Source organism: Gloeocapsopsis crepidinum LEGE 06123 (genome assembly GCF_015207655.1).
In the GTDB taxonomy this organism is placed as follows: Bacteria; Cyanobacteriota; Cyanobacteriia; order Cyanobacteriales; family Chroococcidiopsidaceae; genus Gloeocapsopsis; species Gloeocapsopsis crepidinum.
Genome location: NZ_JADEWN010000037.1, coordinates 1 through 55,679 on the forward strand (window position 1 = coordinate 1; position 55,679 = coordinate 55,679).

The 55,679-nt window shown below is 42.3% G+C and carries 50 protein-coding genes and 1 tRNA gene; 31 read left to right on the forward strand and 20 right to left on the reverse strand.

Annotation, left to right across the window (positions count from 1 at the left end; genetic code table 11):
* Nucleotides 1-821, forward strand: an 821-nt coding sequence (locus tag IQ230_RS15110; RefSeq protein WP_193932785.1) for an anhydro-N-acetylmuramic acid kinase, incomplete at its 5' end; no start/stop codon positions are given.
* Nucleotides 822-1,174: 353 nt separating this feature from the next.
* Nucleotides 1,175-2,698, forward strand: coding sequence for a serine/threonine-protein kinase (locus IQ230_RS15115; protein WP_193932786.1), 1,524 nt, complete (start codon nt 1,175-1,177; stop codon nt 2,696-2,698).
* A gap of 455 nt (nt 2,699-3,153) precedes the next feature.
* Here IQ230_RS15115 and IQ230_RS15120 read toward each other — a convergent pair whose 3' ends face one another.
* Nucleotides 3,154-3,348: an NblA/ycf18 family protein gene (locus IQ230_RS15120; RefSeq protein WP_015186531.1), complete on the reverse strand. Its 195-nt coding sequence runs from the start codon at nt 3,346-3,348 to the stop codon at nt 3,154-3,156.
* A 536-nt stretch (nt 3,349-3,884) separates the two neighbouring features.
* Between IQ230_RS15120 and IQ230_RS15125 the strand changes: the two genes are divergently transcribed.
* The gene (locus tag IQ230_RS15125; protein WP_193932787.1) at nt 3,885-4,049 is read left to right on the forward strand and encodes a hypothetical protein; all 165 of its coding nucleotides are present in this window, start codon (nt 3,885-3,887) and stop codon (nt 4,047-4,049) included.
* 496 nt (nt 4,050-4,545) lie between these two features.
* Here IQ230_RS15125 and gltB read toward each other — a convergent pair whose 3' ends face one another.
* Nucleotides 4,546-9,267, reverse strand: coding sequence for a glutamate synthase large subunit (gltB, locus tag IQ230_RS15130; RefSeq protein WP_193932788.1), 4,722 nt, complete (start codon nt 9,265-9,267; stop codon nt 4,546-4,548).
* Between the two features lie 788 nt (nt 9,268-10,055).
* Between gltB and IQ230_RS15135 the strand changes: the two genes are divergently transcribed.
* The 9 genes from IQ230_RS15135 to IQ230_RS15175 all read left to right on the forward strand — a co-directional run bounded on the left by IQ230_RS15135 (nt 10,056) and on the right by IQ230_RS15175 (nt 19,294).
* Entirely contained in the window at nt 10,056-11,981 is a 1,926-nt protein-coding gene (locus tag IQ230_RS15135) for a phosphodiester glycosidase family protein (protein WP_193932789.1), read from the forward strand.
* A 331-nt stretch (nt 11,982-12,312) separates the two neighbouring features.
* Nucleotides 12,313-12,729, forward strand: a complete 417-nt coding sequence (locus IQ230_RS15140) for a cupin domain-containing protein (RefSeq protein WP_193932790.1) — start codon at nt 12,313-12,315, stop codon at nt 12,727-12,729.
* Nucleotides 12,730-12,760: 31 nt separating this feature from the next.
* Nucleotides 12,761-13,171 carry a HesB/IscA family protein gene (locus IQ230_RS15145; RefSeq protein ID WP_322742423.1) on the forward strand — a complete coding sequence of 137 codons (411 nt, stop codon included), beginning with the start codon at nt 12,761-12,763 and terminating at the stop codon, nt 13,169-13,171.
* Between the two features lie 204 nt (nt 13,172-13,375).
* Nucleotides 13,376-13,747, forward strand: coding sequence for a 30S ribosomal protein S12 (gene rpsL / locus IQ230_RS15150; protein ID WP_099702729.1), 372 nt, complete (start codon nt 13,376-13,378; stop codon nt 13,745-13,747).
* A 307-nt stretch (nt 13,748-14,054) separates the two neighbouring features.
* The gene (rpsG, locus tag IQ230_RS15155; protein ID WP_099702728.1) at nt 14,055-14,525 is read left to right on the forward strand and encodes a 30S ribosomal protein S7; all 471 of its coding nucleotides are present in this window, start codon (nt 14,055-14,057) and stop codon (nt 14,523-14,525) included.
* A gap of 104 nt (nt 14,526-14,629) precedes the next feature.
* Nucleotides 14,630-16,705 (forward strand): elongation factor G, encoded by a 2,076-nt coding sequence (fusA, locus tag IQ230_RS15160; protein ID WP_193932791.1) that lies wholly within the window; start codon nt 14,630-14,632, stop codon nt 16,703-16,705.
* 22 nt (nt 16,706-16,727) lie between these two features.
* Nucleotides 16,728-17,957: an elongation factor Tu gene (tuf, locus tag IQ230_RS15165; RefSeq protein WP_193932792.1), complete on the forward strand. Its 1,230-nt coding sequence runs from the start codon at nt 16,728-16,730 to the stop codon at nt 17,955-17,957.
* Nucleotides 17,958-18,171: 214 nt separating this feature from the next.
* Nucleotides 18,172-18,489, forward strand: a complete 318-nt coding sequence (rpsJ, locus tag IQ230_RS15170; protein ID WP_015190074.1) for a 30S ribosomal protein S10 — start codon at nt 18,172-18,174, stop codon at nt 18,487-18,489.
* 163 nt (nt 18,490-18,652) lie between these two features.
* A complete protein-coding gene (locus IQ230_RS15175; RefSeq protein ID WP_193932793.1) occupies nt 18,653-19,294 on the forward strand; it encodes an LON peptidase substrate-binding domain-containing protein in 642 nt (213 codons plus the stop codon).
* A gap of 69 nt (nt 19,295-19,363) precedes the next feature.
* Here the strand turns inward: IQ230_RS15175 and pheA are convergent, their stop codons facing one another.
* The gene (gene pheA, locus IQ230_RS15180) at nt 19,364-20,221 is read right to left on the reverse strand and encodes a prephenate dehydratase (protein ID WP_193932823.1); all 858 of its coding nucleotides are present in this window, start codon (nt 20,219-20,221) and stop codon (nt 19,364-19,366) included.
* Between the two features lie 164 nt (nt 20,222-20,385).
* Between pheA and IQ230_RS15185 the strand changes: the two genes are divergently transcribed.
* Nucleotides 20,386-21,036 (forward strand): DUF3318 domain-containing protein, encoded by a 651-nt coding sequence (locus tag IQ230_RS15185; protein ID WP_193932794.1) that lies wholly within the window; start codon nt 20,386-20,388, stop codon nt 21,034-21,036.
* A gap of 26 nt (nt 21,037-21,062) precedes the next feature.
* Here the strand turns inward: IQ230_RS15185 and IQ230_RS15190 are convergent, their stop codons facing one another.
* Nucleotides 21,063-21,851 carry a 7-carboxy-7-deazaguanine synthase QueE gene (locus tag IQ230_RS15190; RefSeq protein ID WP_193932795.1) on the reverse strand — a complete coding sequence of 263 codons (789 nt, stop codon included), beginning with the start codon at nt 21,849-21,851 and terminating at the stop codon, nt 21,063-21,065.
* 270 nt (nt 21,852-22,121) lie between these two features.
* On the opposite strand from IQ230_RS15190, the gene yqeK reads away from it, so the two are divergent.
* The 5 genes from yqeK to IQ230_RS15215 all read left to right on the forward strand — a co-directional run bounded on the left by yqeK (nt 22,122) and on the right by IQ230_RS15215 (nt 24,941).
* Entirely contained in the window at nt 22,122-22,757 is a 636-nt protein-coding gene (gene yqeK / locus IQ230_RS15195; protein WP_193932796.1) for a bis(5'-nucleosyl)-tetraphosphatase (symmetrical) YqeK, read from the forward strand.
* Between the two features lie 100 nt (nt 22,758-22,857).
* The gene (gene rsfS / locus IQ230_RS15200) at nt 22,858-23,304 is read left to right on the forward strand and encodes a ribosome silencing factor (protein WP_193932797.1); all 447 of its coding nucleotides are present in this window, start codon (nt 22,858-22,860) and stop codon (nt 23,302-23,304) included.
* A gap of 7 nt (nt 23,305-23,311) precedes the next feature.
* The gene (locus tag IQ230_RS15205) at nt 23,312-23,809 is read left to right on the forward strand and encodes a CGLD27 family protein (RefSeq protein ID WP_228054987.1); all 498 of its coding nucleotides are present in this window, start codon (nt 23,312-23,314) and stop codon (nt 23,807-23,809) included.
* Nucleotides 23,810-23,870: 61 nt separating this feature from the next.
* Complete coding sequence (locus IQ230_RS15210; RefSeq protein WP_193932798.1) at nt 23,871-24,824, forward strand: asparaginase; 954 nt, start codon at nt 23,871-23,873, stop codon at nt 24,822-24,824.
* A 40-nt stretch (nt 24,825-24,864) separates the two neighbouring features.
* A tRNA-Met gene (locus tag IQ230_RS15215) sits at nt 24,865-24,941 on the forward strand.
* A gap of 50 nt (nt 24,942-24,991) precedes the next feature.
* On the opposite strand, the gene IQ230_RS15220 is transcribed toward IQ230_RS15215, so the two are convergent.
* Nucleotides 24,992-25,744, reverse strand: a complete 753-nt coding sequence (locus IQ230_RS15220; protein ID WP_193932799.1) for an SDR family NAD(P)-dependent oxidoreductase — start codon at nt 25,742-25,744, stop codon at nt 24,992-24,994.
* 39 nt (nt 25,745-25,783) lie between these two features.
* Here IQ230_RS15220 and IQ230_RS15225 point away from each other — a divergent pair, with 39 nt between their 5' ends.
* The 3 genes from IQ230_RS15225 to IQ230_RS15235 all read left to right on the forward strand — a co-directional run bounded on the left by IQ230_RS15225 (nt 25,784) and on the right by IQ230_RS15235 (nt 29,481).
* Nucleotides 25,784-27,265 (forward strand): YcjF family protein, encoded by a 1,482-nt coding sequence (locus tag IQ230_RS15225; protein WP_228054976.1) that lies wholly within the window; start codon nt 25,784-25,786, stop codon nt 27,263-27,265.
* A gap of 229 nt (nt 27,266-27,494) precedes the next feature.
* A complete protein-coding gene (locus IQ230_RS15230) occupies nt 27,495-28,853 on the forward strand; it encodes a GTP-binding protein (RefSeq protein WP_322742428.1) in 1,359 nt (452 codons plus the stop codon).
* A 214-nt stretch (nt 28,854-29,067) separates the two neighbouring features.
* Nucleotides 29,068-29,481: a GNAT family N-acetyltransferase gene (locus IQ230_RS15235; RefSeq protein WP_193932801.1), complete on the forward strand. Its 414-nt coding sequence runs from the start codon at nt 29,068-29,070 to the stop codon at nt 29,479-29,481.
* Nucleotides 29,482-29,500: 19 nt separating this feature from the next.
* Here the strand turns inward: IQ230_RS15235 and IQ230_RS15240 are convergent, their stop codons facing one another.
* Nucleotides 29,501-29,872, reverse strand: coding sequence for a hypothetical protein (locus IQ230_RS15240; RefSeq protein ID WP_193932802.1), 372 nt, complete (start codon nt 29,870-29,872; stop codon nt 29,501-29,503).
* Between the two features lie 14 nt (nt 29,873-29,886).
* Entirely contained in the window at nt 29,887-31,596 is a 1,710-nt protein-coding gene (locus IQ230_RS15245; protein ID WP_193932803.1) for an ABC1 kinase family protein, read from the reverse strand.
* 426 nt (nt 31,597-32,022) lie between these two features.
* Between IQ230_RS15245 and IQ230_RS15250 the strand changes: the two genes are divergently transcribed.
* The gene (locus IQ230_RS15250) at nt 32,023-32,961 is read left to right on the forward strand and encodes a bifunctional helix-turn-helix transcriptional regulator/GNAT family N-acetyltransferase (protein WP_193932804.1); all 939 of its coding nucleotides are present in this window, start codon (nt 32,023-32,025) and stop codon (nt 32,959-32,961) included.
* Nucleotides 32,962-33,127: 166 nt separating this feature from the next.
* Here IQ230_RS15250 and IQ230_RS26720 read toward each other — a convergent pair whose 3' ends face one another.
* From IQ230_RS26720 to IQ230_RS15270, 5 genes are all read right to left on the reverse strand, one after another.
* The gene (locus tag IQ230_RS26720; protein WP_228054977.1) at nt 33,128-33,307 is read right to left on the reverse strand and encodes a hypothetical protein; all 180 of its coding nucleotides are present in this window, start codon (nt 33,305-33,307) and stop codon (nt 33,128-33,130) included.
* Nucleotides 33,304-33,456 carry a hypothetical protein gene (locus IQ230_RS26725; RefSeq protein ID WP_228054978.1) on the reverse strand — a complete coding sequence of 51 codons (153 nt, stop codon included), beginning with the start codon at nt 33,454-33,456 and terminating at the stop codon, nt 33,304-33,306. The genes IQ230_RS26720 and IQ230_RS26725 overlap by 4 nt, the downstream gene beginning before the upstream one ends.
* Nucleotides 33,453-33,743 carry a DUF433 domain-containing protein gene (locus tag IQ230_RS15260; protein ID WP_193932805.1) on the reverse strand — a complete coding sequence of 97 codons (291 nt, stop codon included), beginning with the start codon at nt 33,741-33,743 and terminating at the stop codon, nt 33,453-33,455. Before IQ230_RS15260 ends, IQ230_RS26725 begins: the two co-directional genes overlap by 4 nt.
* A gap of 305 nt (nt 33,744-34,048) precedes the next feature.
* Nucleotides 34,049-34,723: a polyprenyl diphosphate synthase gene (gene uppS / locus IQ230_RS15265; RefSeq protein WP_193932806.1), complete on the reverse strand. Its 675-nt coding sequence runs from the start codon at nt 34,721-34,723 to the stop codon at nt 34,049-34,051.
* A gap of 191 nt (nt 34,724-34,914) precedes the next feature.
* On the reverse strand, nt 34,915-37,515 hold the full coding sequence (locus IQ230_RS15270) for a M1 family metallopeptidase (protein ID WP_193932807.1): 2,601 nt from the start codon (nt 37,513-37,515) through the stop codon (nt 34,915-34,917).
* A gap of 523 nt (nt 37,516-38,038) precedes the next feature.
* On the opposite strand from IQ230_RS15270, the gene IQ230_RS15275 reads away from it, so the two are divergent.
* The 5 genes from IQ230_RS15275 (at nt 38,039) to IQ230_RS15295 (ending at nt 43,784) form a co-directional block, all read left to right on the forward strand.
* On the forward strand, nt 38,039-38,539 hold the full coding sequence (locus IQ230_RS15275; RefSeq protein ID WP_193932808.1) for a hypothetical protein: 501 nt from the start codon (nt 38,039-38,041) through the stop codon (nt 38,537-38,539).
* 113 nt (nt 38,540-38,652) lie between these two features.
* The gene (locus tag IQ230_RS15280; protein WP_193932809.1) at nt 38,653-39,414 is read left to right on the forward strand and encodes a fimbrial biogenesis chaperone; all 762 of its coding nucleotides are present in this window, start codon (nt 38,653-38,655) and stop codon (nt 39,412-39,414) included.
* A gap of 351 nt (nt 39,415-39,765) precedes the next feature.
* The gene (locus tag IQ230_RS15285; protein ID WP_322742426.1) at nt 39,766-41,991 is read left to right on the forward strand and encodes a fimbria/pilus outer membrane usher protein; all 2,226 of its coding nucleotides are present in this window, start codon (nt 39,766-39,768) and stop codon (nt 41,989-41,991) included.
* A gap of 378 nt (nt 41,992-42,369) precedes the next feature.
* The gene (mscL, locus tag IQ230_RS15290; RefSeq protein WP_193932810.1) at nt 42,370-42,837 is read left to right on the forward strand and encodes a large conductance mechanosensitive channel protein MscL; all 468 of its coding nucleotides are present in this window, start codon (nt 42,370-42,372) and stop codon (nt 42,835-42,837) included.
* 29 nt (nt 42,838-42,866) lie between these two features.
* A complete protein-coding gene (locus tag IQ230_RS15295) occupies nt 42,867-43,784 on the forward strand; it encodes a class I SAM-dependent methyltransferase (protein WP_193932811.1) in 918 nt (305 codons plus the stop codon).
* Between the two features lie 30 nt (nt 43,785-43,814).
* Here IQ230_RS15295 and IQ230_RS15300 read toward each other — a convergent pair whose 3' ends face one another.
* Entirely contained in the window at nt 43,815-44,684 is an 870-nt protein-coding gene (locus IQ230_RS15300; RefSeq protein ID WP_193932812.1) for a 6-carboxytetrahydropterin synthase, read from the reverse strand.
* A gap of 102 nt (nt 44,685-44,786) precedes the next feature.
* Here IQ230_RS15300 and IQ230_RS15305 point away from each other — a divergent pair, with 102 nt between their 5' ends.
* Nucleotides 44,787-45,593, forward strand: a complete 807-nt coding sequence (locus IQ230_RS15305) for a YdcF family protein (protein ID WP_193932813.1) — start codon at nt 44,787-44,789, stop codon at nt 45,591-45,593.
* A gap of 83 nt (nt 45,594-45,676) precedes the next feature.
* On the opposite strand, the gene IQ230_RS15310 is transcribed toward IQ230_RS15305, so the two are convergent.
* From IQ230_RS15310 to IQ230_RS15325, 4 genes are all read right to left on the reverse strand, one after another.
* A complete protein-coding gene (locus IQ230_RS15310) occupies nt 45,677-46,372 on the reverse strand; it encodes a J domain-containing protein (RefSeq protein WP_193932814.1) in 696 nt (231 codons plus the stop codon).
* Nucleotides 46,373-46,392: 20 nt separating this feature from the next.
* Entirely contained in the window at nt 46,393-47,355 is a 963-nt protein-coding gene (gene cysK / locus IQ230_RS15315; protein WP_193932815.1) for a cysteine synthase A, read from the reverse strand.
* Nucleotides 47,356-47,461: 106 nt separating this feature from the next.
* Complete coding sequence (locus IQ230_RS15320; protein WP_193932816.1) at nt 47,462-47,899, reverse strand: RrF2 family transcriptional regulator; 438 nt, start codon at nt 47,897-47,899, stop codon at nt 47,462-47,464.
* Between the two features lie 204 nt (nt 47,900-48,103).
* Nucleotides 48,104-50,026: an iron uptake porin gene (locus IQ230_RS15325; RefSeq protein WP_193932817.1), complete on the reverse strand. Its 1,923-nt coding sequence runs from the start codon at nt 50,024-50,026 to the stop codon at nt 48,104-48,106.
* Nucleotides 50,027-51,086: 1,060 nt separating this feature from the next.
* Here IQ230_RS15325 and IQ230_RS15330 point away from each other — a divergent pair.
* Complete coding sequence (locus IQ230_RS15330) at nt 51,087-51,932, forward strand: universal stress protein (RefSeq protein ID WP_193932818.1); 846 nt, start codon at nt 51,087-51,089, stop codon at nt 51,930-51,932.
* Between the two features lie 65 nt (nt 51,933-51,997).
* On the opposite strand, the gene psbM is transcribed toward IQ230_RS15330, so the two are convergent.
* The 3 genes from psbM to IQ230_RS15345 all read right to left on the reverse strand — a co-directional run bounded on the left by psbM (nt 51,998) and on the right by IQ230_RS15345 (nt 53,275).
* Nucleotides 51,998-52,114 carry a photosystem II reaction center protein PsbM gene (gene psbM, locus IQ230_RS15335; protein WP_015190115.1) on the reverse strand — a complete coding sequence of 39 codons (117 nt, stop codon included), beginning with the start codon at nt 52,112-52,114 and terminating at the stop codon, nt 51,998-52,000.
* Nucleotides 52,115-52,255: 141 nt separating this feature from the next.
* On the reverse strand, nt 52,256-52,552 hold the full coding sequence (locus tag IQ230_RS15340; protein ID WP_099702777.1) for a 2Fe-2S iron-sulfur cluster-binding protein: 297 nt from the start codon (nt 52,550-52,552) through the stop codon (nt 52,256-52,258).
* A 189-nt stretch (nt 52,553-52,741) separates the two neighbouring features.
* On the reverse strand, nt 52,742-53,275 hold the full coding sequence (locus tag IQ230_RS15345; protein WP_193932819.1) for a PadR family transcriptional regulator: 534 nt from the start codon (nt 53,273-53,275) through the stop codon (nt 52,742-52,744).
* 370 nt (nt 53,276-53,645) lie between these two features.
* Between IQ230_RS15345 and IQ230_RS15350 the strand changes: the two genes are divergently transcribed.
* Together IQ230_RS15350 and IQ230_RS15355 are read left to right on the forward strand one after the other, a co-directional pair.
* Nucleotides 53,646-54,863: an efflux RND transporter periplasmic adaptor subunit gene (locus IQ230_RS15350; RefSeq protein WP_228054979.1), complete on the forward strand. Its 1,218-nt coding sequence runs from the start codon at nt 53,646-53,648 to the stop codon at nt 54,861-54,863.
* Between the two features lie 5 nt (nt 54,864-54,868).
* Nucleotides 54,869-55,679: efflux RND transporter permease subunit (locus IQ230_RS15355; protein WP_193932821.1), on the forward strand; the 811-nt coding region annotated here is incomplete at its 3' end.

Genomic DNA, 55,679 nt, shown 5'->3' on the forward strand with positions numbered 1-55,679 from the left:
TCCTAGGGTATAGTCTTCAGTTGGGACGAGGTGCTGTTATTGCAGAATTAACTAAAATTCCAACAGTGAGTAACTTTCGAGCAGGGGATATTGCAGCCAAAGGTCACGGCGCGCCACTAGTTCCCCGCGTAGATGCATATTTTCTAAGTCATTCTCATGAGTCCCGTTGCGTACAAAATATTGGTGGAATTGGCAACGTTGCTTATTTACCGTCGCGATCGCATCCTCATTGGTTAGAGAAAGTTCGTGGTTGGGATACAGGACCTGGCAATTCGCTTTTAGATTTGGCAGTACAGTATTTAACAGATGGTACTCAAACTTATGATGCTGATGGGAACTGGGCGGCTAGTGGAACTCCTTGTCATGCATTAGTAGAAAAATGGTTGAGTGAGGATTATTTTCAACTACCGCCACCAAAATCTACAGGAAGAGAACTTTTTGGCTGGGAATACTTACAAAATTGTCTAGTCGATACCAATACACTCAATTTAAATGCTGCTGATACTTTAGCAACACTCACAGAATTGACCGTTGCCTCGATTGTCCACAGTTATCAGACATTCCTACCACAATTACCTAAGCGTGTTTTGTTATGCGGTGGCGGTAGTCGAAATCTTTATTTAAAGCGCCGATTACAAGAATTACTAGCACCAATACCTGTGCAAACTACAGACGAAGTTGGACTGAGTGCTAATTTTAAAGAAGCGATCGCATTTGCTGTTCTTGCTTACTGGAGAATGTTAAACCTTCCTGGCAACTTACCGCAAGCTACTGGTGCAACTCAACAAGTACTGCTCGGAGAAGTGCATTTACCAATGTGAAAGCGAGCAGGGGTAAAGAGAACAGAGGAAACAGTGTGACTAGAGGATAGGGAGTTATAAGTTGCAGAAATTCTTTAATTCAAAACTCTCGCCTTCAAAACTCAGAACTAATCCTCGCTCCTCGCTTCTAAGCTCTAAATAAGTGCCAAACCGAGCTAATTTCTCAGTATAATCCCGCTTGGAGATTCATCGCGACCAAGGTTAGATTTGTTTTGTAATTAGTCTGTGTAGTACTTTTCGGTTAATGTGGCTAGGACAACTTACTGATTCAAGCAGTAGCTACATGTTTTTTATTACACAGCTTAATACTGGCTAGTGCCATGAAACCTTATCACTGGTCGATTTAATTTCGTATGATAGATCTCAACATTGGTCGCTTAATTGCTCAGCGTTATCAACTTCAAGAACTCATTGGAACAGGAGCGATGGGTCAAGTTTATCTCGCCAATGACCTATTGTTGGGTGGTGTACCTGTTGCTATTAAATTTCTTGCCTTATCGATTCAAAATAACAAAATTCGAGTGCAGGAACGATTTGAGCGAGAAGCTAAAACTTGCGCACTCCTCGGTCAAAAAAATATTCACATTGTCCGAGTCATGGATTACGGTGTAGATGAAAAGAGTATTCCATACTACGTCATGGAATATTTGCAAGGAGAAAGTCTAAGTGATGTTATTCGCTCGCAGTCTCTCTCACTAATAAGATTTTTGAGTTTTGCGCGTCAACTGTGCTTAGGGCTGCAAGCTGCGCACGAAGGTATTCCTGTTGATGGAGAAATTTGCCCAATCATTCACCGTGATATTAAGCCAAGTAATGTTTTGGTGGTGCCTAATCCCAGTTTTGGAGAGTTAGTCAAGATCCTTGACTTTGGCATAGCGAAACTACTTCAATCAGACAGTTCTGAAACAAACTACTACTTAGGAACTTGGGCATATTCCTCTCCTGAACAAATTGAGGGTAAAGAACTCAATAATCGCTCAGATATTTATAGTTTGGGTGTGATGATGTTTGAGATGCTGACAGGTAAGATGCCTATACAAGCAAATACCAATTCCTTTGGTGGCTGGTATAAAGCTCACCACTTTCACCCACCACGCTCTTTTAGAGAAATAAATCCACTGCTGGAAGTACCGCAAGAATTAGAAAATCTAGTGATGCGTTGTCTAGCCAAAAAATCCAGCGATCGCCCCCAAAATATTAGTGAGATTCTCCAAACGATTACGTCCTTAGAGCAACTAGATAGTTTGGCACAACCTTCAACTTTATGTCACAAAAACTTATTATCTCAACTGACTAGCACTCCTCAAAACATCACAGAGGAGGAGTGTTTAAATACTGATGCAAGTAGCAGTGAACTTCCGTCTTGGCCAAAAAACAAACCAATTGCTGATATTGTTTTTCCTCATCCAATTCGTATACATAATCAACTCACTGTCGCTTTATGGGTAATGCTACCAAAGCAAGAGATTGAAAAGCGACTACAAGGTACGCGTTATAATCAGTTTTTATTTTTGAATGCTCCCCACCCGATGATTTTGTGGGTTACTGTGTTACACAGCCATGAGCATACGCCTAAATGGCTCCCTTACTACCTAGATTTGAAATCTCATCAAGGTATAGAACTTGCAAGGCTTTTACTCGAAACCGGATGCTATAAAATACTCCTGTTCGCGCGCGAATCTCCACAACGTGCTTTTACGTATATACAAACAGAGATTGCATCTCCACAACGCCAATTGTTACAACAGTGGATTACAATGAGCCAACGTGCAGTTTCTACTGCCTCTCCACAGTTTAGTCGTGGTCTTCTCAAAAAAGAATTAGAGAAAATAAAGCCTCAAGTCATAATGAAATTGGCAGCAGTCTATAAAACTTAAGTGTTTCTTTATGACTTAATGGTAGGACTTGTTTATATTGTGTAGTACCAAAATTTAGAAATGGAAATGACTTTCGCTGCTCTTGCGCTCACTCTACTTAAATGCACGCATAAATCTTTAGCATAGAGCTAGGTTAACTATATAGAAGACCAAGGCTTTTATCTGACAAAGCTTATGTTACACATTTTATTTGAGGCGGTTGCTATGTATCGACTCTTCGTCATAGCTGTCTGCAAAAAAAAGTATTGAGAAAAAACACAGCATGTGTAACAACTACTTTATTCGGTATTGATTCTTGTGCAGTAGTTTTATGATGCAGCTCAAACTCAAGTGAGTCGAGTGAAATGATTACGTGTTTATGTTTGCCTAGTTGACGCCCCGACACCCCCAGTCCTTTTCCCTGCTGGAACCGAGCAAGAGATGGAGGTCGCCTACTGCGACTTTGGATTTTGTAATTAAGCCCAGCTACCTCCTTCTAAACCCCAATGATGCTTTAGCAACTGTTTGTAAGTTGCTTCGCGCATTACCATCTGCTGGTACAGCTTGACTAAAAAATCTTTAGCCTGCTCGTGACTCATATTTTGAACTTGTGTTTCAAAGGAGCGGATGCTGAATTGCTGTTCAAGGGAAAGTTCAATTGGCTGATCCATAGCTAACTCCAAACGAGATACTGAATGTTACTGGTCACTCTACCTAAAGTAGGAACAAAAATTGTTGCACTACCTACATCTAAGTCTATTTTTACAAAATATAACAAATAGTTGACAACTTGCACATACTCCTTGATAAGTAGTTATTCTAAATCAAAAGAAATATCCTGACCTCGGTGAATTTTAGGAGGGCTGAGTTTGTTCTATCAAGTCTAAACAAGTAAAAAAGCTCAATTTGAACATAAGTTGAGTATTTATACTTAAGCTAACTTAAGTTGGCTTAAGTGCAGACGGTCTAGAGTAGGAGAGGTGTTGAGTGCCTGTGAATTTTGATGGTGATGTCAAGGGATAAAAAAGCAAATATGAATAACCTACCTTAACTTCTCTTTCAATATCTCAAAACATTAAAGAACAGTTCATTGAGGTAGTAAAAGCAGGTCAAAGTAATACACAAAGATAACTACAGGGTTATTAAGAGCAGAAATACGCTTCAAAAAAATGCAGTAGTGCCTCACGAATAAGCTATAGCTGTAGTAATGGCTGCTAAACTTCAAGCTGTCTCGATTACGCAACCAATGGCAGAACCAAAATCACAACTCCCAGCAACGTTGTTGTCGTTTCTGGACAACAGTCCTGTCATTCGTATTGGTATTTTTTTCGCAAGAAATCACTTGATATTTTATGGTGATGCCAACTCTTAACCATTCACTAAACGATTACTACCATCTCTTCCTTTGGTATTAAGTTTGCCTGATAGAGAATAGCAGCACGATTGGTCATTGGATCGGGCAAGCACTGTACTGATCTTGTAGCTAGCAGCAGTAAAGATTAAGGTAGTGCAGCAATCAGTTGTTGTGTTTTCTCACAGCCTGGAGAGTCTATTGTTTTTCCAATTTTATTAAGCGGCGAGATTATCTCTGCTATTCCTATAGCTGCTATTGTGACAATCTTCAAACTCAAAATACCCGATAGAAATAGCAGTGAGTGAAACTTACACATGAAGCACACATGCTCTTTGATCGAAGTTTGAGCTACTTAGATGAAGTGTGCCTATGTGTACTCTATATTCTGAGCTTTATTTGTAGTCCAAGGAGATAGACTTTATCTATCTAGCGGCGTTATAAATACGCCGAACATCAAGCATTTTATCAGCAAAGAGATGGAGAAACTTAATTGAGTTTCTCCCCTACGCTCACTTTACTGCACAGAACTCAACTCCTTCTCTACAGCAGCTTCAGCACTATCGGCTTCTGATGGTGGTACAACTTGCCAAAATTGCGGTAGATACTCTGACCAGTTTTCCAAAATTTGTTTCCCTTTAGGTGAATTTGTGCGTTCCACATGAGTAACAATCAAATCTTTTAGTTGCTTCTCACCAGCAGGGCTACTCACCCGTTGCAGTTTGACAATTTCTGGATTAACTAATGCAGGAAAATTGCTATCTTCATCCAAGAAGTATGCTAAACCTCCTGTCATTCCAGCACCCACGTTTCTACCAGCTTTACCCAAGACAACAATGACACCACCTGTCATGTATTCACAGCAGTGATCGCCTGCACCTTCGATAACGGCGGTTCCTTTAGAATTACGTACTGCGAAGCGTTCGCCTGCAATACCATTAGCAAAGAGAGTTCCACCTGTAGCACCGTACAAACAAGTGTTACCTACAATTACATTTTGATCGGGGGCATAAGTTGCCGCTACTGGAGGTTTAATAATAATTTCCCCACCATGCATTCCTTTGCCAACGTAATCGTTTGCTTCACCTTCAAGGGTCAAAATCATGCCAGGCAAGTTAAAGGCGCCAAAACTTTGTCCGACACTTCCTGTGAAATTGAGATTAATTTGTCCTTCAAAACCAGTATTATTATATTGAGCAGCGATCGCTCCTGCGAGTCTTGCCCCGACTGTGCGATCTGTATTCACAATCTTCGAGTTTTTGGTAACAGTAGAGTGATTGCGAATTGCTGCTTGAATTTCTGCATCGGCGAGTAATTCATCATCTAAAACAGGACCATTACTGTGAACTGTTTCGTGATGGAGCCAAGTGCGGTCTTCCTTAGTATCTGGTAACTGCGTAATGCAGTCAAGATTGAGCGTTTGTGTCTTTGTCAGCCTGACTCCTTCTCGCACTTTTAGTAAATCAGCACGTCCCATAACTTCAGTCAGCGAGCGATAACCAAGTTTTGCTAAAAGCCCGCGCACTTCTTCTGCAATAAAGTAGAAGAAATTAACGACGTGTTCTGCCATACCAGGGAAGCGCTGTCTGAGTTCCTCTTTCTGACTTGCCACACCAACAGGACAGTTGTTTGTATGACAAATGCGTGCCATGATACAGCCTTCTGCAATCATCGCAATTGAGCCAAAGCCGAATTCTTCAGCGCCCATTAAAGCCCCCATCAGGACATCCCAACCACTCTTAAAGCCGCCGTCAACACGCAACACGACGCGATCGCGTAATTTATTTTCCATCAACACCCGATGCACTTCGGTTAATCCCAGTTCCCAAGGTCCACCTGCATGTTTAATTGAGGATAAGGGTGATGCCCCTGTACCGCCATCGTGTCCTGAAATTTGGATAATATCAGCATTTGCTTTGGCAACACCTGCGGCGACTGTCCCGATACCGACTTCAGCAACTAATTTGACAGATACTTGAGCTTGAGGATTAATCTGATGTAAGTCGAAAATCAATTGTGCCAAGTCTTCGATTGAGTAAATATCGTGGTGTGGTGGTGGAGAAATGAGTGTCACCCCAGGCTTAGAACGTCGCAGCATGGCAATGTACGGACTGACTTTTTTTCCAGGAAGTTGACCGCCTTCTCCTGGTTTTGCTCCTTGGGCGATTTTAATTTCAATTTGCCTGGCATTCATCAAGTACTCTGGTGTTACCCCAAAGCGTCCTGAAGCAACTTGCTTAATTGCTGAAGAGGCTGTGTCACCCTTTTTCAAGCCTCTCAAATGCGGTAGTAATGCCGAATGACCTTGGTCATCCACATCATCCAATACGTGATAGCGGACGGGATCTTCTCCACCTTCTCCTGAATTTGATTTACCACCGATGCGGTTCATCGCGATCGCCAGAGTCTCATGGGCTTCGCGCGATAGCGCCCCCAAAGACATACCACCAGTACAAAAGCGTTGCACAATTTCTGCGATTGGTTCAACTTCGTCTTTAGCAATTGGCGCACGGTCTGAATTAAAGTCAAGTAAATCGCGTAATGCAGTTACGGGTCGGTGTTCTAAGAGTTGGCGATAAACTTCGTAATGATCGTAATTCTTTTGATCGGCGATCGCTTTATGTAAGGCTTTTGCAAGTTCTGGGCTATTCATGTGGTACTCACCGCCTGGGCGATACTGAATAAACCCAAAGTTTTCTAATTTTTTAACGGTCAACTCAGGGAAAGCCCGTTGATGGAAAGATAAAACCTCCTGCGCCAGTTCGCTGGTACTCAAACCTCCTAAGCGCGAAGTTGTGCCACGGAACCCAAGTTCTAATAAATCTTGGGCAATTCCAATTGCTTCAAAGATTTGTGCACCCTGGTAACTCGTCAGCAAAGAAATTCCCATCTTCGACAAAATCTTGAGAATTCCTGCTTCTACTGCTTTGCGATAGTTATTCAGTGCTTGATCGAGTGTAATTGCCGCAATCTTACCACGCTCCATGAACTGTTGAGTTTTTGGATCAGACCACCAACTACGTACAGTTTCTAAAGCAAGGTACGGACAAACCGCACTCGCACCATAACCAATCAAACAAGCAAAGTGATGCGTACTCCAGCACTGCGCAGTATCAACTACCAACGAGGCTTTCATCCGCAAGCCTTGACGAATTAGGTGATGATGAACTGCACCAACAGCTAATAAAGGAGGAATGTAACTCAATTCTTCCGATAATTTACTGGCTGTGCGATCGCTTAAAATCAAAATTTCGTTTCCATCTTTTACTGCCGCCGCTGCTTGTTCGCACAGTTTTCGTACTGCAACTTCTAATCCTTGCGGACCTGTGGCAATTTCAAATAATGTAGATAATGTGGCACATGTAAAGCCTGATTGCTGTACAGCGACTAAATCTTCTGCTTGCAACACTGGAGAATCAAGCTTCAGACGCTTGGCATACTCTGGTTTAACTTCTAATAAGTTTCCTCGTTCGCCTAGTTCCATCTTCAATGACATCACCAAGCTTTCGCGCAAAGGATCGATGGGAGGATTCGTTACTTGTGCAAACCGCTGCTTGAAGTAGTCATACAGCAAATGAGGGCGTTCGGATAGCACTGCTAAGGGAATATCATCTCCCATACAGAAGGTCGGTTCTTTTCCTTCACTTGCCATTGGTTGAATCACCATTTCTACATCTTCTGTGGTGTAGCCAAAGGCGATTTGACTCCGTAGCAATGCAGTTTTTGGATTCAGTGTTTGTGGCAAAGGAGTAGAAGATAAGTTCTGCGTTGTATCTTCCTCTCCACCAAATGCTGCTTGAGTATCTAGATTTAGAGTATCTGTATTACCAAGTTCGACACGATATTCATTCAGCCATTGACCATAAGGCTTTTCTTGGGCAATTCGCTGCTTAATCTCCCAATTTTTTAAAACCTCGTGGCTTTCCAAGTCCACAGCAATCATCTGTCCTGGACCGAGTCTGCCTTTTTCTACAATATCGGCTTCTGGTAAATCAACAACACCAGCTTCAGAGGCAACAACAATATAACCATCTTTTGTTACGCTATATCGTGCTGGTCGCAATCCATTGCGGTCTAGTGTTGCACCGACTTTTTTCCCGTCACTAAATACGAGAAGTGCTGGTCCATCCCAGGGTTCTTGAATACCACTGTAGTATTCATAGAAATCAATAATTTCTGGATAATTGTCTAAATCTGGCTGATTTAAATACGCTTCTGGCACCATAATCATCAGTGCTTCAAGCGGACTACGACCCGATCGCACTAATAACTCAAGCACATTATCAAGTGTAGCTGAGTCACTATTATCAACATAAACAATCGGTTTGAGTACATCAAAACGATCTTCCCAAACTGGATGTGTTAGATCTGCTTCTCTTGCCATCATCCAGTTGATATTTCCTAACAAAGTGTTAATTTCCCCATTGTGTCCTAGTAGCCGCATTGGTTGCGCTAATGGCCACTTAGGCATGGTGTTCGTGCTAAAACGACGATGGTAAACTGCAAAAGCACTTTGGTATGCTGGATTTCTTAAATCAGTATAAAATTCGCCCAAAACTGCTGATCGCACCATTCCCTTGTAAACAATTGTGCGACTAGAGAAAGAGCAAACATAGAAGTTCTCGGCGTCTTTCACCTCACTTATTGCTTCTAGCGCTTTACCAATTTTTTTCCGCGCAATATACAACTGGCGTTCTAGCGCGTCTCCTGTTTTATCTTTGCTAGATATGAGGACTTGTTCGATTTTAGGTTGATTTTCTCTCGCTTGAATTCCCAATAACTGGGGTTTGACTGGTACAACACGCCAGCCTAATACAGTGAAATCTTCTTGCACTAAGACGCTCTCTACAGTGTGACGAACTATATTGGCGATCGCGTCTTCTTGTGGTAAAAACAACATCCCTACTGCACAATTTTCTGGGTGTGGCATCTGATGTCCTTGCTGTTGCGCCCACTGACTCAGCAACTCCCAAGGAATTGCAGTCATCAATCCTGCACCATCACCCGAATCTTGGTCAGCACTACAACCACCTCGATGTTCTAAACAAGCAAGCGCTGCTAGTGCCTTCTCAACAATTTCATGACTTGCTCGATTTTCACAATGAGCAATAAATCCCACGCCACAGGCATCCCTTTCTTCTACTAACCAGCGTGGTCCTACATAAGTGCTACTGAGATGTGTTTCTGAGCTTTGACTCACTTCATTTCGTTGATTTTGGTTCATCTGCTGGTTATTCATAAACTAGTAGGATTCTGTAGAAGGGATTTACCTAAATTGACTGCGATTAATTCTGTAATTTATAACTACAGAACAGTGGCGGATGAAAAATACAAGGTTGAGTTAATAAAAATTATTTAAAATTATCCGACTCACGTTCAATACTTTTTGCTGGAGATTTACCAGGACTTTTGCTTTCAGTGCTTGTCATCTCATCTATAACGGATATAACACTTTCTTGTTGGAACCCTAATCTACGGGTGAATGTCTTAAAGTTATGATTTTGTCGCTACTCAGCCAATCATTGAGGAGTACTAGCTCAGAATCGATCTTAGTGGGCAAACCTACTGACAAATGCCAACAAAGCTGCATCAACTGTTGATCTTCATCATAGAGTACAGAGTAAGGTTATGATCAAATGCCTAGATTTGACAATTCCACGACGCAACAAAATTTCATTGCAATTTTGGAAATGCTACTGCTAAGCACTTACCAACTAATTTAGTAGCAACACCCAATGTAAGTCGAGCATAGTAGCACACTCAATTAATGGGTAAGACTTGAATACTGCTAGTTTTTTGGCAAACACACTCAAGCCACTTCTATACATTATGGCGTTAAGGCTCGGAATAAAAGTCAGTAATTTTTAATATTTGAGTCAAATTCTCTGTTAAGGAGTCAATAGTGAAACAAGATGATACAAAAAGTCGGAAGTCATTGCGTGCAAAGTCACTAAACATCCGCATTGGTTGCCGCTACTATGACGTTTCAACTCTTGTTTTCAATCACATCAATCACTAAAGTGAGTAATGCCTATCTTATCTCGCGCATTTTTTGTGCCAAGTAAAACGCTATTTCCTTTGCTGACGATCGCTTTATGGCTTACTCCAATCGTCAACAGCGATGCTCAGCAATCGTTGGAATTAGCTTCATCTTCAAACTCAAAATCACTAGTTGCTCAAAGCTCTACATCTCGTTTAATTGCGACAGGAACGCAAGTTTCAATTAACAATCGAACATTTCCGGCTACTTGGAGTCAGCGACAGCAGCCAACCAAATCTGAAGTTGCCACAGCCATGAGTGATGCAGGACTCATGCAACTGCTTGGTGTAGATTTACTAAATACCAGAGACGTCACCAAGCAACCTGTACAATGGTTTTCCTCACCAACAGTGTCAGCTTTTGAATTAGATACTTGGCATCGTGATGGTTATCGTTATCTTGATATTACTCAATTAGCTAGCAAAATGGGCTGGCAGATGCAAGCGCAGGGTAACATCCTCCGAATCAATACACCATCAGCAACAATTCAAAACATTCGTCAGGGAAAACAAACCTGGGGCGATCGCATTGTCATTGATTTAAACCGTCCCACGTTTTGGCAAGTGACGCCTCAACCAGTTGCAGCAAAACCTCAACCACCATCACCAACAAACGATGACGATCAACCCCTCAATCAAGAATGGTTAATCACCATCGACGCCACCGCCGATCGATCAATAACACAACAATTCCAACCAAGTCTACCTGAGCAGCTTACCAGCACTCCAGCCAACAATCAAACTTCAGTTCTTCAGGTAGAAGCTGCCTCAAATTTGACAACAATTCACTTGAGTGTCCCTGCTGGGTTATCCCCGCAATTGAGTACGTTACCGAATCCTAATCGCTTAGTCGTTGATTTGCGACCTGATCCAATGGTTGAGCGCGATATTCAATGGGCTTCAGGAGTACGTTGGCGACAGCGGTTTGTGACTTTAGGAAATTCACGCTTTCCTGTTGTCTTACTCGAAATTAATCCCCAAAAAACTGAATTATCACTTCTCCCAATTTCGAGCGTACCAAATTCTCTGACTGGTACTGCGCCCATCATTACCACTGCACAACAACTAAAGGCTGCAGCTGCAATTAACGCTGGCTTTTTTAATCGTAAGAATCAGTTACCTTTGGGTGCTATTCGGCGCGATGGACAATGGCTATCAGGTCCAATTCTCAATCGAGGGGCGATCGCGTGGAATGACTCTGGTAAGTTCAAATTCGGGCGACTACAACTTCAAGAAACAATTATTACTGCTACTGGACAGCGTCTCCCTATTGATACTTTTAATAGTGGTTATGTCAAATCTGGTATTGCACACTATACAAATGCTTGGGGAACTACGTATACACCTTTAATTGACAATGAAATTATTGTTGTTGTCCAAAATAATCAAGTAGTAGGACAAATTCCTGGAGGTGTATCTGGTGCAACAACAATTCCCATCCCCCCTAATGGCTTCTTACTTGCTTTAAGAGCAAATCCACAAATTGCCAGTTTGCTTCCTGTAGGGTCAATCATCCGTACAGAAAACTCCACAACTCCCGCTGATTTTTCTAACTACCCACACATTTTAGGTGGTGGACCACTTTTATTACAAAATCGTCAAATAGTCCTTAATGCTCAAGCTGAAGGCTTTAGTGAAGCTTTTAGCCGCCAAAAAGCCTCGCGCAGTACAATCGGTACAACTGCAACAGGAAACCTTCTTATTGCTGCTGTTCATAATCGGGCTGGTGGTGCTGGTCCTAGCTTGACTGAAATTGCCCAAATTATGCAACACCTGGGCTGTGTGGATGCCTTAAATCTTGATGGTGGTAGTTCTACAAGTCTTTATTTGGGAGGGCAACTACTCGATCGTTCGCCTCGTACTGCTGCTCGCGTCCATAATGGACTTGGTATTTTCCTTCAACCCCGCAATTAGACACTTAACGGACATTACGTATGAAGTTGCGCCTTGATGTTGGTTAATAGTTAAGGACTATTTGGAGTATAAAAAATCTTTGCACTGACTAATGACAAACCTTAACTTTTATCGAATTACTGAAGTTAAAGATTACTTAAACATATCCCATTGCTGATGAAGAGTTGTTATAAACGTATGAAACTGCTGCAATTTGTAGTGACAGTTGCTAGTCAGAGTTTGCTATCTTGGGCTATATTTGCCTGAGTTTGAACATTTTAAACGCCAAGTCGGTTTGCTATTTTTCTATTCATCGTACAGCTTCGTTCTATAAATTTAAGGAGAAGTATTTATGGTCCAGGCTCAAGAAACCGCCCACGAGCCTACAGCAGTATCTCTACCGTCTGTAAGTCATAAAGGCATCGCAGCTACTGAACTCAGACCGTGGGGAGCTTTTACAGTTCTAGAAGAGGGACGCGGATATAAAATTAAGCGAATTGAAGTTAAACCAGGGCATCGCCTGAGCCTACAAATGCATCATCACCGCAGCGAACATTGGATTGTTGTTTCAGGTACAGCAAGAGTAACTTGTGGTGACACAGAAATCTTACTAACAAATAATCAATCAACCTACGTTCCTCAGTGTACAAACCACCGTTTAGAGAACCCTGGTGTCATTCCACTGGTTATTATCGAAGTGCAAAACGGCGAATACTTAGGAGAAGATGATATTGTCCGTTTTCAAGATGACTATTCTCGGACAAAGTAAGTTCAAGGATGGGGAAGAAAACCGATAAAATGTGTTACTACCTGGTTCTTGTGTCTTGGATGTTTGTCTACAAGGCGACATAGCAACAACTCCCTATCTTTTGGATATTATGGTTCGTCTCAGTACATCTGCCGCTCATGAAATTCAGCGTCTTAAATTAAAGCAACGACAAGATGCTTTCTTTCGGTTAAAAGTTCAAGCTGGCGGCTGCTCTAGCTTGATCTATGAAATGGCATTTGACACTGAGCTTGTGCCCAGCGATCGCATTTATGAATGTTGCGGATTGACAGTTGTTGTTGATGCCCAAAGCTTAGAATACGTCAATAACCTCCTCCTTGATTACTCAGAAGATTTAATGGGAGGAGGTTTTCGCTTTCATAATCCTAATGCGAGTACTACCTGTAGTTGCGGTATTTCGTTTGCCATAACATCTTCTTCTTGAACTAACTATGACAAGAACTTAGAGTTTGGAGGTTAAGACTGAAGGAAAAACTAGTCATAGCAGTATAGCTAGGATATGACATAAGTTCTGACTTCTGACCTTTTCTAAGCAATACTTATTTGATTTGACATATAGTTTATATATTTGCTATACTCAGAATTTGTTAAATCTTAAAGCAGTAAGAAACTTTACGTGCTGTAACCCATGCCAACCATACAGCAACTTATCCGTAGCGAACGTCAGTTAACAACCAAGAAGACAAAATCACCAGCACTAAAGGAATGCCCACAGCGCCGAGGTGTATGTACAAGGGTTTATACTACAACCCCTAAAAAACCTAACTCTGCCCTACGTAAAGTAGCAAGAGTCCGTCTCACATCTGGGTTTGAAGTCACAGCATATATTCCTGGCATTGGTCATAACTTGCAGGAACACTCAGTTGTGATGATAAGAGGTGGTCGTGTGAAAGATTTACCTGGAGTGCGATACCACATTATTCGGGGAACTCTGGACACGGCTGGAGTCAAAGATCGCAAACAAGGTCGTTCCAAATACGGAACAAAGCGTCCTAAGTAACACAACTTAGAAATATAAATGTAGCAAATCTCACGCTTGCTACAATTTTTAAACAAAAAATGTTAAATTAACAGAGCTTGTACCTCCATTCAGTTTTGTCAGTGAAGGTGCAACTCTAAGATGTCAAGTAAAGTATAAGATCCCTAGCTTACAACATTAATTAGTGAGGATAAACCTTATTTAACGTTGTGCAGGAATATACTCCATTGTTATTTGTGACTCCATTAAAGCTAGCTTATTCAGCATAGTCAAGAAAGTTAAGTCCGCTCCTAATGTCGTTGTTGCCCAATAGTTTAAAGGCTTACGTATGTCTCGTCGTACTGTTATTCAAAAGCGTCCAGTTCCACCAGATTCAGTATATAACAGTCGCCTCATTAGCATGATGATGCGACGGGTGATGCGTAGTGGAAAAAAATCCCTAGCCGCAAGAATCATCTATGACGCAATGAAAACTATCGAAGAACGCACTGGATCTGATCCGATAGAAATTTTTGAAAGAGCAGTTCGCAATGCAACTCCTCTTGTTGAAGTGAAAGCGCGTCGTGTTGGCGGTGCAACGTATCAAGTACCGATGGAAGTGCGCACAGATCGAGGAACTACTCTAGCACTTCGTTGGTTAATTCAGTACTCTAGACAACGTTCAGGTCGCACAATGGCAGGTAAGCTTGCCAATGAACTAATGGATGCTGCAAACGAAACAGGAAGTGCAATTCGCAAGCGGGAAGAAACTCATCGTATGGCAGAGGCAAACAAAGCATTTGCTCACTATCGCTACTAGAGAGGAAATCAGCACAAATATAGAACGGATTTCCCTAAACGTATAGAATCTTAACAGAGAGTAATATCAAGATACCTGCGGCAACACAATTCAAGGAGGTAGCTGTGGCACGTACAGTCCCGCTGGAAAAAGTACGCAATATCGGGATTGCGGCCCACATTGATGCGGGCAAGACAACAACAACAGAGCGAATTCTCTTCTACTCCGGTATTGTTCACAAAATTGGAGAAGTTCACGAAGGAACAGCAGTAACTGACTGGATGGAACAAGAACGGGAGCGGGGAATTACGATCACTGCTGCTGCGATTACGACAAGCTGGAAGGATCACCAAATCAACATCATTGATACGCCTGGGCACGTAGACTTCACAATTGAAGTTGAGCGCTCGATGCGAGTACTCGACGGTGTGATTGCTGTGTTCTGCTCAGTCGGTGGCGTACAGCCTCAATCAGAGACAGTATGGCGACAAGCAGATCGGTATAAAGTACCAAGAATTGCCTTCATCAACAAGATGGATCGCACAGGAGCGAACTTCTATAGAGTTTACGACCAAATCCGTGATCGCCTACGTGCCAATGCAGTACCAGTACAACTTCCTATTGGCAGTGAAGACACTCTAAGTGGGATTGTAGACTTGGTGCGGATGCGTGCTTTTATTTATGCAAACGATAAAGGTACAGATATTCAGGAAGCCGACATTCCTGCAGAGATGCAAGAGCAAGCAGCAGAGTACCGCACTAAGTTAATTGAGGCAGTTGCAGAAACGGACGAAGAACTCATTGAAAAGTATCTAGAAGGCGAGGAGCTAACCGAGGCAGAAATTCGTAAAGGTTTACGTCAAGGAACAATAGCCGGAACGATTGTACCTTTATTGTGTGGTTCAGCTTTTAAGAACAAAGGTGTCCAATTACTGCTAGACGCAGTAGTAGATTACTTACCAGCACCGATTGACGTACCCGCCATTCAAGGTACTCTACCTTCAGGAGACACAGTTGAGCGCCGAGCTAGTGATGAAGAACCATTCTCTGCTTTGGCATTCAAAATTATGGCAGATCCTTACGGGCGACTGACATTTATCCGCGTATACTCTGGAATCCTGAAAAAAGGTAGCTACGTCATGAACTCTACCAAGGGCAAGAAAGAGCGGGTATCGCGCCTTGTGGTATTGAAAGCAGATGACAGAACTGATGTAGACGAATTGCGGGCAGGAGATTTAGGAGCAGCGTTAGGACTCAAGGATACCTTTACAGGTGATACGCTTTGTGATGAGAGTGCTCCAGTTATACTAGAGTCGCTATACATTCCAGAGCCTGTAATTTCTGTTGCAGTGGAACCAAAAACCAAGCAAGACATGGATAAGTTGTCCAAAGCACTGCAATCCTTGTCTGAAGAAGATCCTACCTTCCGCGTGAGTGTTGACCCTGAAACAAACCAAACCGTTATTTCCGGAATGGGAGAGCTACACCTCGAAATTCTTGTAGATCGAATGTTGCGAGAATTTAAGGTAGAAGCTAATGTAGGTGCACCACAAGTTGCTTATCGCGAAACTGTGCGTAAACCTGTCAAAGCGGAAGGCAAGTTCATTCGTCAAAGTGGTGGTAAAGGTCAATACGGACACGTTGTTGTTGAATTGGCTCCAGGTGAACCTGGCACTGGTTTTGAGTTTGTCTCCAAAATTGTGGGTGGTTCAGTACCCAAAGAGTACATTTCCCCTGTTGAACAAGGGATGAAAGAAACCTGTGAATCAGGGATTTTGGCTGGATATCCAGTCATCGATGTCAAAGCAACTTTGGTAGATGGCTCTTACCACGAAGTTGACTCCTCGGAAATGGCGTTTAAAATCGCTGGTTCCATGGCGATGAAAGAAGCTGTGATGAAAGCTTCACCCGTGCTCTTAGAACCTATGATGAAAGTAGAGGTAGAAGTACCTGAAAACTTCCTAGGGGATGTGATGGGCGATCTTAACTCTCGTCGCGGTCAAATCGAAGGCATGGGATCTGATCAAGGCATTGCTAAAGTCACTGCTAAAGTCCCATTAGCAGAAATGTTCGGCTATGCTACAGATATCCGCTCGAAGACCCAAGGTCGGGGTATCTTCACAATGGAGTTTAGTAACTACGAGGAAGTACCTCGCAACGTGGCTGAAGCAATTATCGCTAAAAGTAAAGGGAACGCATAATTAAAAAAGGAACCGATCATTCATGGCACGCGCAAAGTTTGAAAGAACTAAACCCCACGTTAACATCGGTACGATTGGTCACGTTGACCACGGCAAAACCACACTGACAGCAGCAATCACTATGACCCTGGCTGCTATGGGTCAAGCGAAAGCTCGAAAGTATGATGATATTGATGCCGCTCCAGAAGAAAAGGCTCGTGGTATCACAATCAACACAGCTCATGTGGAGTATGAGACAGAAAAGCGGCACTATGCTCACGTAGACTGCCCAGGACATGCTGACTATGTGAAAAACATGATTACTGGCGCAGCACAAATGGATGGAGCTATCCTCGTTGTATCTGCAGCAGATGGTCCAATGCCGCAAACTCGCGAACACATTTTGTTAGCCAAGCAAGTAGGGGTTCCTAACATCGTTGTCTTCTTAAACAAGAAAGATATGGTAGATGACGAAGAACTACTAGAGCTTGTAGAACTAGAAGTCCGCGAACTTCTAAGTTCATACGACTTCCCTGGTGATGATATTCCTATCGTCTCTGGAAGCGCATTGCTAGCTCTCGAAGCAATGGTAGGTGCACCTTCGACCCAAAAGGGCAGTAATGAGTGGGTTGATAAAATCTATGAATTGATGGATGCTGTAGATGCATACATTCCAACACCAGAGCGTGATGTCGATAAGCCTTTCTTGATGGCAGTAGAAGACGTGTTCTCAATTTCTGGTCGTGGTACTGTAGCCACAGGTAGAATTGAGCGCGGCAAGGTCAAGGTAGGTGAAACTGTGGAGCTAGTAGGTATCAGAAATACTCGCAGTACCACTGTAACTGGTGTAGAAATGTTCCAGAAGACCTTAGATGAAGGTATGGCTGGAGACAATGTTGGTGTCCTACTCCGGGGTTTAAAGAAAGAGGACATCGAGCGAGGAATGGTACTAGCTAAGCCTGGTAGTATTACCCCACATACTCAATTTGAGTCTGAAGTTTATGTACTGACAGACAAAGAAGGTGGTCGGAAGACGCCGTTCTTCTCAGGTTATCGTCCTCAATTCTATGTACGGACGACTGACGTAACTGGCACAATCACAGCTTTCACCTCTGATGATGGTAGCGAAGCTGAAATGGTCATGCCAGGCGATCGCGTCAAAATGACTGTAGAACTAATCAGCCCGATTGCGATTGAGCAAGGAATGCGCTTTGCGATTCGCGAAGGCGGTCGGACTATCGGTGCAGGTGTTGTTTCTAAAATTGTGAAGTAACATCTTTGTGAATAAATTGAGAGCAGAAAGGCAACGCTATGCGGTAAAATGCTTTTCTGCTCTTTTAATGTCGAAAGCGTTTCGGACAAAATTTGCTTAACGGAGAAAACCTCCGCATACAACTTTCTGATGCTTTAACTCTGAACCATAGGTCTGCGCTAGTACCTCTGATCTCTAAATTACCAATTCAAACTGAACCAGGAAAATTAAAGAAATGGCAACTCTTCAACAGCAAAAGATTCGGATTCGCTTGCAGGCTTTTGATCGCCGCTTACTTGACACTTCATGTGAAAAAATTGTAGATACGGCGAATCGAACTAACGCAACAGCTATTGGTCCTATTCCCTTACCGACTAAAAAGAAAATATACTGCGTGCTGCGTTCTCCTCATGTTGATAAAGATTCACGCGAACACTTTGAAACACGTACTCACCGCCGGATTATTGATATTTATCAGCCCTCTTCCAAAACTATCGATGCTCTGATGAAACTTGACTTGCCATCCGGTGTCGATATCGAAGTTAAACTCTAAAAATAATTGGCTATTAGCGATTGGCAATTAGCTATATATTGCAGCTAAATGCTAACCGCTAAGTGCTAAGTGGTTTTATATTACCTCATCATTTAGTAATTTTCCTTAATAAATAGGCTAAAGTAGGTATATATTGCGCAGTTACCGTTTTTACTGAGCGAAAATGGCATCCTCTTCCAAAATTGCGGTTCGAGAACTATCCCTGTTTCCTCTACCTGAAGTAGTTCTCTTCCCCGGTAGACCTCTACCCTTACATATATTTGAATTTCGCTACCGGATCATGATGAACACGATTCTAGAGAGCGATCGCCGCTTTGGCGTCCTGCTGTGGGACCCAGTTCAAAATCAACCTGCGACAGTTGGTTGTTGTGCTGAAGTGATTCAGTATCAGCGCCTACCAGACGATCGCATGAACATTTTGACTCTAGGACAGCAGCGCTTTCGTGTTTTAGAATACGTTCGAGAAAAGCCTTACAAAGTGGGTTTGGTTGAATGGATTGAAGATAACCCACCACAAAAGGATCTCAAGCCTTTAGCTAAGGAAGTAGAACAACTACTTCATGATGTCGTGCGTCTTTCAGCAAAGCTAACCGAACAGAGTATTGAAGTACCAAAAGATATTCCTGACTTGCCTACAGAGTTATCTTACTGGGTAGCCAGCAATCTTTATGGTGTTGCAGCAGAACAACAAAGTTTACTCGAAATGCAGGATACTGCGGCTCGTTTGGAACGTGAAGCAGAGATTTTGACTTCTACTCGCAATCATCTAGCAGCGCGTACTGTCCTCAAAGATACTTTTGATTAATGAAAGTGAAAGAGTGATTAGTGGCGCTTTGGCTAGTGTCAAGAGGAGCTAACAACTAGTCACTAGTAGCTAGTTACTTTTCGCCTCTACTACGTTGTAGCTACCCAAGAGTTTGAGAATTTCTGTATAAGTAGCAAGTTCTGCGATCGCTCCTTGAACTAAAGGAGAATTGGCATCTGCTTCTAAATCGAGGAAAAAAAGATATTCACCAAGCGATCGCTTAGTGGGGCGCGACTCAATGCGACTTAAGTTAATACCACGCTCAGCAAATATTTGCAAGGGTTTAACTAAAGCGCCAGGAATGTTAGCTGGTAAACTAAAAGCAAGTGACGTATGGGTGTGTTCGACAGAACAGACTTGATTAGTTGAAGGCTGACCGACTACCCAAAACCGCGTACAGTTATCAGGATAGTCATTAATTGCGTGAGCAAGAATAGGTAAATTGTAGATTTGGGCTGCACGTAATGAAGATATTGCCCCTGAACTACTTTCTTGTTCGAGATGTTGGAGAGCTTCTGTTGTAGAATTTGTGGGAATTAACTCAACACTAGGTAAAAACTGCTCCAGCCAACCTTGACACTGTGCTAGTGCTTGTGGATGCGAGTACACTGTTGCAACAGCTTCTAAGTTTGGTGCGTGGGAAAGCAAAGCATGGGTAATCGGCAAGACTAAGGCTAGTTGAATTTGCAATTGGTCTAACTGCCAAAGCGTATCTAGTGTAATTGTGACACTCCCTTCAATTGAGTTTTCGACAGGAACAACAGCAACATCTGCTTTCCCTCGTGCCACAGCCTTTAAAGTCTGAGCAATACTAGGATAAGGACATAACGTTATTTGTTCTTCATCGTTGAGCTGATTTCTATAAGCTAATGCTGCTTGTTCTGCATAAGTTCCAGTAGGTCCTAAATGTGCAATTGACATTGCCATCGCGTTTCGCCTTGTGCCATAACTCCTACTGATATCTTGCACTGGTATGGGAGTATTTGGTTGTGCAGCAATCTTGATGACTATATTGCTACCATTAAAGGACACGGTATACTCCAATATGAAAGATAGTAGCTTTACTTGTAATTTGCAATAACACTGAGTTTATGACATCCTACGCAACAACCTCTGCCAAAGCAGAAATGAGCGAACTGCGCCGCTTAAGAAACTTACTACCACCAGAATTGCAAAGTTGGGTAAGTGTAGAAGGAACTACCGAAGTTAATCCACCTTTAATTACTACAGAAGAAATCGGCAGAGATCAAGTCGAAGTTCTCATCGATCTGGTGAAATGGGATCAACTGGCAATTGACCAGCGCAATTTGCTGTTTTGGCATGAAGTTGCTCGAATTCAAAATGATACTATTCCCAAAGATGGATGGGAAATGGCAGCCCTCGCAATTGGTTTGGGTGGTGCTGTTGGTGAACTTTGGGTGCAAGATGGATTACTACTACTGCTAGCCCTAGGATTGTGCGGCGTGTCTGGCTACCGGTTATACGTCAAAAACAACGGGCAAAAGCAGCTACAAGAAGCAATTGATGCTGATGAAAAGGCGATCGCCCTTGCTACTCGCTTTAACTACACTCTCCCTAATGCCTATAAAAGCCTTGGTAGCGCACTAAAAACGTTAATTGAACAATCACCAAGTAAGCGCCAAAGGGCAAAATATGAATCTAGACTACAAGCCCTCAAACGCAGTGCGAATAAGGCTAAATCACGAACAAAAGCTTCTCAAGAAGCCGTTTATGGAGAATAAATAAAACTCCTGTGCGTCAATAATATTTATAGCTGATTAAGCATTTTGTGCGTTTGAGGAACTACACGCACGTGTTTAAGCATCTGCTTGATTTTAGCTTGCCAAGTTAAAACCTGTGCCGGAGTTGGAGCGAAAATGACTTGGTCAGATTTTTGTATGTTATCTAAAGGTGTTACAGGTTGTAGAAATAAAGGAATTTCTGGGCTAACATTTGCGACTAATTCAGCAGCTTGGTGGAGTTCAGCAATATCAGTTTCACCAGAGACAATCACTTTAACAAATACCTCTACATTGGCTTGATAACAAAGCTGTAAGAATTCTGCGTGTTCTTGCCAGTGACTTTCGCCGCTGACGCTAGGTAACTTCAAATCCATTCCTACAGAGTTAAGATGTGGTAAAACCATAGCTAACTGCTGAGGACGATGTCCGCCTGTTTCTAGATAAATAGGTAATCCAGTACATTTTTGCAATTGAGGGAGAAATTGCAATAAAAAGGCGCTATGCAACAAAGGTTCACCACCAGTAAGACTGATACTATCGTGTAAACCAGGTACATCAAGTTGTTGTACCCACTGCAACAGTAAATCTAGAGAAACTGGATTATCGTACACTTCAAAGTCGCGTAATCCAGGCGATCGCTCAATGCGACATGTTGGTGGAACACTCCAAGTGTGAGCACTATCACAAAAGTGACAGCGTAAGTCACATAAGGCAAAGCGAATAAAAATCTGTCGCGTACCAACATTAAGTCCTTCTCCCTGAATTGCGGAGAAAACCTCAATCAGGCGTGCAGTAATTAGTGTATTGGTTGTCATTTAATATAGAATTTTTCAGATGGATAAACCATATTGAGGGAAGGAGCTTAGTAAATACATTTGCTGCTAGATCAACAAAAGCCACAGAGATGGACTTAAAACAAAATGACTCTTGAGCGTGCGCTCGTCAACTTTGTCTCGTTAGCCTCGAAGAAAGTCAAAGGACATCTGCAATTTATGCAGGAGGTCTTTTAATGAGTCGATTAATTCATTACTAACACTTCGTTACAATTAAAGTTATGAATTTCTGAAGTAATCTCTTAATCTATTGTGCTATCTTCCAACCAGAATTCGGAGTTGAAAAGTGTTGAACGCGATCGCGTTTTAGCTTGGTTAGAAAACAACGTTCCTCAATCCCGTATCCAACATATTCTTAGAGTAGAACAGATGGCAATTGAGTTGGCAGATTGTCATCAAATTGACGTAGAAAAAGCCGCCAAGGCTGCGTTAATGCACGATCTCGCGAAGTACTTTAAACCGCAAAAACTTTTGGACATGGCACAAGCTGAAGGATTAGAAATCGATCCTACTAGTGCAGCTAATCCTCACTTATTGCACGCTGATGTTGGGGCGCTGGTTGCTAGAGATACTTTTAGTATAGACGATGCAGAAGTTTTACAAGCGATCGCCAATCATACTTTAGGTCAACCTGGCATGAGTTCACTTAGCTGTATCGTGTTTTTGGCAGACAGCTTAGAACCAGAACGCGGAGATACTTCAGAGTTAGCAAAATTAAGAAAAACAAGTTATCACAACCTTGACCAAGCTGTGTGGTTAACTTGCGACTACTCGTTGAAATTATTAGTTGAAACGCATCGTCTCATTCATCCTCGAACAGTTGCTACACGTAACTGGTTTTTGCAAAAAGTAAAAAATTCGCAGCGAGTAGTTGATAAAACTGCATGAGCCGTTGTTTTTTGTTAGTATGCAGAAAAAACGCAGCCGTGATTTTGCAGAATAATTTTTAAAGATGTTTAATAAATTTTATCAAGTTATCTGAGGTTTAATGACTGAATATTCGCCAATAAATTCACAATCACAGTCTGTATCCAGAGCATCGAGTGCAGTTAAATCAGGACAAGCCGAGGTAGATAATAGTGGTAAAGAATTAGCCCTTACTGCTGCTCAAGCAGCTTCAGAGCGTAAAGCAGGAGACATTGTCGTGCTGCGGGTTACAGACGTATCATATATGGCAGACTATTTTGTCATCGCCACTGGATACTCACACGTTCAAGTCCGCGCGATCGCTTCTGCAATTGCAGACAAAGTGGAACAAGAGTGGCAGCGTCAACCGATACGCACTGAGGGAAAAGCAGATGCAAGTTGGGTGTTACAAGACTATGGTGATGTCATAGTTCATATCATGATGGCTAAAGAGCGTGAATTTTACAATTTAGAAGCTTTTTGGGGTCATGCGGAACAAATCGAGTTTACCACTGCCGATGGGGCTTAGCACCATGATGGATTTTTCAGTTTCTGATTGTCCTGTCCCTGCGGAACAACAGCCACTCAACGAATATGAGGCGCTAAAAGCATCAAACTTTTTTAGTACTTGTAGTTCAGAATGGCGTAAGTATCTCACCAAGTTAGCTTGGGTGTGGGGATTATCTTGGGTCATTGCAGGACCAGTCGCCGCCGCAAGTTTTTCTCCCCAGAAGTATATTGTACAATTTATGCTTTGTGGAGCGGGGTTAGCAACTATTGGCGTCATTTTTACTGTTGTACGTTGGTATTTAGGCTGGTCTTACGTATGCGATCGCCTGACAAGTCCAACGATTTTTTACGAAGAGTCAGGTTGGTATGACGGACAAACGTGGACAAAGCCACAAGAAATCCTGACGCGCGATCGTTTGATTGTTAGCTATCAAGTTAAACCAATTATTCACCGTTTACAGCAGACGTTAGGAGTCATAGCACTAATTCTATTGTTGGGTGAGTTATTTTGGTATTTTTTGTAATTTTCTCGATTCATCAGTTTGAGATCTACTTTTACGTCCCGCTAAATGATAGAGTTTACCCATGACAAGGGGAAAACGAACTCAAGCCGCAGAACTCGAAGTGAGGTTACTGCGCGAAGGTATTATCGAATCAAGACATTTAGTCCAGGCTGTCGTATGTGACGACCGAGGACGAGTTTTGTCTGTTGCTGGAAATGCAGAGACTGCGACATTTATCCGTTCTGCACTCAAGCCATTTCAAGCATTGGGTGTCACTACAACAGGGACACTTGAACGCTACAACCTAACGGATCGAGATTTAGCAATTATCTGTAGTTCACATAAAGGGACAATAGAACAAGTACGTCAAGTATTTAATATTCTCTGGCGTGCAGATATTGATCCTTCAGTATTGCAGTGCCCTATCCCTGAAGGCAAACATAGTTCATTGCAGTACAACTGTTCAGGAAAACACGCTGGTATGCTTGCTGTTTGTCAGCAACGGCGTTGGTCACTCAATAATTACTTACAGCGCACTCATCCTGTGCAGCAACTGATTTTTGGTAAAATTGCCGAATTACTGCGGATGCCAGCTGATGAATTTATCAGTGCCCATGATGATTGTGGCGCTCCGACTTATTTGATGCAAATAGGACAAATTGCATCATTGTATGCGCAGCTTGCTTCTGGCAATAACCTTGATATGGAAAGAATTGTGCGGGCTATGACGCATCACCCTAAGCTGGTTGCCGGAGAAGGTGAATTTGATACAGAACTCATGCGCCTAACTCAAGGAGAGTTAGTAAGTAAGGCTGGTGCAGAAGGCATTCAATGTATTGGTCGCATTGGCGAGGGTATGGGATTGGCAATTAAAGTGATGGATGGGGCAAAGCGGGCTAAATATGCTGTTGCCATTTACCTACTTCAGCAAATGGGTTGGATTAACCCTAGTGTTGCAGAAACTTTGGCAGAATCGTTTATGACACTAGGAAAATACAAGCGCCTAGAAGTCGTTGGAGAATTGTCCATGTTGTAGTTGCTAAAATTTTGATAACGGGTTATATTAGATAAGTTGACGCGGGATAGAGCAGCCTGGTAGCTCGTCGGGCTCATAACCCGAAGGTCAGTGGTTCAAATCCACTTCCCGCCACCAAATAAGAAACCTCGTAGTCTGTAGTGATTGCGAGGTTTTTTTATGAAGATCTACCGGACATAAGACGCGCCATTAATATCAATTGTTGTTCCTGTAGCGTGCGGAGCTAGCCCAGAGGCTAAAAAGGCAATAACATTAGCAACATCTTGAGGTGGAGCAATTTTACCCAGAGGAATATCACGAGTTACAACTGCTTCACCGTATGCTCGAATAAACTCGTCTGCCATCTCAGTTTCAACGAAACCAGGTGCCACAGCAAAAGCAAGAATATTATCAGCAGCAAACCCCCGCGCAATACTACGCGTTAAGGCAATAACACCCCCTTTTGAAGCAGCATAGTGCATATAGTCTGGGGCGTCACCGCGAAAAGCGGCGCGACTCGCAACATTAATGATAATTCCACCAGCGCGATCGCGAAAATGCCCAATAGCCTCGCGGCACAAATCAGCAACCGCAATCAAATTAACTTGTAAAGTTGTCTGCCATGTGCTGCCCCACATCTCATCATCAATGCCCGCTGACTGGATAATACCTGCATTATTGACTAAGACATCAATTTGCCCTCGCCATGCGATCGCTTCTTGCCATAATTTACGACTCGCATTTGTAATAGCTAAATCGGCTTGTACTACATAACAGCGATCGCCACCGATTTCTTGAGCGATAGCTTGGGCAGATGCTTGCGCGCGACTGTAGTGTAGGATCACATAAGCTCCAGAAGAAGCAAGTGTCAACACTGTTGCTGCACCAATTCCTCGCGATCCCCCTGTAACTAAAATAACTTTGTCGTGTAGATCAATCATCAGTCCTCCTAGTGCTAATCGCTTTCACAAAATTGTTCTATGCTGGAAGAGAAAGCATCCAAGTATTTGCATTTAATCATGGCTGTTCAGTTGCGGCGACCGATTTTAATGGGTGGTGTAGGTTTATCCTTCTGTTTGTGGGTATTGCAAAGTTGGCATCACTCTATTGTGCTAGGTGAGTATGGCATTTTAGGAGCGATCGCAGTGGGTGGAACTTTGTGGCTATGGCAGCAAAGAACTCCAAAGAGACAAAGTCTAGATAATTTACCTGTCACGCGAGAAACTGTAGAAAAAGCGATCGCACAAGTAGCAAGTGTGATTGAACAGTTGACTGTCGAAACTGAAAGCGATCCAATTCAACTGCGCCAAGAACTAGCCGAACTCAATAACGAGTTTGAACGACAAGAATTACGAGTAGTTGTGACTGGCGGTAAATCAGTTGGTAAATCAACTCTAATTCAAGTATTGTCTGATCGCTTCCTTGGGCAGAAGCTAAGTTTTCATGAAACACCTGCTTTATTTACAATTGTTGATAGCGATCGCCAAGCTGAAACTGCTGCACTTGCACAAGCAAATACTGCAGATTTAGTATTATTTGTAACTAACGGCGATTTAACAGAAACTGACTTTCAGACGTTGCAGCAGTTAATCGCAACGAATCGGCAACGTACTTTGCTTGTATCTAATAAACAAGATCATCATTTAGCTGAAGAACGCACCGTTGTGTTATACGCATTACAACAGCGGATGCAAACACTGCTAAAAGCAGAAGATATTATTGCGATCGCGGCATCTCCTAATCAAAGGAAGGTGCGCCAACATGCAGCGGATGGTGCAATTCAAGAATGGCTAGAACAACCTCAACCTGTCATTGAACAACTGGGAGATCGCTTAGCAACTATTGCAACCGAAGAAAGACAACAATTGATTTGGGCAACAACGCAACGCCAAGCTGTAACGATAAAAGTTAAGGCAAAAACACTACTCAATAACGTTAGACGCGATCGCGCTATCCCTGTTATCGAACAATATCAGTGGATTGCTGCTGCTGCTGCTTTTGCAAATCCAGTTCCCGCGCTTGATTTACTGGCAACTGCAGCAATTAATGCCCAGTTAGTAACCGAATTAGGTGCAATCTATCAACAGAAATTCTCTCTTCAACAAGCCCAAACTGTCGCTGGAACTATGGGAAGTTTGATGGTAAAGCTGGGTTTAATCGAACTTTCAACAAAAGCTGTAAGCACAGTGCTCAAAAGTAATGCCGTAACTTTTGTTGCAGGAGGGGTTGTACAAGGCATGAGTGCGGCGTACCTGACACGTTTAGCGGGTTTAAGTTTGGTTGAGTATTTCCAATTACAGGAAGTGGCAATTGACTCTAAAGGACTAAATTTAGAGAAGTTAAGCCAAACCTTACAAAAAGTATTTCAGCAAAATCAGCAAGCATTTTTACAAGGTTTTGTCAAGCAAGGTGTCGAACGTTTGTTACCAAAACAATCTCAATCACAACTTGCTGAATCATAGCTTGGCAAATGAATTCGCAGCTAGTCAAACATAAACGCACAGCGGCTTCCCGCAGGGTAGTCCACCTCTGTGGACTTACTCATACTCATAAAGAAACTTCACGATATACGCTCATCACCTACAAACTGATGTTAATTAAAACATCGCTTACGATAGAAGAAGCTAAAGTGGGAAATCCTCGTTAAGAATGGATTTGTAGCTGTCGTTCTGATTTTGAGTCATTAATTATATAGTGCGTACTAGTCAACAAGAGTCTCATTTAAACCGTGCCAAGGCAAGCTTACGACAAGCGCTATCGTGGTATTCACATCTGCGTAAGTCGGGAGGGCGATCGCCTGCAAGTTGGGAACTTTCAGGATTAGTCAAACCAGAAATTGAGGTGTTAAATTCGGCACTGAGTAAAATAGATTCCAATGTGATTCGGATTGCGGCGTTTGGTTTAGTCAGTCGTGGTAAGTCGGCAGTTTTAAATGCATTAATAGGAGAAAAAGTTCTCCAAACGGGACCACTACATGGTGTAACTCAATATCCGCGTTCAGTACGGTGGACTCCGAGTGAAAAAGGTAAAGTTCAAATTGAGTTGATTGATACGCCAGGATTAGATGAAATAGAAGGACAAATACGCGCGCAAATGGCGCGGGATGTGGCACGCCAAGCTGATTTGATTTTGTTTGTTGTTGCAGGTGATATCACGCGGACTGAATATCAAGCATTATGTGAGTTGCGGCGATCGCAAAAACCTTTAATCTTAGTATTCAACAAAATTGATTTGTATCCTGACACTGATCGCGAAGCAATTTACAACAATTTGCAGCAATTGGCAACACAGGGACGCGAAGTTATGTCCCCTGATGAAATTGTCATGGTAGCCGCAGAACCAGCACCGATGGAAGTCCGTGTAGAGTGGGCTGATGGCAAGATAACAGAGGAATTAGAAACGCACTCACCACAAATTACTGAACTTCAGCAAGCAATCTTAAGAATTCTTAATCGCGAAGGGCGATCGCTTTTAGCGTTAAATGCTTTGATCCAAGCCCGCCAAGCAACAGCGGAAATTGCCCATAAGTCTGTAGAATTGCGTCAAAAGGAAGCTGAAGATTTAATTTGGCAATTTACCAAATACAAAGCATTAGCAGTTGCACTTAATCCTGTGGCATTTTTAGATCTACTCGGTGGAGTTGTTGCTGACTTGGCACTCATTCGTTCTTTGGCAAAGGTTTATGGTTTACCGATGACAGGCTATGAAGCAGCAAAGCTGTTACGCACTATTTTGCTAAGTTCTGGAGGTTTACTCTTAGCTGAACTTGGAAGTGGTTTATTTTTAGGTTTGGGAAAAAGTACCGCTGCTGTTGCTAGTAGCGAGAACCCTGGTAACTTAACTGCTTATTTTGGTGCGGCGATCGCCCAAGGTAGTATTGCAGGTTACGGTTCTTATATTGTCGGACAAGCTGCCCAAGTTTATTTAGAACGCGGCTGCACTTGGGGACAACTCGGAACTAGTACCGTTATTCAAGAAATACTAGAACAGGTAGAACCAAATACAATTCTTTACCGCCTGCGCCAAGAGTTGAGTCAACATTTAAATTGATGCATAGATTGGTGAAAAGTCGCGCTTTGGCTAGTGAAAGAGGAGTTCAAAGCTTAGAGAGAGTAGGCAACATCAGTACGGTGTTCAGGTGTCCTTCATTTAAAATCTTAGTTAATATCAAATCCGGTTAATTACTTACAATCAAAGTGATGATTGATTATCCACTAGTAACTCGCTCATAGCCTGGTTATTGAACCGGAGACGGTATGGAAGAATGCCAGAAATCGTTTACAAAACCAATTTAGATAGTGTTGATTGGACAGAGATGAAAACAACACTATGCCGAGATGCCTTTGACAATGGGCGTACTCCAGAACAGCTTAAAACCTCTTTTGAAAATAGTTATGCTGCCTGTGTTGCTTACGCTAATAATCGTATTGTTGGCACTGCCCGTGTTTTATCTGATGGTGTTTGCAATGCTTATATTGTTGATGTTTGGACACTTAGCGCATATCGTCGTCAAGGTATTGCAACAGCAATGATGCAAAATCTACTTAGTAGATTGAAGGGGCAACACGTCTATTTGTTTACAGATGATGTTCCTCAACTTTATGCGAAACTTGGTTTTGTAGAGCAACCTGTTGGTATGGGACAAGTCATTGGAACGTGGTTGGTGAATGAGGCATAAAACTAATGGCGTTAATTTTTTAACCCCAACGATCAATATCGATCGCAGCAAAGCCTTCTTTTTCTGCTAAAGTCAACATACTACCAAGTTGCCGCCAAATTAGTATGCCGAGGAATAAAGTCAGCGGCAGCGCAACTGCATAAGCTATTAAACCAGGAAAACCAAAAACTTCTAAACCCGCAGAGAGAAACAAGTACACGCCGATAGTAATGCCTACAAAGGGAACAACTAGCGACACTGTGGGTAACTGCGAACTCATACTACTAATGCGATCGCTTGACCAGTTTTGCACAATTTGCTGCAAAGTCGCACCAAAAGCAGCACCCGAGGTTAGTGAAACAAATAAACCTGCAATCATGAGAAAGTATGGTGGCTCTGGCAAATAGTACATGAAAAACTCCGAGTTTATTTTTGCTTAGGAAAAACTGCGAAAGCATTGACTACAGGTAAGATTGCTGCTGTCCTTTCTTTTGAGATCTCTGTTATTGCATCTAACGCAACATTTAAGATACGATTTGGCTGCAACTCACCTTTGACTAAATTCCAAATCCGCTGAACTTCTGCTGTATGCAAACGGTCATCTTCAGTCAAAGCTAACAAAAATTGCTGCCGCAGAAACTTGCCTTCCTCTGACAAGAGGTATTGTATACCCAATTGTGCGGTTGGTAATAAATCAAATCTTTTGTCAGCTTGGGCGATCGCAATTAAATTTTCTAAGCGTTCCCACTGAAATTTACCATTTTTGAACAATACGTTAAGTAACCGTCGTCTTAGCTGGGGTGTTTCTCCTGTCAGTAGACGCCGTGCGACGTAAGGATGGGATACTTCAACGATCTTGAAATTCGGATTTAAACTTAGTGCAATACCTTCTTGTGTCACCAAAGAACGAATAATTAAGGCAAACTGTGCTGGAACGCGGAAGGGATAATCATACATCAACTCCGAAAATGAATCAGTGACCGATTTGAAGTTGAAGTCTCCTACACTTTGACCAATTGCTTCGCCAAGTACTGCTTCTAGCGCTGGGACAATAGGACAAATATTCGTATCTGGAGTTAAAAATCCTAATTTGACAAAATCAGCAGCTAACTCGGTATAGTCTTTATTAACGAGATGCACGATCGCATCGACTAAAGTTTCTTTTGTCAGTTCGCTAAGCTGATCCATCATACCAAAGTCGATGTATGCCATGCGACCATCAGGCATTGCAAACAAGTTTCCTGGGTGCGGATCGGCATGAAAGAAACCGTGTTCTAATAGTTGCTGTAAACCCGCAGTGACACCGATTTCGATTAATGTATCTGTATCCAAACCTGCTTCGCGGATACTTTGTGTATCTGTTAGTTTGAATCCATGAATCCATTCAAGTGTTAAGACGCGAGTAGCGGTAAACCGCCAGTAAATGGCTGGTACTTTAACTCGGAGATCGTTGCGGAAGTTGGTGGCAAACTTTTCGGCGTTACGCGCTTCGTTGAGATAATCAATTTCTTCAAATAACTTAGTCCCGAACTCATCTACGATCATCTTGAGATCGTGACCAAGGTTTAGCGGCAGCCAAGGAGATATCCAACCGGCTGTCCACCGCATTAAGTAGAGATCTAGCGTCAGAGCAGGGCGTAAGTTGGGACGTTGTACTTTAACTGCAACTTCTTCTCCGCTGTGTAAACGAGCGCGATACACTTGACCAAGACTTGCTGCTGCAACAGGATGTGGCGAAATTTCACTGTATACGTCTTGAATTGAGCGATTTAACTCGGTTTCAATTGTGCGGAAAGCGATCGCATTATCAAAAGGTGGTAGCTGATCTTGTAGCTTGACGAGTTCGTCGAGAAAATCTTTGCGAATTAAGTCAGGTCTTGTTGATAGTGCTTGACCGACTTTAATAAATGTAGGTCCTAGGCGAGTCAGAATTTGCCGTAACTGCGTTGCCCGTCTAAACTTGTTTTGTTCTTCTCGGTTCTGCCACTTGTCCCAATAAAGACCAAGCATGAATCCCGCAAAACACCAGATGATAGTACAAGCCCGCCAAAACGCTAACCAAGGGCGGTAACGGTAGTAACGTGCGATCGCTTCTGGATCGTAACGGCGGTTATTTTGAGCTTGATACTGACCCACGCCTTTTTTTGCCTCTCCTACTGGAATTATTGATGATTGCAACTTTTGGTAACACTAGTTACGGTAGTTGCTAACACGACCTAATTATTATCCTTTTAGATCCATCAATTTATAGATAAGGATTTCCGGTAAGTCCGCCAGTCATGTAACTTTGAGACTGACCATTAAACTTTATCTTTTTCTTAACTATAGTATATAAAACTACAAACAAATAATAAGAAAAATTACAAAATTCTCTCTTGTGGAAGAGTTTCGTAGATAGACACATAAGACGAGTCACAGATTATCAGATACAGATAAGCTAGGCAAAACCAACCGGCTTTCGTTTTGCTGAGCTATTCAACATTCGCCTAATATACTTGACAAAAGCAAGTATATAGTTGACACAATCAACTATATAGCCCTTCGTCGCAAGGAGTCATACTAATGACGAAGACCAACTCTGCCAAATATGCAGAACATATAGAAGCTGTACGTCGCTTTAATCGGTTCTACACTCAGCAAATTGGGGTGTTGCACGAGGGAATATTAAAAAGTCCCTTCTCATTAACTGAAGCACGGGTCATCTACGAACTCGCACACTGTGAAAAACCTACAGCAACCGAGATTGCCAACAAATTAGATTTAGACGCAGGCTATCTAAGTCGCATTTTGCGCGAGTTTAAAAAACGCGGACTAATTGACAAACAGCCCTCTGAAACTGATGGGCGGCAAACTATTTTATGCTTGACGGAGCAAGGACAAAACTCATTTACCATGCTCAATGCTTGTTCTTATGACGAGATTGGAGCGATCCTTGACAAGCTATCTACGGTAGATCAGAGCCGCTTAATCAAGGCAATGCAAGTCATTGAGGAGTTGCTTGGTACTCGCTCAGAACAGAAGGTTCCTTATATTCTCCGTCTTCACCAACCTGGCGATTTGGGTTGGATAGTCCACCGTCATAGCGTGCTGTATGCTGAGGAATACGGTTGGAATGAGCAATTTGAGGCACTAGTTGCCAGTATTGTCGCCGAATTTGTTCAGAACTATAACCCGAAACGAGAGCGATGCTGGATTGCCGAAAGAGACGGTGAAATTGTTGGTTCAGTCTGTCTTGTGAAACAATCGGATGAAGTCGCAAAATTACGTTTATTGTTCGTTGAGCCAAAAGCACGCGGATTAGGTATTGGGACTCGACTAGTAAACGAATGCATGCGGTTTGCCCGACAAGCTGGTTACAGTAAGGTCACGCTGTGGACAAACAATGTCTTGCTGGCTGCTCGACATATTTATGAAGTTGTTGGTTTTCGCTTAGTTTATGAAGAAGAACACAACAGCTTTGGTCATCATTTGATCGGAGAAGTATGGGAGCTAGAATTGTAGACTGCGATCATTTTAGCTTATTTCTATAACTGATTTAGAGTTGCAGCCCACTAGCTAAGCAGCGGCTAAATCGCCTTAATATACCTGCCAATTCTCTTAACTTATTGCGCAGTGTTGCTAGCTACGTCTATCACTAAATTCTAGATAATAACTTTCTCCGAGAAATTCAAGCGTATAGTAATTGATTTCTAATTTCCTCAATCGTCAACGCACTCACCAAAATACCAATTCTTTGCGCAACTTCATAAGCATTTTTCTGAGGCACTACAATAATTCCAGAATGTTGTTTATCCTCTTCCATGTACTGAAGATGCAACCGTTCAAAGTCAACTCGGTTATGGGTCAAAATGCACCTTCCAGTAGAAGCTGCTCTCTATCCGTTTTGCCCAGGGTTGCTTGCTCAGGAACAGTCGTAATATCTAAACCACGCGCTCTTAAAAGTGTAGCAACAAGTGCCGACATATCTTCATCTGTGTAAAGTGCCGCAATTGTCATTCGCCTAATGCGGCTCTTACCGATGGATGCACTAGCTCATTAGGAACTTGGTTTTGCTCAATGTACTCATTAATCTCTGCCTGATGATCGAGATAGAAGCTCAAAGCATCAAACACTTGTGCTAGCGTTAAATGAGGCAAATGGCTCAAAATTTCTTCTGGCATAATACCTAGACGCCACAAACCAACGATGGCACGAACAGATGTGCGAGTGCCTAGAATAACTGGCTCTCCGCTTAAAATCTCAGAGTTACTGGTAACGTAGCGCGAGAGAGTTTCGACGGACATGGAGTGAAGCGTACGGTAAAAATTGGAGTTACTTGTAGTTTACTAGAATAAAGACTGACTAGATAGATGAGCCTTCAACACATTTCAGCCAGGAGTAAGAGCCAGCTAGCGACCTAAATCAACAGCAGCAGAAGTTCATAACAAATTAACAACGAACTGCAACTGTTCACTGCATTGACTGGTTTTCTTTACCACAACAGGCTAAGAGTGTCTAGAGTTAGTAATGTTCTGCAAACACCTGGCGCTGGGCAGTGTTCTCACCAACAACACAGAGGGCTAACGACACTGTTGAGCGGCGATCGCACTCAACGGCTTAATCTTTCGTTGTAATAATCAATTGCACCCTTAATATCTTGCTGCGAGAGTGCAGGCCAGAAAGCCTCAGTGAAGTAGAGTTGTGCATACGCACTTTGCCATAAAAAATAATTACTCAGTCGTTGCTCTCCACCAGCACGAATTACTAAATCTAGATCGGGAAGTTCAGCTGTGTATAAACATCTAGCAAAGGTCGTCTCTGTAATTTCTTCTGGTTGAGGCTGTTGAGTTACCACTTTGCGAACTCCCTCAACAATCTCGGCGCGTCCACCATAGTTGAATGCAAGGTTGAGGATTCTATGATTATGCGTTTTCGTTAGATTCACGGCATCATCGATCACATTGAGTACAGATTCAGAAACTCCTTCACGGCTGCCACTATGTAAAATCCGCACTCGTCGGCTGTCTAGTTCATCAGCTAAGCGAGGACCAAGTTCCTCAATGCCGCTCATTAACGCCCGAACTTCATCTGTTGGTCTTCCCCAATTCTCAGTTGACCAAACATAAGCTGAGACATTGTTAATACCAAAATCATGGCAAATATCGAGGATCTCAACAATATGGGCAATACCTGCATAATGACCTGCACTGCGAGGTAGTCCATGCTGTTCTGCCCAACGTCCATTGCCGTCCATAATGAAGCCGATATGTTTTGGAATAAGCATATTGCAACCTAGCTAGAACGCTTATAAAAATTACCAACACAACTTAGCTTACAAGTTGTCACAACTCCCCTACCGATAATCTTTCAAATACATCCCCACCGATAACCTAAGCAGCAGAACTCGTTATTAAACAGAGTTCTTCTGCTCTTAGTCTTTTCTGCTAAAACTTATAGCTTTTTGAATGCGATCGCTTACTGCTGTGAGGATTTCGCCTCCAAACTTTCTAAGCGACTTCTGAGTTCTTGATTTTGTTGTTTCAGTACATCTAGTTCTTCACGTAATTGTTTCACACCTTGATCTGTGCCAACTGCAGTTTGCACTCGCGATACAGCTTCCTCCGCCATGCGCCGCACCCGTCCATCAGGAGTTTGACTTGCTAAAGATTGTAGAATGCCAATTGCTTTAGGAGTTTCCATTTGTCCCAGAGCGCTGACAACGGCGACTTGAGTTAAGAAAAATGACTCGCGGGAGAGTTCTTCAAGTTGTTGCAAGACTCGTTCGAGATTGACTGTGCTTAACCCTGTAGAAATTGTGCCGAGGGCGCGAATTGCGCTGAGTCGTAGGGCTTGGGGTACGCCTAGTTTGGTATATTCCAAGATGAGATCGAGTGCTGACTCAGAGGTTTTCATTTGGCTAAGTCCTGCGATCGCACCTGCACGGACGACTTCATTCCACCCTGCTCTTTGTTCTAAAATTGATTTGAGCAGTTTCACTACTTTTTCTTCTTTGGGCTTTTCATCTACAGTTCCACCCGCAATGGCACCGATCGCCTTAATCGCAGATGCTTCAACGTAGTAGCTTAGATCGCCGTTTTCTACTAGTGGTTTAATTGCTCTATAACTCTCGCGTGTTTTAATATCAGCAAGTGCTTCTACCACTGCACGGCGCACAAGGGGATGTTCGTCTTCTAATCCTACAACTAAACCACTAAAAGCTTGATCGAGTTTGACTTGGGCGAGTTGTTTAGCAACTTCAGTACGTACCCCCCAGAAGCGATCGCGTTTCAAAGCTTGAGAAAGTGCTTTTACTGCTTCTAAGCCACCTTTTTTTGCCAAAGCTTCCGCTGCATAAATTCGTGAAATTGGGTCAGGATCGAATTCTAGCTGTGCTTTTAATTCTGGTAGTGGATACTCTAGCGTAACTGTCTTTAAGTAGTTATTCCCAGCATCGAAACTGACAAATTGCGGCTTCTGTTCTAAAGGAAAGTAGAAACTTTGCTCTTTTTCATGCACCCGTACTGTAAATGTTTTCAGTTGAGGGGAAGATTCCTCATTGGGATAGCCAAATGCGATCGCAATTTTCAAATCAAACAAATCGCTATTAGTACCGTTAGAACCTTCTTTTGCTTGAGTTTGCGTCACTGTAACTTTAGCTAATTTGCTATCTCCATCCCAAGCGTAAGCAACTTTAAAATCAGGATGCCCGCCGCGATAGACGTATTGATCGAAAAGAAATAGTAAATTTCTGCCAGATGCTTTTTCAATCGCCCTTAGTAAGTCGATGGTTTCCACCGTGTTATGAGCATTATCTTGAACAAATGTATGAATTGCCTGCCAAAATAATTCTTCTCCCAATTCGGTGCGAATCATGTGATAGACACACGAACCTTTTTCGTAAAGGTGGCGATCGTATAACTCAATAGCTTCGCGATAAACGTGCGTGACGATTGGACGACGATAACGGCTACTATCTTCTGCTAAGTAACTCCGTGCTTCAAGTAATCGGTAATAAGCCGCTTCCTCTGCACCATACTCGTGTTCTGTCCACATCACCTCTGAGTAAGAAGCCATACCTTCTTTAATCCAAGCATGAGACCAATGCTTTATTACGACGAGATCGCCAAACCATTGATGCGCAAGTTCGTGGGCGACTAAGCTTTCAGTGTTGCGGTTATCAAGTGCAGCGCGTTCATCGAGTAAACAGCGATCTGTTAGTAAGGTTGTGGAGGTGTTTTCCATTCCTCCAAAAATAAAGTCATCAACGCAGACTTGGGCATATTTTGGATACGGATACAAATAGCCATACTTCTCGCTAAAAAATTCAATCATGCGTGGAGTTTTCCCCATACTACGCCGTGCGTCTGCTTCACGTCCTTTTTCAACGTAGTAAGTGACAGGTTTACCGTGCCATTCGTCTTGAATTTCGGCAAAGTCTCCTACCGCAAGTGTCATAAGATAAGTAGGATGGACTTGCTCTTGTAACCAATGGTAAATTTTAGCGTCACCATCTTCTGCCGTATTAATTAAGGTTCCGTTAGAAATGGCTATATAAGGTTTGGGAACGCGGACGCGAATTTCAGAGGTTGATAGTTGTCCTGGGTAGTCGAAGCAAGGAAACCAGAAGCGCGAGTCTTCATCTTCGCCCTGCGTCCAAACTTGTGTTGGTTTATTGGGATAATGTTGATTTGGAGTAATAAAGTAAATGCCGCGTTGGGGTTGTTCTGCAGCATAGGCGATCGCAACCTTAATTACCTGACCCACTACTGTAGGTGTCTCAAGTTGAATATGCAACTGCCAACCATCGTACTCAAAACTTTGAGGCGCTTCGTCAACTTGCACTGATTGAATATTCAAATTCACTGCATCCAACGTTAACCTTTTAATTCCATTGCGGATGGGTTTGAGTTGAGTAACGCAAGTACCTTGATAGCTTTGATTGGGAATGTCTAAATTCAAATCGAGGAAAATATGCTCGACTTGTCCTGGACGATCTGGATTGTAGTGCGGTTTTGCCCCTGGTAGCTCAAAGGATTTGTGGCGGCTATTATCGGTATCCAAATGAAACTGCGACATCGATTTTCCTTACTTCAACGCTATGCCTGTTGTTTTCCAGGGTAGCGCTTGAACGCACTTAAAATTGAATACTCTGCAACTTAATTGACTTGGTAAGTTCAAATCAACTCAATAATTAATGCTATTGATTTTGGTGAAACTTACTAAAAGGAGAAGAGGCGATCGCACTTCTTCTTCAAATTTCTTAATAATATAGAACAACTTTTTTATTTTGTTTAATAGACTATCTTACTGCTGTTCTCATAAAGAATAATTAATATCTTCAATTGCTATTTCTCTATATATAGTCAAAAATATCAAATTTATCAGCAAATACCCTTTATTAAGGCAATCAAATTAGTAAAATTACTGAATTTTCTAATTATTAGCTTTGACAAAAAAATCAGCAAAAACCAGCAAGCTTCTCTAAAACTTAACTTATATAACAGTATACAAGGAGCTTTCAGTAATTCAATAAGCAAGTACACTAAGCTTCAAGCCACAACCAATACTGTTAATCAACTTACCAAGGAATAATCCTAAAATGTCTATCTTAAATCGTGTAATTATTACTTCTGGGCTATTTTTGGGTACTATCACAGCTTTCTCTCCAACTGCATTTGCACAGACTACTAGTGATACCGTTAATTTGAGTGGTAATGTGCAGTCAATCCTCGATATGACAACGACGGCGACAGCAGCAGCTAGTAATTTAGATTTGCCTATTAGTGCAGACACTAAGGTAGTTCAGGTTGCTGATATTGCATTTGAAACCAATAATGCTGAAGGTTTAACTATTACCGCTACAAGTGGAACATTAACTACAAATGGAGGACAAACTCCAATTGATTTCCAAGTCAAGTTACTTGCTGACGGTACAGCAATTCCTGGCTCCACTGATTTTGCTAGTGGTAATACTACTCATACGACTACCAGTGCTGGAACAGGAGCGGCTGACTTGTACATCAAATACACAACAGCAGAATATCAAGATCCAGGTACATACAGTGGCACTATTAGCTTGACCGTTATTGATAATTCTTAAATTAAATATCTCATTGGGGCAATCCAAAGCTAACTGCCCCAATCTTCTTAAAGAAAATTATTCATTATTTTTATGATAAAGATAAAAATATTTTTATTTAATTAAACTAAGTTATGAAAAATACACTAAAACTCATTTTTCTATTTTTTTCATTCATTCTATTATCTGATGTCCAACCAGCTTTCTCTTTTCAATTACTACCAATTTCGCGAACATTCTCGCCTGCTGGTTCTGGAGCAACTCAATCTTATCAAGTTATTAATGATACACAAGAGAAGTTGGCAGTAGAAGTTTCTATTGTTGAGCGGCAAATTGATATTGCTGGTCAAGAAAGCCATAAACAAGCAGAAGATGACTTTCTGATTTATCCACCACAAATTTTATTAAATCCTGGTGAATCGCAAACTGTTAGAGTTACATGGTTAGGTGAGCCGAAACCAAGCAAAGAACTCGCATATCGCCTTGTTGCTGAACAATTACCAATTAATTTAGAAAAACCGCAAGATAATCAATCCCAACCTGTTGGCACGGTTAAATTACTAATGCGTTATTTGGGATCAATATACATTAGACCCACAAATGTCAAACAAAATGTAGTTTTAGAAACTATTGAACCACTTCAAAGAAAAAATGGCGAAAAGCAACTAGCAATTACTTTACACAATCAAGGCACAGCTCATGCAGTGTTGAAAAATCTGCAGTTAAGGTTGAGTGCTGCGGGTCAAAAATCGATGGTTAATCTCAAAGGCGAACAACTTGCAGCAATGAACAACGCTGTGATTCTTTCTGGTAACAAACGGCGTTTTATTATTCCTCATCCACCTGAATTATCTACAGGTGCTGTCACTGCAACGTTGGATTTTTCCCGCAATTAAACAAGCAGCAGCATATCCAAATTATATTTATTAAATTGGGTAAAAATCATTGAGAAACATAAAATTATTTGCTTAAGCAGTGTTGTTTTATTATCGTTTCTGCCAGCAATCGCTCAAGGTCAACAGTTAAATTCTCAGGAAAATGTAACTCAATCGTCAAACTCGGCAGAAGATCAAGCACTATTTGAAAGTATTTTTGGTCGTCCGCAACATCAAAACTCTATTCAACAAGTTGTTGTTCCTTTTTTCATTAATGAGCAAGCACAGGGACAAATAAAGATTTTACTTTTATCCACTGAATCGCAAGTTCAGTGGCAAGCAAAACAATTTCTTGAAAAAACTGCCGAAATTGTGCGTTCAGATATTCAAGAAAAGTTATTAGCGGCTGTAGATAGGGAAGGGCATTTATCACTTGAAGCATTACGGCAAATTGGTTTAATAGCCAATTTCGATCAACGTCAATTGCAACTACATGTCCAAGTTTCTCCAGCACAAAGACGCACAAACATCCAAAGTTTACGACAAGAAAAATTACCACCAGGAGTCGAAAATGCAATTCATCCTAGCACTTTAAGCGGTTACGTTAATCTGCGTGGCGGGCAAGATTTAGTTTGGTCGGCAGAACAAGCAGGACGTCAACCTCTACGTCTGAGTGTAGACGGTGCTGTTAATTATAAAGGATGGGTGCTTGAAGGGAGTGCTGATTTTCGTGAGGGCGGAAAACCCGCGTGGGAAAGTGGTGATTTAAGGTTGTTGCGCGATCATCCAGAGCGATCGCTACGCTATATTATTGGAGATTTATCAGTTCCTGTAACAGGCTACCAAAGCAGTCGCCCGATGGTAGGAGTTACGGTAGCTAAAAATTTTGCGCTACAACCGTATCGCGTCACGCGCCCAATTAACGAATACGAGTTTTTTCTAGAAAGTCCCTCAAAAGTTGAAGTTTTAATTAATGGTCGTCTTGTCCAAACGCTACAACTTGCTCCAGGGAAGCAAAATATTCGTGACTTACCTTTAAGTGGTGGTATTAACGAAGTACAACTGGTTATTACCGATCCCGTAGGTCGCGTCCAGCGGCTCAGTTTTCCTACAGCGGTAGCAAGTGAATTATTAGCACCAGGATTACAACAGTTTGCCTATAGTTTGGGCTTTCCTTCCAGTAAAAAAGGCAGTCGAAGTTATGATTTTACGCAACCGGCGTTAACTTTATCGCATCGTTGGGGAATTACAGATAATCTCACGTTAGGAGGCTACTTACAAGCCGACTTGCAACAACAAATTCTTGGTTTTGAAGGTGCTTGGGCAACTGCTTACGGTAACTTTGGCTGGGATTTGGCGATGAGTCACGCCAGCAGTGTTGGTACAGATTATGCTTTCAAAGTTCGCTACGACTACAGCAAAGGCGGAAATGTAAATGCGTCGCCTCCCAATTTTGGTTTAACTTTAGAACATCGAGGATCGCGATTTGCCAAGTTAAATTCGGATGCCGATGACACATCTAGTTTTGACCTCACAGCATATTATCGCCAAAAAATTTGGGGTATGAGTGCTAATTTAAGTGGTAGTTATGAATTTGGTAGCGACGCGAGCGCGGATGCTTACAATATTTCGCTGGGGCTTGTTAAATCATTCGGCAATGGCTTAGGAGTCAACCTTAACCTTAACCACAGACAAGACACCACAGGAAAAGACGAACAAAGTGCTTATTTGAGCTTATCTTGGTTTTTACCCCGCAAACGTCAATCAATTACAGTAACAACCGCAGTTAGTAGCGCTGATGGTTTAAGCAATAAACTTACTTGGAACCAGAGTTCTCGCAAGACAATTGGCGGGATCAACACATCTTTAGGGCTAGCGCACAATTCTGATGGCGTTGGACTTACAAGTCGATTATCTTACACCGGCTATCGGGCGGTTTTTGATTTTTCGCATGGTATGACGCTGACGCAAGATGCTGATGAAACGATGAGTCATGTGAGTAGACTGACGTTTGGCACCGCGTTTGTCTTTGCGGATGGTCATTTTGGTTGGTCAAGACCAATTAATAATAGCTTTGCGTTATTAGTCCCTCACGATAATTTACGCGCCTACAAAATTGGTATTAATCCGAGTGGCAACGGTTATACGGCTCAAATCGATCGACGAGGTGCGGCAGTGGTTCCCATACAACCTTACCGAGTTTCTACAATACGGCTCGATGCTGCCGAGTTGCCCATTGGTTACAGTTTAGGTTCTGACTCGCATACCGTACTACCTAGTTATAAAAGCGGTACGCTGATTCGCGTTGGTAGCAATGCTACAGTGATTTTAAAAGGAGTGCTAGTTGATAGTAATAATAATCCAGTAACTTTACAAGCTGGTGAGATTACATCGCTTACTCAGCAAGATCAGCAGCCACTCCAATTATTTACCAATAAGACAGGTCGCTTTGTTGTTGAAGGATTGCAGCCAGGGAAATATGAGTTAACTTTGTTTAGCGATCGCCCAACTAAAATTCACTTTGAAATTCCTCAAGAGCAAATCGGAATTTATGACATTGGAAAACTTAAATTAACGCTTGATAGTAATAACCTGTAAAGATATGATATTTGCAACTTTATTACACACATTCAGAACTCACATATAGCAACCTTAAATTACTTGCGAAGATCTCTCATTGTCTGTTCTCTGCGTCTAGAGGGCTAACCTACAGTAAGCGGCTATGCTTCTACGTTTAAAAAAAGTTTTCATACAGACAGAGTTACCATAAAACAGATCTAAAGCTTGAATAATCGCTGACAATTGATTGATAAAATGCTTGCTTGTCAGCTATTACCTTGCGTAAATTTCATTGTATTAGATTAAATCAATTAAACAGCTAAAAAAGAATATTATTTTAATAATTTATCTATTAATTTAAATAATTAGATGTACTAAAATGCGTTTAATTTTGTTACTAAGTAAAGAGTTACAGTGATGGCAGTAGGGCGAACTATCGGACGAAATCGCAGAGTAGTAACAGGTTTTTTTAGAGATTTTCGGGAATTTGCACTCAAGGGAAATGTCGTCGAACTTGCGATCGCAGTTATTATTGGTGGTGCATTTGGCAATATCGTTACCTCTTTTGCACAAGATATCGTTATGCCATTAATTAATCCGCTGATTCCAGCAGGAGATTGGCGTGAGTTAGTCATTAATACAGGTCCAAACGATGGTATAAGAATCGGCAGTTTTCTAGGCTCAGTAGTTGATTTTGTTATTATTGCGCTAGCGCTGTATTTGGCTATCCGTGCTTTAGCTCGATTCAAGCGCCAAGAAGAACTCGCACCACCAGAACCTACTGAGCAAGAGTGTCCTTATTGCCTGACTAAAATACATATTGCTGCAACTCGTTGCCCTGCTTGTACCTCAGAATTGTCACCCCAAAGCCCGATAATAAGCTAAAGAAGAGATTAGATTTTTAGTATTTACATATGATTGCTGCAAAGACTGCTCCAGAAATAGCCTCTCGCTTAGTTAATCGAGTATTAGCAATTCCCCCGTTAGCCAATTTAGCTAAGCACCAAGCACGGCAAATGATGATCAAACGTGCGGAAAAAATTGGTGTTCCTTGGACAAAGCAAGTCCAGAAATTAAAACAACTTGACTGGGATACCCAACTTGCACAAGTGGAGAACCCTGAGTTGAAGTATCCTGATTATTATTGCTGTTCGTTTCATGCTTACGAGCAAGGTAACTTAAGTTGGGATGCTGCTTTAGAAGTTGAAGTCGCAGCCCGCGCAGTTCATGCAGGTATCTGGGCAGATGCAGGCGCAGAAGGTGATTCTCGACTCCGCACTTCTTATCATGAAATCTTGAAAAACCGAGTCACGCAACCCCGCGATATCCTCGATTTGGGCTGTAGTGTGGGAATGAGTACGTTTGCACTGCAAGCAATTTATCCGCAAGCCAAAATAACAGGTTTGGATTTATCTCCTTATTTCCTGGCGGTGGCTAACTACCACGCCCAGCAACAGAATACTCAAGTTAATTGGGTACACGCAGCAGCAGAATCAACAGGACTCATATCAGCATCCTTTGATTTAGTCTCTATTTTTTTGATGTGTCACGAACTGCCACAAGCAGCAACGCGGCAAATTTTCCAAGAAGCACGACGCTTGCTTCGTCCTAATGGCTATTTGGCGATTATGGATATGAACCCACAATCAGAAATTTATGCCAAGATGCCTCCCTATATTTTGACGTTGCTGAAAAGTACTGAACCGTATCTTGATGAGTATTTCGCCCTGGATATTGAGGAAACATTAATGGCTGCTGGTTTTCAGGATGTGATGATTGCTCCCAACACTCCCCGCCATCGCACTATCACCGCGCAAGTACCTATTGCCTAAAGTTTTAGCCCACGCATGTGGGCTGTTGCACTAGTGTACGAGTTCCTTAAACTCTACACTTTCATTTGTAACTGCTTTGTCAGCTTGATCGCAGTAAATCTCGCAAGAGTTATTGGGACTTTCAATCAGTTTGACTTTATGTAATGTAGCTCCCAGTTTTTGGATAGGCGATCGCAACACGCTACTAATATACACTGCGATATTTTCGGCAGTGGGGACAACTTCAGTAAAGTAAGCAACATCTTTGTTTAGGAAGGTATGATCCAGTGGTTCAATAACCAAATCGTCTACGATTTTCTGCAATGCACCCAAATCGACTAGCATTCCAGTACGCGCGTCAATATCACCTTTAACTGTGATTTCTAAATGATAATTGTGTCCGTGTCCATTGGGACGAGCGCACTTACCGTAGATTTCCGAGTTTTCTTCGTAACTCAGATCCGGACGTGCTAGCCGATGCGCAGCACTGAAGTGCGTACTAAGTGTCAAGTAAGCTTCCATATCGTCTCCTTGATATTCTGCCCAAAGTTCTGGATGTTCAAATAGTTGGATGCGGACTAAAGGTAAGTAAGGTGCTAGCCGCTGCCAAATTACTCTGGCAATATTTTCTGTGGTAGGTAGTGTTTTTTGAAATTCTGTCCAAACATTATTGAGATAAGAAAAGTCTATTTGACTAGTCACTTCTCGCTTGATCACCTGTTTGACTTCGGATAAATTCTGTACCATGCCATATTCATCGAGTTCACCGGCAAGGGAAACATATAAAACGTAGTTGTGTCCGTGTCCTGGTGTCTGCGAGCAAAGTCCAAACCGCTGGGTGTTTTCTGCCTCACTTAATTCGGGTAGCCAATAGCGATGGCTAGCTGAAAACTGTGCGCGACGATTGACAATGCATTGCATGAGTACACAAGTTGTTAATGTAAAGTTTTTTGAATGATACTGTTATCAGCATAAACTATTAGCGTAAGCCTTGCACCTGACGCTGAGTTGTGACTGCAATCAATGTTTGATTCCCGTTTCTGTCTGCGTGAGTTTACACAGTTTCCTGTCGAGTTTGGCTGGCAACAGTTGCGATCGCCAATTTTGCTATTCTTGGCAACTCTCATTGTCGTGCTTGCTAGCCTGTGGCTGATTGCTCGTATCTGGCGGCGCAAGTTTCAAAAATTGATCCTTCCCAGCACGGCTATATTACTATGTAGCTTAATTGCGATTGGATTGGTGTCGGTCGTTGCTGTCAATGGATTGTTTCTTCCTGCTGATCCTGGAACTGCTGTCGATGCCATTGTTATTTTAGGTCGAGGCAGAGCTTTAAGAATGGATCGGGCTAGAGTAGCTACTCAATTATGGCAAGCCAAAAGAGCGCCCATTATTTTTGTCAGTGGTAGGGGAGATGCTTTACAGATTATCGAGTTATTAATAGCCCAAGGTGTTCCACAGCAAGTTGTTGATGGTGAAAATTGTTCTTTAACCACAAAGGAAAATGCAATTTTTTCAGCAGCAATTTTACAACAACGAAATATTCAGCGAATTATCCTAGTCAGCGATGCTCCTCATATGTGGCGATCGCTGATCGAATTTCGTGCGTATGGATTCTCAGTCATTCCACGCACGAGTCGCTTGCCAGCCAAATGGGGTTCTCGTCAAAAAGCTTACTTAGCCTTACGCGAATCAGTTGGTTTACCGTGGTATATTTTACGACAAATTGCTACGCCCCCTGCTTCAATCCCACCAGACACGAAACTAGCATCTTTGCTCAAAAAAGCCCAGCAGTACGGTCAACAACACCTCTATGTTGATCGAGAAGGGTAAAGGGAAAATGGTAAAAGTCTTGTTTTAATGTACGAAGGTACACTTTGCTTAGGTAGCCCCCGACTTCAGTTGGAGGGCATCTGTTAAGCAATCACCTCTAGCGATTCTTGGGCTTCACAATGTAAGCCAGCGGCGATCCGAAACAACTCTTGACCCATATGTAAGTAGCGATCGTCATAATTGAGTGGAAAGTAACTCAACTCTTCTAATCCATCTCCTACTTGATTAAGGCAATAGTATAAGTGCGCCGCTGCTCCTGCAACAGTAGGTGGATTAGGAAGTGAACGAAACGTTGTTTGTGCTTGTTTTAACCAGTCACGACAGTCATGTAAGTAATCTTCAAAATCTGCTAGCAATTCATCATCAAAAGGATCTGCTGCTAGCTGCTCAATTTGTTCTTCTAAGGAATTAAGAATTCGACAAATAAGACGATTCACAGGCTGATAAACTTGGTGCAGCCATTGTGCTAATTCCTCATCAGCATCTCTTCCTGTTTGACGTGAAGCACGATATTGATTTTGAACTGTAGCTGTCCGCTGTTGCCGTTCGCGGCGTTCCTGTCTAAATTGATTATTTGACAGTTGTTTATCATAGGAGTGCCGTTTTTGAGCGTCTCCTAAAACTTCGTATGCCGCGTTAATCCGAATAATTTCCTCGCGATCCACATCCTGATTACTATCAGGATGAAACTTTTTTACCAAGCGGCGATAGGCTTGTTTGATCTCCGCTTGGCTAGCTGCTGCATTAACGTCTAAAGTGTCGTAGTGATTAGATGCCATGACACCTACTGTAGCGTTAACTAACTAACGGTAGCAGGTAATTTTGGCTCTAAATCTTGAAACAATGGTGTACTCAAGTATCGTTCGCCAAAGCTAGGTTGAATCATCACAATTAGTTTGCCTTTGTTTTCTGAGCGCTGTGCTACTCGAATTGCCGCACACAATGCAGCACCACTAGAAATTCCTGAAAGTAACCCTTCTTCGCGTGCTAATCGACGTCCGTAGGCGATCGCTTCCTCATCAGTTACTGCGATCACTTCGTCAATCATGTCTACGCGCAAGACTTGGGGGATGAACCCTGCACCAATTCCTTGAATTTTGTGCGGTCCTGGTTTGCCGCCAGAGAGGACGGGGCTATTTGTCGGTTCAACAGCGATCGCCTTAAAACTTGGCTTGCGAGCTTTTATCACTTCAGCAACACCCGTAATTGTGCCACCAGTTCCTACACCAGCGACCATGAAATCAATCTGCCCGTCGGTGTCTTGCCACAGTTCTTCTGCTGTCGTTTCTCGATGAATTTGAGCATTTGCAGGGTTGCGGAACTGTTGCAGCATGTAAGCATGTGGAGTATTTTCCACAATTAACTGTGCTCGTCTAATTGCCCCACTCATTCCTTCAATTCCTGGAGTGAGTTCTAATTCTGCACCGTAAGCCCGCAGCATCGCCCGCCGTTCGGCACTCATTGTTTCAGGCATTGTTAAAATTAAGCGATATCCTTTAGCTGCTGCTGCCATTGCTAAGGCAATTCCTGTGTTACCTGAAGTTGGTTCAACTAAAATTGTCTTCCCAGAAGTAATCAGTTTCTCCTTTTCTGCTGCTTTAATCATATTAAAACCAATGCGATCCTTAACCGAGGCAGAGGGATTCATACTTTCTAGTTTCACGATTACCCGCGCTACGCAGCCCTCGGCTTGGGGAATACGATTGAGTTGTACTAAAGGTGTGCGACCGATTAATTCTGTAATATTCTGAGCAATACGCATAGTTTTAGTTAAGAGGAATTTGAATGAAAATGTAAAAAGTAAAGGGAACTGAGGAGAGAAAAATTTAATCACTATTCACTATTCACTACTCACTTGCTCCTCGCCCCTAAATGTAATACATAATGTTCAACTGCTTTCTAGCTGCTCGCTGCTCGCAAAGATTTTGCAGTGTATATTTTTGTAAGACAGAATTAGCTGCTTGACGCGATTCTTGCCAAACCTCTTGAACAACAGCACTCTCTACTGTTTTTGGTTGAGCTTCATCCTCAGAAGTAGTAGTTTCTAAACCTTCTAAGCAAAATATGACATCTAGTAAGGTAATTTTCCAAGGCTCTCGTGCCAAGATATAACCACCTTTTGCACCTCTTTGGCTTTTTACTATACCGCCGCGCCTCAATGTTGCCAACAGTTGCTCTAGATAGCGATCTGGTATTTGCTGTTGGGCAGCAATTTGCCGGATTTGTAGTGGTTCGCCGATTTCGTAATTCGTTGCTAGCTCTAAGAGAGCAAGAAGCGCATATTCAGTCTTACACGAAATTTCCACAGGCTACACAAACGTGATAGGTTATTAGGCTTTTATCTGCTCTTTTTTAATTATACTCCGGTTCTCCACTGGGGTTTGTTATTTTAAATTTTAAATAGCTTAACGCTTCGGATTTTATTAAATAGCTTCAACATAGTACGAGAAAAAAAAACCCGCAATCAGCGGGTTTCGTATTTCATTTAGTTCAAACAGCGTAGTAATAACCTAGAAGTTGAAGGTTGTCCGGAGTGTACCAATAACGACATCTGAGTTATCATTATTTTGCCCTGGAGAACTTAACCAAATCACACCAGGTGTAATCGAGACATTGTCGGTTAGCTGATATCTGTAGAAGCCTTCAACGTGTAAACCATAATCACGCTCGAAACCTACTACGCCAGGAGCATCAAGTCCTCTTAATGTAGGTTCAACCCCTGCGAAGATACCTAAGAGGTTGCCTTCTTTACCCAAGTCTGGGAAAGCAACTCCCCCACCGAAAGTCCAGATATCACCGTTACCACGACCAAGGAGGGTAGCGTTGGTATAAGTACCAAAGCCGCTTAGGGATATTCGATCGCTCAAACGAAGTGCCGCCGATACACCATAAGAGTTGGTTACTGTTGGAACGTCTCCAGTGGGCAGTAATGCCGATGGATTATTAGCTTGAATTGTACCAACGATTGGACCTGCAGATTGACCACTCGAGTCAAACGAGCCGCCAATATCAAAAATGCCGTTACCAGTGGTGTGATAACCGTGGACATACGTTGCTGCTAAAGCAACGCGATCGCCAAGATTGAAGTTTAACTGAGCTAATGCCGCATAGTCTCCATCTGCTAACCCAGCACCTAATGCTGGATCGCTCGCATTATCTGCTAGATAACCCACTGTCAAGGAACTTGGTCTGAGAACGCCACTACCACCAAACGCTAAAGTTAAACCAGCACCAGCGCCGCCACCAATTCGGTAAATTGGGTTTTGTTGTGCGAAAGTAGATAGCGCGCCTCTTCCGCCGTCGTAGTCTTCAAAGTAAGGGTTAGTAGTAGCTGCATAGTCACTGTGAATACCACCGACAGCAGCTATGTATCCTCGTGCTTGCCCAAACAGCGGGAAGTCATAAGCTAACCAATCGACGAAAACGTCGTTTTCAAAATTCGGCGATACATTAAATGTTTGTGTTCCTTCAAAGGTTTTGAAAGGAGTCACCGCTGGGTTGTAAGCACTGAAGCTGAATGGTTGAGCATTTCCTGTCGACAAGCGCGTATGCAATACGTCAGAACCGCCAAAGCTAGTTTGGAAGTCTAAGCGGACGCGGTTTTGCAGTACTGTGTTGTCTTCAACATCATCACCAAAGGTATCAGTGACTGCAACAATTGCTTCACCGACTAACTTAGTTGTAGTAGAAAATTGATTTGCCTCAAGTTCAGCTGTTTGAGCTTCTAAAGCATCTACACGACCGCGTAGTGTTGCGAGTTCTGCAGCAAATTCTTCTTGCAATCGCTGGAGAGTTGCCAGATCTTCACGACGAACCATATCAGCAGTACCCGCTGCAATCAGTTCGTTTACTCGGTCTAACGCAGCGTTCAAACCAGCGGCAAACTCATAACGTGTCATCGCGCGGTTTCCACGATAGGTTCCATCGGGATAACCTGCAATCACTCCGTAGCGTTCTACAAGAGATTGTAATGCTTGGAATGCCCAATCTGTCGGTTGTACGTCAGATAGTTGAGAAACAGAGGTAACTTGCGCAACTGAGTTGACATTGCCTCTGCCTTCGTTGCTGTAGCGGTTGAGTTCGTCTAACGATTCAACTGATGTTGCTTCAGGAGCGGTAGCAGGGACTACTGGGGCTGTGGTTGCTTGCGCTACAGTAATTGGAGCAGGACTCACTTGAGTGACTGCTACTGTTTGGGGTTGAGTGGCAGATGGGTTGATTATCTGGGCACTTACCGTAGTATTTTGCTCAACAGTATTATCTGTATTATCTGTAATTGCAACTACATAATCTGTTGCTGGAGCTTGAGCAGTGTCTTGCTGACCTTCAGCCTGTTGCGGCTGTTCTAGTGCGATCGCACTAGAAGATACAACTAGTGTTGCTCCTAAAATTGCTGGGCTAAGTAGCAGTGATTTCCACAAGATTTTTGACATTTTTACCTCTTATCCTCACACCTTTTGTAGATAAAAGAATTTCTGTACTCATCACAACTATACGAAATGAGACAGCCTAGTGACACCTGTGGAGGAGGTATACCTTGGTGTCTTAAGTTTAACACCGATTAATGTTCGATTAAGTCTGAGTTAATAAATTTAATAGCAATATTTACGATATCTTGTCAGATAAGCCTAGAAAACTCTTGTTTTCAGACAATGGATCAGATTTTGGCAACAACTAGTGCTATAAGTAAAGCTTAGCCTTGTCATTTTGAGATAACTCAAGCTGCTGCGGTCAATCACAAGCAAGAGTTGAAGAGCTATGTTCAGCTTAAACAAAAAGATAAATGAGCTTCAAAGCATAGAATATATTGAATACTCATGATTTATCGCAAACATTTTTCAAGTTTATATTGCAAAGTTGCTATAGCTAATGTTTCTTGACAATAATTAACTATCTGTGGCTCTTTCCGTGCTAAGCGTGTAACAAAGGTAACATCACATTTATCAACATAGATTATAAGTAAATATTGTTAGTAATATGAAATAATTTTATAGTGCTTATAGTAGATACAGAAATAAATCAAAGTGAAGTAGATAATAACTAACGCAACTCAAAGAAATGTTAATGAATAATCAAGCTGTCTTACTTGAGCGTCCATTTTGCTTTTTGGCTTTTATAAAAAATTAATAAAATTTTGCAATATTTAAGTTATTAATGCATTGGGTTAAAGCCTGCTTAATCTATTGATTTATAGCTTGGCATTGAGCTTTGAGGTGAGATTATCTAGATTTTTATGAAAAATATATAAACATAACTATAAAATCAGCATGAAGGTCGTCAATAGCTTAACTATTGTTAATTTTATTAAAAATTAGTTGTCCTCAGTTAAGTAAGACTTAGTCTAAAATGTAGAGTAATCAAGAATTAAAATACCCATCAAAATTGTAAAATATTAATTATAAAAATTATAAATTTACTGTTTAGTGCAAAGTGTTACTTTGCTTAATACACTGTATTCAACTCAGTTACTGAACAAAACAATAAAGAGGCTCAATGTTAGAAAAAATTCTGCTAGCTGACTCTGGCACTGGTCATTCAGAAGAAATGCTCAAAGCATTGATGGATTTGCCATCGATTCAAAAGGCATCTGTTACAGTTTTGCACGTTGTTCCCTCTCAAGTTAGTGCTGAGATTATGACATCTAAGTGGGAAGAGGGAGGAAAGGTTCTAGCTACAGCAATCCAATCTTTGCAGTTAGATCCAACTAAGGTTTCAGCAATTTTGCGGCAAGGCGATCCTAAAGACGTAGTATGCCAAGTTGCAGAGGAGATTGATGCGGATCTTATTATTATGGGTTCGCGCGGCCTCAAACGTTTGCAATCAATTTTGTCTAACTCAGTAAGTCAGTATGTATTCCAATTATCCTCTCGACCAATGTTATTGGTCAAAGACGATATTTACGTCAAAAAAATCAACCGCATCATGGTAGCAATGGACGGTTCGGATGCAGCAAACCAATGTTTACGATTAGCTTTGTTTCTACTGCGAGACATTAAAGGAGGGCAGCTAATTCTAGCCCATGTCGATAAAAGCGCAAGTAGTTCCTCAAGTACGATCACCTCAGGAGAACAAGATTCTGTGCTAGCAGGAGCGATCGCCGAAGCAAAAAAACTTGGTATACAACCGCGCGCTGTATCAACGACAGGTAAACCAGGTGAAGAAATTTGCCGCATTGCAGAAGAAAACAATGTGGACTTGTTGATGCTTGGTTCTCCCGATCGCCGTCCTTCAATTGCCAAAAGTTTTGTTGACTTAGATCGATTGTTGGGTTCTTCTTTATCTGATTACGTACGTGTAAATGCAAATTGCCCAGTACTGTTGGCTAGAACTGTGGCTTAAGCACAACTCAAGTCAGCAAGCAAAAACCCCTGCAATTTGCAGGGGTTTTGTTAAAGCATATATTCTTATGAGTCGTTGCGACCTTCGCGGCTAGCAGTCTGAATATACAGAATTATGAGAAACACAGCGGGAACCAGAACGAACAAGATGCTCGCTACGAACCCTAAGTCATTAACTTGCATCGAAAGAAAGCCTCTGTAGATCGTGAGCTAACAACTTTAGAATAACATCATCGCTGATGTCAGAGAAGAGGAAGAAAGGTTTTTCAGATTAAAGAAGTCTCAAAAAGAAAGTCTAAATGAATTCCATAGTTCTCTAGTGCATTAAGGCTTCGTGACTACACTCACAGATCCATTAACTAAGGCTTGGCACGCGAGGCGATAGTTTTTTGGCTTCTTCTTCAATTTTCTGTTTTCAACTTCTGTCCGTGGTGACAAGTTTTCTATTCCTTCTGTAATCTCAACAATACAAGTGCCACATTGACCATAGCCACCACAATTCATCATCTTGCCATAGAGTTTATAAATATCGATGCCATTCTCCATTGCCTTGAGCCGAAGATTAGCACCATCAGCAGCAATGACTTCACGATTTTCTTTCTCAAATTTGATATTAGACATTCCCGCTTCCTCGTTCACCTATGATGAGTGTGTTTTGTATTGTGTAGCGAAGGAGACAGTAGTGTTCGGATTTCCCAAAGACTACTCTCCTCTATTCTGACGACTGAGTAGAGTGTAGTGGTCAGTAATTATGTTGATTTATTAAAAAACATTAAAACATATTGCCGTTCAGTGCGGGCAAGACATTCACTAATTTTGAGATTCTACTTCTTGCTCTTGTTCTAGCACTAATCGCTCATTCAACCAGTCTAGTTCTTCTTTGATCACCGCAATAAACCTGTGCCAGACAGCAATTTCATAAAAATCGTCACTCGGTATTGGTTGAACTTCTAAGCTTTCAAGGCGTAAACGACAAACCATAATCCGGTGTTCGAGAAGTTTAATGCGTTCGATAGATTCGAGATGACTAAAAAAGAAGTACTTGATAATGAAGCGCGATCGCGCATTGACCCAACTTTCGTGGGGATGTTCTAGCATTTTACGCCGAAAAGCAATCTTACCTTGAGAAGTTATACAATAGATTTTGCGGCTAGGTCCTGCTTCGCCTGCTTCTTGAATTAGAGTAGCAATATCACCGCGTTCTTCCAAGCGCCTCAACAAAGGGTAGATCGCACCATAGTTAACACTGATACAGCCACTCATAAACTGCTCTAATTGTTGCTTTAGTCGATAACCGTGCAGTGGTTTGCTCTGCAATATACCTAGGGTTGCTAGCTCAAGCATTATTTTTATGTCAAACTGATAGATTAAAAGACTCTACTAAAGTGAAATAACAAAAATTTATATATCTTCAGACTTAGGACAGAGCCAAATTAACTATTAGCAATATTTAAATACTTTAGTAAAGATAGGGAAAGTGCAAAAGGTAAAAGATACAAAGATTTTTCTTTGCAACTACTTTGTTAAATTGCTTACAGTTAGATAAATCATTAACGTATGACTGCCCTTATCCAACTCGAAGTTGCCATGTATCAAAATAGAGGAAACACAGCGAGAGGTGGTGCTTTTAGTGTTTAGAATACAGAGCAAAGGGAGCTTTTTTAAGGTTTTGTTCAGCTTAGGTGTCATTGCTACCTTAACAAGCTGCAACACATTGCCAAGCGATGAGGCAAGTGCGCAACAAAGGCAGTCAGGTGAAAACAGTCAAACAACACCAGTGGATGTTGCCATTGCGCAAAATGGGAGATTAACCGAACCACCAGAATATACAGGTACGACTGCACCAGCACGCGAGGTATCGCTGCGATCGCAAGTTACAGGGCAAGTATTAAATGTGACAGTTGATATCGGAGATAGAGTTAACCAAGGTCAAACTGTAGCTCGACTCGATGATGCGTTACTTGTCAGTGCAGTGAATCAAGCAGAGGCAGAACTTGCCGGCTTACGAGCTGCAGTTGCTCGCGCCCAAAACCAGGTCAGTAATGCCCAAGCACAAGTTGAGCGATCGCGTTTAGAACTACAACAAGCCCAAGCAGATTTAGTACGACAGCAACGCCTTTTGCAAGAAGGAGCAGTCCCTGCACAGCAAGCCGAACAAGCAAGAACCGAAGCCCAAACAGCAGCACAAATTCTACGTGCGGCGCAAGAGCAAGTCCGTACCGAACAACAAGCGGTTGCAGCAGCCCAAAGCCAAGTAACTGCCCAACAAGCTGTTGTCGCGCAAGCCAGAAGACAACAATCTTACGCTCGATTAACGGCACCAATTGCGGGTAGAGTGATGCAACGGCTAACAGAAGTTGGTAACTTTGTGCAACCTAATACCGAGATTGTCCGTATTGGTGACTTTAGTCGCATTCAAGTCAATGTTGAGGTTTCGGAATTAGAACTTGCTAGCATTCGCCAAGGACAAAATGTGACCGTCCGGTTAGATGCTTTTCCTGAGGAAAATTTTACAGGGCAAGTCAGCCGAATATCTCCCGCAGCCGATCAAACAGCGCGATTAATTCCGATTCAAGTAGTCATTCCTAACAATAACGGACAAATCGGTAGTGGACTTTTGGCACGGGTACAGTTTGAAACTGAGGCAATACAACGAGTTGTGATTCCGCAAACAGCGCTGTCACCCAACACAGCCCAAGGATCGCGTCAGCAAGAACAGGAAAACACAATTTTTGTCGTTTCTGAAGGCACAGCAACTGAAGGAACTGTAACTGCCCGCAGTGTCAATATAGGAGAAAGTGCAAACGGTCAAGTCGAGATTTTATCAGGTTTGCAACCAGGAGAGCGATTTGTTGCCCGCAGTGGCGGAACATTAACTGATGGAGCAACTGTGCGCTTTTCCATTCTTTCTGAATCACCGCAAGGGAGTTAACCAGGATGCAGCAGGCAAAAGCATCAGGATTGAGTGTAAGTGCGATCGCAATTCGACGGCATATTGGGACACTGATGCTCACCTTGGCAGTGATTGTCATGGGCGTCTTTTATGTTACCTCATTGCCTGTAGATCTATTGCCATCTATTACTTATCCCCGCATTGGTGTTCGACTCAATGCACCTGGTATTTCACCAGAAGTGGCAATTGATGAAATTACTCGACCACTAGAAGAAGCTTTGTCAGCTACAGAAGGTGTTGTTCAGGTTTACTCACAAACGCGGGAAGGACGAGTTAGTTTGGATTTATATTTCCAGCCAGGAGGAAATATCGATCAAGCATTAAATGATGCAACAGCAGCGTTAAATCGCGGTCGCGGGCAATTACCTACTACAGTTGAAGAACCAAGATTATTTAAGGTTGATCCTTCACAGTTACCTGTATACGAAATAGCACTGACATCACCAGACTTAGAAGGTGTTGATTTGCGCGTGTTTGCTGACGAAGAATTAGCACGAGAATTGACTGTAGTTCCTGGAGTCGCTTCAGTAGATGTCGCAGGTGGTGTTGAGGAGGAAATTCAAGTCAATATCGATCTCGATCGCCTGCAAGCATTAGGTGTCGGTTTAACGGCTGTACTGAATGAAATAGAAGCCCGTAACCAAGATATTTCTGGTGGAAGAATTCGTGGAGAAAACGGTGAACCTCTCACGCGGGCAGTTGGGCGATTTCAAAGTGCTGACGAAATTCGTAACCTCTCATTTGAGGTATCTGAAAGTACAGAACAAACTACCGAAAACAACTCCTCCCTCACCC

Coding starts and splice junctions, on each gene's coding strand:
- IQ230_RS15115 (WP_193932786.1), top strand. CDS start 1,175: ATGATAGATCTCAACATTGGTCGCTTAATTGCTCAGCGTTATCAACTT.
- IQ230_RS15120 (WP_015186531.1), bottom strand. CDS start 3,348: ATGGATCAGCCAATTGAACTTTCCCTTGAACAGCAATTCAGCATCCGC.
- IQ230_RS15125 (WP_193932787.1), top strand. CDS start 3,885: ATGGCTGCTAAACTTCAAGCTGTCTCGATTACGCAACCAATGGCAGAA.
- gltB (WP_193932788.1), bottom strand. CDS start 9,267: ATGAATAACCAGCAGATGAACCAAAATCAACGAAATGAAGTGAGTCAA.
- IQ230_RS15135 (WP_193932789.1), top strand. CDS start 10,056: ATGCCTATCTTATCTCGCGCATTTTTTGTGCCAAGTAAAACGCTATTT.
- IQ230_RS15140 (WP_193932790.1), top strand. CDS start 12,313: ATGGTCCAGGCTCAAGAAACCGCCCACGAGCCTACAGCAGTATCTCTA.
- rpsL (WP_099702729.1), top strand. CDS start 13,376: ATGCCAACCATACAGCAACTTATCCGTAGCGAACGTCAGTTAACAACC.
- rpsG (WP_099702728.1), top strand. CDS start 14,055: ATGTCTCGTCGTACTGTTATTCAAAAGCGTCCAGTTCCACCAGATTCA.
- tuf (WP_193932792.1), top strand. CDS start 16,728: ATGGCACGCGCAAAGTTTGAAAGAACTAAACCCCACGTTAACATCGGT.
- rpsJ (WP_015190074.1), top strand. CDS start 18,172: ATGGCAACTCTTCAACAGCAAAAGATTCGGATTCGCTTGCAGGCTTTT.
- IQ230_RS15175 (WP_193932793.1), top strand. CDS start 18,653: ATGGCATCCTCTTCCAAAATTGCGGTTCGAGAACTATCCCTGTTTCCT.
- pheA (WP_193932823.1), bottom strand. CDS start 20,221: ATGGCAATGTCAATTGCACATTTAGGACCTACTGGAACTTATGCAGAA.
- IQ230_RS15185 (WP_193932794.1), top strand. CDS start 20,386: ATGACATCCTACGCAACAACCTCTGCCAAAGCAGAAATGAGCGAACTG.
- IQ230_RS15190 (WP_193932795.1), bottom strand. CDS start 21,851: ATGACAACCAATACACTAATTACTGCACGCCTGATTGAGGTTTTCTCC.
- rsfS (WP_193932797.1), top strand. CDS start 22,858: ATGACTGAATATTCGCCAATAAATTCACAATCACAGTCTGTATCCAGA.
- IQ230_RS15205 (WP_228054987.1), top strand. CDS start 23,312: ATGGATTTTTCAGTTTCTGATTGTCCTGTCCCTGCGGAACAACAGCCA.
- IQ230_RS15210 (WP_193932798.1), top strand. CDS start 23,871: ATGACAAGGGGAAAACGAACTCAAGCCGCAGAACTCGAAGTGAGGTTA.
- IQ230_RS15220 (WP_193932799.1), bottom strand. CDS start 25,744: ATGATTGATCTACACGACAAAGTTATTTTAGTTACAGGGGGATCGCGA.
- IQ230_RS15225 (WP_228054976.1), top strand. CDS start 25,784: ATGCTGGAAGAGAAAGCATCCAAGTATTTGCATTTAATCATGGCTGTT.
- IQ230_RS15235 (WP_193932801.1), top strand. CDS start 29,068: ATGCCAGAAATCGTTTACAAAACCAATTTAGATAGTGTTGATTGGACA.
- IQ230_RS15240 (WP_193932802.1), bottom strand. CDS start 29,872: ATGTACTATTTGCCAGAGCCACCATACTTTCTCATGATTGCAGGTTTA.
- IQ230_RS15250 (WP_193932804.1), top strand. CDS start 32,023: ATGACGAAGACCAACTCTGCCAAATATGCAGAACATATAGAAGCTGTA.
- IQ230_RS26725 (WP_228054978.1), bottom strand. CDS start 33,456: ATGACAATTGCGGCACTTTACACAGATGAAGATATGTCGGCACTTGTT.
- IQ230_RS15260 (WP_193932805.1), bottom strand. CDS start 33,743: ATGTCCGTCGAAACTCTCTCGCGCTACGTTACCAGTAACTCTGAGATT.
- uppS (WP_193932806.1), bottom strand. CDS start 34,723: ATGCTTATTCCAAAACATATCGGCTTCATTATGGACGGCAATGGACGT.
- IQ230_RS15270 (WP_193932807.1), bottom strand. CDS start 37,515: ATGTCGCAGTTTCATTTGGATACCGATAATAGCCGCCACAAATCCTTT.
- IQ230_RS15275 (WP_193932808.1), top strand. CDS start 38,039: ATGTCTATCTTAAATCGTGTAATTATTACTTCTGGGCTATTTTTGGGT.
- IQ230_RS15280 (WP_193932809.1), top strand. CDS start 38,653: ATGAAAAATACACTAAAACTCATTTTTCTATTTTTTTCATTCATTCTA.
- mscL (WP_193932810.1), top strand. CDS start 42,370: ATGGCAGTAGGGCGAACTATCGGACGAAATCGCAGAGTAGTAACAGGT.
- IQ230_RS15295 (WP_193932811.1), top strand. CDS start 42,867: ATGATTGCTGCAAAGACTGCTCCAGAAATAGCCTCTCGCTTAGTTAAT.
- IQ230_RS15300 (WP_193932812.1), bottom strand. CDS start 44,684: ATGCAATGCATTGTCAATCGTCGCGCACAGTTTTCAGCTAGCCATCGC.
- IQ230_RS15305 (WP_193932813.1), top strand. CDS start 44,787: ATGTTTGATTCCCGTTTCTGTCTGCGTGAGTTTACACAGTTTCCTGTC.
- IQ230_RS15310 (WP_193932814.1), bottom strand. CDS start 46,372: ATGGCATCTAATCACTACGACACTTTAGACGTTAATGCAGCAGCTAGC.
- cysK (WP_193932815.1), bottom strand. CDS start 47,355: ATGCGTATTGCTCAGAATATTACAGAATTAATCGGTCGCACACCTTTA.
- IQ230_RS15325 (WP_193932817.1), bottom strand. CDS start 50,026: ATGTCAAAAATCTTGTGGAAATCACTGCTACTTAGCCCAGCAATTTTA.
- IQ230_RS15330 (WP_193932818.1), top strand. CDS start 51,087: ATGTTAGAAAAAATTCTGCTAGCTGACTCTGGCACTGGTCATTCAGAA.
- psbM (WP_015190115.1), bottom strand. CDS start 52,114: ATGCAAGTTAATGACTTAGGGTTCGTAGCGAGCATCTTGTTCGTTCTG.
- IQ230_RS15340 (WP_099702777.1), bottom strand. CDS start 52,552: ATGTCTAATATCAAATTTGAGAAAGAAAATCGTGAAGTCATTGCTGCT.
- IQ230_RS15345 (WP_193932819.1), bottom strand. CDS start 53,275: ATGCTTGAGCTAGCAACCCTAGGTATATTGCAGAGCAAACCACTGCAC.